43 protein-coding genes and 1 other RNA gene (1 of these 44 cut by a window edge) are annotated in these 57,671 nt (G+C 33.3%); 24 read left to right on the top strand and 20 right to left on the bottom strand.

Annotation, left to right across the window (positions count from 1 at the left end; genetic code table 11):
• From rpoB to AC2TDS_RS08030, 9 genes are all read left to right on the top strand, one after another.
• On the top strand, positions 1–3,702 hold the 3' portion of the coding sequence (rpoB, locus tag AC2TDS_RS08070) for a DNA-directed RNA polymerase subunit beta (protein ID WP_484738588.1). 108 nt of this gene lie to the left of the window's left edge; 3,702 of the gene's 3,810 nt are visible here — the last part of the coding sequence; its start codon lies beyond the left edge, outside the window; the stop codon is at positions 3,700–3,702.
• A 102-nt stretch (positions 3,703–3,804) separates the two neighbouring features.
• Positions 3,805–8,079: a DNA-directed RNA polymerase subunit beta' gene (gene rpoC / locus AC2TDS_RS08065; RefSeq protein ID WP_484738587.1), complete on the top strand. Its 4,275-nt coding sequence runs from the start codon at positions 3,805–3,807 to the stop codon at positions 8,077–8,079.
• 67 nt (positions 8,080–8,146) lie between these two features.
• Positions 8,147–8,458, top strand: a complete 312-nt coding sequence (locus AC2TDS_RS08060) for a DUF3467 domain-containing protein (protein ID WP_484738586.1) — start codon at positions 8,147–8,149, stop codon at positions 8,456–8,458.
• 629 nt (positions 8,459–9,087) lie between these two features.
• Entirely contained in the window at positions 9,088–9,648 is a 561-nt protein-coding gene (locus tag AC2TDS_RS08055) for an RNA polymerase sigma-70 factor (protein ID WP_484738585.1), read from the top strand.
• Positions 9,649–9,726: 78 nt separating this feature from the next.
• Complete coding sequence (locus AC2TDS_RS08050; RefSeq protein WP_484738584.1) at positions 9,727–10,695, top strand: FecR family protein; 969 nt, start codon at positions 9,727–9,729, stop codon at positions 10,693–10,695.
• Between the two features lie 95 nt (positions 10,696–10,790).
• Positions 10,791–14,168 carry a TonB-dependent receptor gene (locus AC2TDS_RS08045; protein ID WP_484738583.1) on the top strand — a complete coding sequence of 1,126 codons (3,378 nt, stop codon included), beginning with the start codon at positions 10,791–10,793 and terminating at the stop codon, positions 14,166–14,168.
• Positions 14,169–14,181: 13 nt separating this feature from the next.
• Positions 14,182–15,570, top strand: a complete 1,389-nt coding sequence (locus AC2TDS_RS08040) for a RagB/SusD family nutrient uptake outer membrane protein (protein WP_484738582.1) — start codon at positions 14,182–14,184, stop codon at positions 15,568–15,570.
• Between the two features lie 98 nt (positions 15,571–15,668).
• Complete coding sequence (locus tag AC2TDS_RS08035; RefSeq protein ID WP_484738581.1) at positions 15,669–16,769, top strand: hypothetical protein; 1,101 nt, start codon at positions 15,669–15,671, stop codon at positions 16,767–16,769.
• Positions 16,770–16,906: 137 nt separating this feature from the next.
• The gene (locus AC2TDS_RS08030) at positions 16,907–18,796 is read left to right on the top strand and encodes a S8 family serine peptidase (RefSeq protein ID WP_484738580.1); all 1,890 of its coding nucleotides are present in this window, start codon (positions 16,907–16,909) and stop codon (positions 18,794–18,796) included.
• Between the two features lie 79 nt (positions 18,797–18,875).
• On the opposite strand, the gene AC2TDS_RS08025 is transcribed toward AC2TDS_RS08030, so the two are convergent.
• The 10 genes from AC2TDS_RS08025 to AC2TDS_RS07980 all read right to left on the bottom strand — a co-directional run bounded on the left by AC2TDS_RS08025 (position 18,876) and on the right by AC2TDS_RS07980 (position 29,810).
• Positions 18,876–19,583 (bottom strand): DUF4369 domain-containing protein, encoded by a 708-nt coding sequence (locus AC2TDS_RS08025; protein ID WP_484738579.1) that lies wholly within the window; start codon positions 19,581–19,583, stop codon positions 18,876–18,878.
• Positions 19,584–19,661: 78 nt separating this feature from the next.
• Entirely contained in the window at positions 19,662–20,969 is a 1,308-nt protein-coding gene (locus tag AC2TDS_RS08020; RefSeq protein ID WP_484738578.1) for a DUF819 family protein, read from the bottom strand.
• Positions 20,970–21,007: 38 nt separating this feature from the next.
• Positions 21,008–21,691: a DUF2490 domain-containing protein gene (locus AC2TDS_RS08015; RefSeq protein ID WP_484738577.1), complete on the bottom strand. Its 684-nt coding sequence runs from the start codon at positions 21,689–21,691 to the stop codon at positions 21,008–21,010.
• Positions 21,692–21,768: 77 nt separating this feature from the next.
• Positions 21,769–23,679 carry an alpha/beta hydrolase family protein gene (locus tag AC2TDS_RS08010; protein WP_484738576.1) on the bottom strand — a complete coding sequence of 637 codons (1,911 nt, stop codon included), beginning with the start codon at positions 23,677–23,679 and terminating at the stop codon, positions 21,769–21,771.
• A 12-nt stretch (positions 23,680–23,691) separates the two neighbouring features.
• Positions 23,692–26,886 carry a WD40/YVTN/BNR-like repeat-containing protein gene (locus tag AC2TDS_RS08005; protein WP_484738575.1) on the bottom strand — a complete coding sequence of 1,065 codons (3,195 nt, stop codon included), beginning with the start codon at positions 26,884–26,886 and terminating at the stop codon, positions 23,692–23,694.
• Positions 26,887–27,192: 306 nt separating this feature from the next.
• A complete protein-coding gene (locus tag AC2TDS_RS08000) occupies positions 27,193–27,357 on the bottom strand; it encodes a type II toxin-antitoxin system antitoxin (RefSeq protein ID WP_484738574.1) in 165 nt (54 codons plus the stop codon).
• Between the two features lie 2 nt (positions 27,358–27,359).
• Complete coding sequence (locus AC2TDS_RS07995) at positions 27,360–28,280, bottom strand: alpha/beta hydrolase family protein (RefSeq protein WP_484738573.1); 921 nt, start codon at positions 28,278–28,280, stop codon at positions 27,360–27,362.
• A gap of 5 nt (positions 28,281–28,285) precedes the next feature.
• Entirely contained in the window at positions 28,286–28,777 is a 492-nt protein-coding gene (locus AC2TDS_RS07990; RefSeq protein WP_484738572.1) for a hypothetical protein, read from the bottom strand.
• A gap of 1 nt (position 28,778) precedes the next feature.
• Positions 28,779–28,937, bottom strand: coding sequence for a DUF4177 domain-containing protein (locus AC2TDS_RS07985; protein ID WP_484738571.1), 159 nt, complete (start codon positions 28,935–28,937; stop codon positions 28,779–28,781).
• A 12-nt stretch (positions 28,938–28,949) separates the two neighbouring features.
• Complete coding sequence (locus AC2TDS_RS07980) at positions 28,950–29,810, bottom strand: SPFH domain-containing protein (RefSeq protein WP_484738570.1); 861 nt, start codon at positions 29,808–29,810, stop codon at positions 28,950–28,952.
• Positions 29,811–29,926: 116 nt separating this feature from the next.
• Between AC2TDS_RS07980 and AC2TDS_RS07975 the strand changes: the two genes are divergently transcribed.
• The 3 genes from AC2TDS_RS07975 (at position 29,927) to AC2TDS_RS07965 (ending at position 31,953) form a co-directional block, all read left to right on the top strand.
• Positions 29,927–30,709 (top strand): S1/P1 nuclease, encoded by a 783-nt coding sequence (locus tag AC2TDS_RS07975; RefSeq protein WP_484738569.1) that lies wholly within the window; start codon positions 29,927–29,929, stop codon positions 30,707–30,709.
• Positions 30,710–30,845: 136 nt separating this feature from the next.
• Entirely contained in the window at positions 30,846–31,334 is a 489-nt protein-coding gene (locus tag AC2TDS_RS07970; protein WP_484738568.1) for a TlpA disulfide reductase family protein, read from the top strand.
• 7 nt (positions 31,335–31,341) lie between these two features.
• Entirely contained in the window at positions 31,342–31,953 is a 612-nt protein-coding gene (locus AC2TDS_RS07965) for a thioredoxin family protein (protein ID WP_484738567.1), read from the top strand.
• 168 nt (positions 31,954–32,121) lie between these two features.
• On the opposite strand, the gene AC2TDS_RS07960 is transcribed toward AC2TDS_RS07965, so the two are convergent.
• From AC2TDS_RS07960 to tsaD, 5 genes are all read right to left on the bottom strand, one after another.
• Positions 32,122–32,724, bottom strand: a complete 603-nt coding sequence (locus AC2TDS_RS07960) for an aspartyl/asparaginyl beta-hydroxylase domain-containing protein (protein WP_484738566.1) — start codon at positions 32,722–32,724, stop codon at positions 32,122–32,124.
• A gap of 118 nt (positions 32,725–32,842) precedes the next feature.
• Positions 32,843–33,601, bottom strand: a complete 759-nt coding sequence (locus tag AC2TDS_RS07955; RefSeq protein WP_484738565.1) for a hypothetical protein — start codon at positions 33,599–33,601, stop codon at positions 32,843–32,845.
• Between the two features lie 70 nt (positions 33,602–33,671).
• Positions 33,672–34,235, bottom strand: a complete 564-nt coding sequence (locus AC2TDS_RS07950; RefSeq protein ID WP_484738564.1) for a Crp/Fnr family transcriptional regulator — start codon at positions 34,233–34,235, stop codon at positions 33,672–33,674.
• Between the two features lie 2 nt (positions 34,236–34,237).
• Positions 34,238–36,088 carry an LTA synthase family protein gene (locus AC2TDS_RS07945; RefSeq protein ID WP_484738563.1) on the bottom strand — a complete coding sequence of 617 codons (1,851 nt, stop codon included), beginning with the start codon at positions 36,086–36,088 and terminating at the stop codon, positions 34,238–34,240.
• A 4-nt stretch (positions 36,089–36,092) separates the two neighbouring features.
• Complete coding sequence (gene tsaD / locus AC2TDS_RS07940; RefSeq protein WP_484738562.1) at positions 36,093–37,121, bottom strand: tRNA (adenosine(37)-N6)-threonylcarbamoyltransferase complex transferase subunit TsaD; 1,029 nt, start codon at positions 37,119–37,121, stop codon at positions 36,093–36,095.
• 148 nt (positions 37,122–37,269) lie between these two features.
• Between tsaD and AC2TDS_RS07935 the strand changes: the two genes are divergently transcribed.
• The 5 genes from AC2TDS_RS07935 (at position 37,270) to AC2TDS_RS07915 (ending at position 46,618) form a co-directional block, all read left to right on the top strand.
• Positions 37,270–41,697 carry a translocation/assembly module TamB domain-containing protein gene (locus tag AC2TDS_RS07935; protein ID WP_484738561.1) on the top strand — a complete coding sequence of 1,476 codons (4,428 nt, stop codon included), beginning with the start codon at positions 37,270–37,272 and terminating at the stop codon, positions 41,695–41,697.
• Positions 41,698–41,708: 11 nt separating this feature from the next.
• Positions 41,709–42,632 (top strand): polyprenyl-phosphate transporter, encoded by a 924-nt coding sequence (locus AC2TDS_RS07930; protein WP_484738560.1) that lies wholly within the window; start codon positions 41,709–41,711, stop codon positions 42,630–42,632.
• Between the two features lie 34 nt (positions 42,633–42,666).
• Positions 42,667–43,674, top strand: coding sequence for a DUF368 domain-containing protein (locus AC2TDS_RS07925; RefSeq protein ID WP_484738559.1), 1,008 nt, complete (start codon positions 42,667–42,669; stop codon positions 43,672–43,674).
• A complete protein-coding gene (locus AC2TDS_RS07920; RefSeq protein WP_484738558.1) occupies positions 43,655–44,422 on the top strand; it encodes a shikimate dehydrogenase family protein in 768 nt (255 codons plus the stop codon). Before AC2TDS_RS07925 ends, AC2TDS_RS07920 begins: the two co-directional genes overlap by 20 nt.
• Positions 44,423–44,503: 81 nt before the next feature.
• The gene (locus AC2TDS_RS07915; RefSeq protein ID WP_484738557.1) at positions 44,504–46,618 is read left to right on the top strand and encodes a DUF349 domain-containing protein; all 2,115 of its coding nucleotides are present in this window, start codon (positions 44,504–44,506) and stop codon (positions 46,616–46,618) included.
• 67 nt (positions 46,619–46,685) lie between these two features.
• On the opposite strand, the gene AC2TDS_RS07910 is transcribed toward AC2TDS_RS07915, so the two are convergent.
• The 3 genes from AC2TDS_RS07910 to AC2TDS_RS07900 form a co-directional block, all read right to left on the bottom strand.
• Positions 46,686–47,201, bottom strand: a complete 516-nt coding sequence (locus AC2TDS_RS07910) for a DUF4136 domain-containing protein (RefSeq protein WP_484738556.1) — start codon at positions 47,199–47,201, stop codon at positions 46,686–46,688.
• Positions 47,202–47,715: 514 nt separating this feature from the next.
• Positions 47,716–49,203 (bottom strand): S8 family peptidase, encoded by a 1,488-nt coding sequence (locus AC2TDS_RS07905; protein ID WP_484738555.1) that lies wholly within the window; start codon positions 49,201–49,203, stop codon positions 47,716–47,718.
• Positions 49,204–49,390: 187 nt separating this feature from the next.
• Complete coding sequence (locus AC2TDS_RS07900; RefSeq protein WP_484738554.1) at positions 49,391–50,380, bottom strand: M28 family peptidase; 990 nt, start codon at positions 50,378–50,380, stop codon at positions 49,391–49,393.
• A 70-nt stretch (positions 50,381–50,450) separates the two neighbouring features.
• Here AC2TDS_RS07900 and kdsA point away from each other — a divergent pair, with 70 nt between their 5' ends.
• The 3 genes from kdsA to AC2TDS_RS07885 are packed head-to-tail and all read left to right on the top strand — an operon-like array spanning position 50,451 to position 53,268.
• Entirely contained in the window at positions 50,451–51,275 is an 825-nt protein-coding gene (gene kdsA, locus AC2TDS_RS07895; protein ID WP_484738553.1) for a 3-deoxy-8-phosphooctulonate synthase, read from the top strand.
• Between the two features lie 41 nt (positions 51,276–51,316).
• Entirely contained in the window at positions 51,317–52,267 is a 951-nt protein-coding gene (locus tag AC2TDS_RS07890; RefSeq protein WP_484738552.1) for a transglutaminase domain-containing protein, read from the top strand.
• Between the two features lie 29 nt (positions 52,268–52,296).
• Positions 52,297–53,268, top strand: coding sequence for a transglutaminase domain-containing protein (locus tag AC2TDS_RS07885; RefSeq protein ID WP_484738551.1), 972 nt, complete (start codon positions 52,297–52,299; stop codon positions 53,266–53,268).
• A 223-nt stretch (positions 53,269–53,491) separates the two neighbouring features.
• Here the strand turns inward: AC2TDS_RS07885 and AC2TDS_RS07880 are convergent, their stop codons facing one another.
• Positions 53,492–53,707 carry a DUF3820 family protein gene (locus AC2TDS_RS07880; protein ID WP_484738550.1) on the bottom strand — a complete coding sequence of 72 codons (216 nt, stop codon included), beginning with the start codon at positions 53,705–53,707 and terminating at the stop codon, positions 53,492–53,494.
• A gap of 33 nt (positions 53,708–53,740) precedes the next feature.
• Complete coding sequence (locus AC2TDS_RS07875) at positions 53,741–54,946, bottom strand: NAD(P)-dependent oxidoreductase (protein WP_484738549.1); 1,206 nt, start codon at positions 54,944–54,946, stop codon at positions 53,741–53,743.
• Positions 54,947–55,200: 254 nt separating this feature from the next.
• Between AC2TDS_RS07875 and ssrA the strand changes: the two genes are divergently transcribed.
• The 4 genes from ssrA (at position 55,201) to AC2TDS_RS07855 (ending at position 57,609) form a co-directional block, all read left to right on the top strand.
• Positions 55,201–55,597, top strand: a transfer-messenger RNA (tmRNA) gene (gene ssrA, locus AC2TDS_RS07870).
• A 471-nt stretch (positions 55,598–56,068) separates the two neighbouring features.
• Complete coding sequence (locus AC2TDS_RS07865) at positions 56,069–56,710, top strand: response regulator transcription factor (protein WP_484738548.1); 642 nt, start codon at positions 56,069–56,071, stop codon at positions 56,708–56,710.
• A 64-nt stretch (positions 56,711–56,774) separates the two neighbouring features.
• Positions 56,775–56,942: a hypothetical protein gene (locus AC2TDS_RS07860; RefSeq protein WP_484738547.1), complete on the top strand. Its 168-nt coding sequence runs from the start codon at positions 56,775–56,777 to the stop codon at positions 56,940–56,942.
• Positions 56,908–57,609 carry a hypothetical protein gene (locus AC2TDS_RS07855; protein ID WP_484738546.1) on the top strand — a complete coding sequence of 234 codons (702 nt, stop codon included), beginning with the start codon at positions 56,908–56,910 and terminating at the stop codon, positions 57,607–57,609. The genes AC2TDS_RS07860 and AC2TDS_RS07855 overlap by 35 nt, the downstream gene beginning before the upstream one ends.
• Positions 57,610–57,671: the final 62 nt, after the last annotated feature.

Below are 57,671 nucleotides of genomic sequence, written 5' to 3'. Positions count from 1 at the left end.
CAACTGCAAACTAAAGCAGAAGAGCGAGGCAATGAGGGTTTATACAAAACTTTCATGGACAACTTTCCGATTACTGATACCCGTAATCAATTTGTATTAGAATTTTTAGACTATTTTGTTGACCCGCCAAGGTATAGCATTCAAGAATGTATTGAGCGAGGATTAACACATAGTGTACCTTTAAAAGCACGTTTAAAGTTATATTGTACCGATCCTGAACATGAAGATTTTGAAACAATTGTTCAAGATGTTTATTTAGGTACTATACCTTATATGACTAATTCTGGAACATTTATAATTAATGGAGCAGAACGTGTAGTGGTATCACAGTTACACCGTTCACCAGGTGTATTCTTTGGGCAATCTTTCCACGCTAACGGAACAAAATTATATTCTGCTAGGGTAATTCCATTTAAAGGATCTTGGATTGAATTTGCAACAGATATCAATCAGGTAATGTATGCCTATATTGATAGAAAGAAAAAATTACCAGTAACAACGTTATTCAGAGCCATAGGTTTTGAAAGAGATAAAGATATTTTAGAAATTTTTGATTTAGCGGAAGAAATTAAAGTTTCTAAGGCAGGATTAAAAAAAGTGTTAGGGAGAAAATTAGCAGCAAGAGTATTAAAAACCTGGCATGAAGATTTTGTAGATGAAGATACAGGGGAAGTAGTATCCATTGAACGTAACGAAATTGTTTTCGATCGTGATACAATTTTAGAAAAGGAACATATTGATGAAATAATTGAAGCAGGTGCTAAGACTGTCTTATTACATAAGGAAGATAATCAGCAAGCCGATTATGCCATTATTCATAATACATTACAAAAAGATCCTACAAACTCAGAAAAAGAGGCTGTAGAACATATCTATAGACAATTACGTAATGCTGAACCGCCAGATGAGGAAACAGCAAGAGGAATAATTGAAAAATTATTCTTCTCAGAACAGCGTTATAGTTTAGGAGAGGTTGGTCGTTTTAGAATGAATACTAAGCTTGGTTTAGATGAAGATTTAGATCAGAAAGTATTGACTAAAAATGATATCATTACAATCATTAAGTATTTAATTGAGTTAATAAACTCAAAAGCTGAAGTAGATGATATTGATCACTTATCAAATCGTCGTGTAAGAACGGTAGGAGAACAATTAGCTGGTCAGTTTGGCGTAGGGTTGGCTCGTATGGCACGTACGATTCGTGAACGTATGAATGTTCGTGATAATGAAGTGTTTACTCCAATTGATTTAATTAATGCGAAAACATTGTCGTCTGTAATTAACTCTTTCTTTGGAACAAACCAGTTGTCTCAGTTTATGGATCAAACCAACCCATTAGCTGAAATTACCCACAAACGTCGTTTATCGGCTCTTGGACCTGGTGGTTTATCAAGAGAAAGAGCAGGGTTTGAGGTTCGTGATGTTCATTATACGCATTATGGCCGTTTATGTCCGATTGAAACACCAGAAGGACCAAACATTGGATTAATTTCTTCGTTGGCAGTATTTGCTAAGGTGAATAACCTAGGATTTATTGAGACACCTTATAAGAAAGTTGATAAAGGAGTGGTTGCGCAAGAAGAGCCTATCTATTTGAGTGCTGAAGAGGAAGAAGGGATGAAAATTGCACAATCTAACCTTCCTGTATCTGAAAATGGAACCATTCAACCTGAAAGAGTTATTGCTCGTGAAGAGGGTGATTTCCCATTGGAAAGCCCTGATGCGATTAACTACATGGACGTTGCGCCGAATCAGATTGCGTCAATTTCTGCATCGTTAATTCCATTCTTAGAGCATGATGATGCCAACCGTGCGTTGATGGGGTCTAACATGATGCGTCAAGCGGTACCATTATTGCGTCCTGAATCTCCAATTGTGGGTACAGGTTTAGAACGTAGAGTTGCTAAAGATTCTCGTATCTTAATCAATGCAGAAGGAGCAGGAGTTATTGAGTATGTAGATGCAAACAAAATAACAATAAAGTACGACAGAACAGAAGAGGAAAGAATGGTAAGTTTTGATTCTGATGAGAAGTCATATGATCTAATTAAATTTAGAAAAACGAATCAAGGAACCAATATTAACTTAAAACCAATTGTTAAAGTTGGAGATAGAGTTGAAGAAGGACAGGTGCTGTGTGAAGGATATGCAACTCAAAAAGGTGAGTTAGCACTTGGTAGGAATATGAAAGTGGCCTTCATGCCTTGGAAAGGGTATAACTTTGAGGATGCAATTGTGATTTCTGAAAAGGTTGTTCGTGAAGATATCTTTACGTCTATTCATATTGATGAATATTCTTTGGATGTTCGTGATACCAAATTAGGTGCTGAAGAATTAACCAATGATATTCCTAATGTTTCAGAAGAAGCAACGAAAGACTTAGATGAAAACGGAATGATTCGTATTGGAGCAGAAGTTAATCCAGGTGATATTTTAATAGGTAAAATTACACCAAAAGGAGAATCTGATCCAACACCAGAAGAAAAATTATTACGAGCGATATTTGGTGATAAAGCAGGAGATGTAAAAGATGCATCACTAAAAGCTTCACCATCACTAAGAGGAGTTGTAATTAATAAGAAGTTATTTAAGCGTGCCGTTAAAGACAAAAACAAACGAGCTCGTGATAAAGAAGCGATCGCAGGTTTAGAGGCTGCGTATGTATCGAAGTTCGAAATTTTGAAAGACACATTAGTTGAAAAATTATTCAACTTAATTACAGGAAAAACTTCGCAAGGAGTTTATAATGATTTGGGTGAAGAGGTCTTGCCAAAAGGTAAGAAGTTCACACAAAAAATGTTAAATTCTGTGGAAGATTTTGTTCATTTAAATGGAACTTGGACTACTGATAAAGAATTGAATAGAATGGTTGTGGAATTAGTTCACAATTATAAAATTAAGGTAAATGATTTACAGGGAGTTTTACGTCGTGAGAAGTTTACTATTTCTGTAGGAGATGAGTTACCAGCTGGAATTTTAAAACTAGCGAAGATTTACGTAGCTAAGAAACGTAAATTAAAGGTAGGAGATAAGATGGCAGGACGTCACGGAAATAAAGGTATTGTTGCTCGTATTGTACGTCAAGAAGATATGCCATTCCTAGAAGATGGAACACCTGTTGATATTGTTTTAAATCCATTAGGGGTACCATCTCGTATGAATATTGGTCAGATTTATGAAACTGTTCTTGGATGGGCAGGGCAGAAATTAAGTCAAAAATATGCAACACCAATTTTTGATGGTGCATCATTAGACGAAATAAATAAACTCACTGACGAAGCTGGAATTCCAAGATTTGGGCATACGTATTTATATGACGGTGGAACAGGTAAACGTTTTGATCAACCAGCAACGGTAGGAGTAATTTATATGATTAAACTAGGTCATATGATTGAAGATAAGATGCATGCGCGTTCTATCGGACCATACTCATTAATTACACAGCAACCATTAGGAGGTAAAGCTCAATTTGGAGGTCAGCGTTTCGGAGAAATGGAGGTATGGGCACTTGAAGCTTATGGAGCATCAAGTATCTTACGTGAAATCTTAACGGTGAAGTCTGATGACGTATTAGGTAGAGCTAAAACTTACGAAAGTATCGTTAAAGGTGACGCAATGCCTGAACCAGGATTACCAGAATCATTTAACGTATTAATGCATGAACTTAAAGGTTTAGGATTAGACGTTAAGTTAGAAGAATAATCACAGTGAAATGTCTCGGAGTTAGTCTAACTCTGAGGCAAATCATTTTTTCAATATTAGTCTTAATTTAAAGACACTTATTTTTAATTCGAATCCATTATTATGGCAAGAAAAAACGAAAAATACACTGTTAAAAAGTTTAACAAAATTTCAATTGGTTTAGCATCACCAGAGTCTATTTTAGAAGCTTCTAGAGGTGAGGTGTTAAAACCAGAAACAATTAACTACCGAACGCATAAGCCTGAAAGAGATGGTTTATTTTGTGAACGTATCTTTGGTCCTGTAAAAGATTATGAATGTGCGTGTGGTAAATATAAAAGAATACGATACAAAGGTATCGTTTGTGACCGTTGTGGTGTTGAAGTAACCGAGAAGAAGGTTCGTAGAGACAGAGTTGGTCATATTAATTTAGTGGTACCAGTAGCTCATATTTGGTATTTTAGATCATTACCTAACAAGATGGGATACCTTTTAGGTCTGCCATCTAAAAAGTTAGATATGATTATCTACTATGAACGTTATGTAGTTATTCAACCGGGTATTGCTAAAAACCCTGAAGGAGAGCCATTGAAAAAGATGGACTTCTTAACAGAAGAAGAATATTTAGATATTGTAGATGAACTTCCGCAAGATAACATGTATCTTGAAGATTCTGACCCTAACAAATTTATTGCAAAGATGGGAGCAGAGTGTTTAATCGATTTATTAGAAAGAATCGATCTTGATGAGTTGTCATACGAGTTACGTCATAAAGCAAATACTGAAACTTCTAAGCAACGTAAAAACGAAGCATTAAAGCGTTTAAATGTTGTTGAAGCATTTAGAGATTCTCAAAAAAACAGAGAGAATAAACCAGAATGGATGATTATGAAGGCGGTGCCTGTTATACCACCAGAATTACGTCCATTAGTACCATTGGATGGTGGTCGTTTTGCTACTTCTGATTTAAATGATTTATACCGTCGTGTAATTATCCGTAATAATCGTTTAAAACGATTAATGGAGATCAAAGCACCAGAGGTAATTTTACGTAATGAAAAACGTATGTTACAAGAATCAGTAGATTCATTATTTGATAATACACGTAAAGCTTCAGCTGTAAAAACGGAATCTAACAGACCGTTAAAATCATTATCTGATAGTTTAAAAGGTAAACAAGGACGTTTCCGTCAGAACTTATTAGGAAAACGTGTTGATTATTCTGCACGTTCGGTAATTGTTGTTGGTCCGGAATTAAAATTATTTGAATGTGGATTGCCAAAAGACATGGCAGCTGAACTTTACAAGCCTTTCGTAATACGTAAGTTAATAGAAAGAGGTATTGTAAAGACGGTAAAATCTGCAAAGAAAATTATAGACAGAAAAGAGCCTGTTGTTTGGGATATTTTAGAAAATGTAATTAAAGGGCACCCAGTTTTATTAAACCGTGCTCCAACATTACACCGTTTAGGTATTCAAGCATTTCAACCTAAGTTAATCGAAGGTAAAGCTATTCGTTTACACCCATTGGTGTGTACGGCATTCAACGCCGATTTCGATGGGGATCAGATGGCAGTTCACCTACCTTTAGGACCAGAGGCTATTTTAGAAGCTCAATTGTTAATGTTAGCTTCTCATAATATTTTAAACCCTGCAAATGGGGCTCCAATTACGGTACCATCTCAGGATATGGTTCTTGGTCTTTATTATATGACTAAAGAACGTAAATCTACTCCTGAAGTACCAATTACAGGAGAAGGTTTAACATTCTATTCTCCAGAGGAAGTAACTATAGCTTATAACGAAGAGCGTGTTGACTTAAATGCTGGAATTAAGGTTAGAACAAAAGACTTAAATGAAAATGGTGAAATAATTACCAAAATTATTGAAACAACTGTTGGTAGAGTATTATTCAACGAAGTAGTACCAGAACAAGCAGGATTCATTAATGAGGTATTAACTAAAAAATCGTTAAGAGGAATTATTGGTGGAATATTAAAAGTAACTGATATTCCATCAGTAGGGAAATTCTTGGATTCGATTAAAGACATGGGATATAAATTCGCTTTCCAAGGTGGATTATCATTCTCATTAGGGGATATTATTATTCCACAAGAAAAGTATAAAATGATTGCAGAAGCGAATAAAGAAGTGGATGGAATCATCATGAACTATAACATGGGAATGCTGACCCAAAAGGAACGTTATAATCAGGTTATTGATATTTGGGGTAGAACGAATAATGAGTTAACTGAATTATCGATGAAGCGTTTACGTGAAGATCAGCAAGGATTTAACTCTGTATTTATGATGTTAGATTCTGGAGCTCGTGGATCTAAGGAGCAGATTCGTCAGTTAACAGGAATGCGTGGTCTGATGGCAAAACCTAAAAAATCGACAGCTGGTGGTGGAGAGATTATTGAAAATCCAATTCTTTCAAACTTTAAGGAAGGATTATCAATTTTAGAATACTTTATCTCTACTCACGGTGCTCGTAAGGGTCTTGCAGATACGGCATTGAAAACTGCAGATGCGGGGTATTTAACACGTCGTTTGGTAGATGTTTCTCAAGATGTTATTGTAAATGAAGATAACTGTGGTACTTTAAGAGGGTTAGAGGTAACACCTCTGAAGAAAAATGACGAAATTGTTGAGTCAATTAGTGATAGAATCTCTGGACGTACTGCTTTATATGATGTATATAAGCCAAGAACAGATGAAATTATAGTTGCTGCTGGTGACCTCATTACACCTAAATTAGCCGATGTCATAGAAGAATCGGGTATTGATAGAGTAGAGGTTCGTTCAGCGTTAACTTGTGAATCTAAAAGAGGAATTTGTGCCAAATGTTATGGGCAGAGTTTATCTAGTGGTAAAAAAGTTCAAATTGGAGAAGCTGTTGGAGTAATTGCAGCACAGTCAATTGGAGAACCAGGAACACAGTTAACGCTGCGTACTTTCCACGTTGGAGGGGTAGCAGGAAATATTTCTGAAGACAATAAACTGGTAGCTAAGTTTGATGGTAATGTATCTATTGATGATTTACGTACTGTAAAAGGTAAAGATGCCACAGGAGAAGAAATAGAGATCGTAATTTCTCGTACTGCTGAAATCAAAATTACCAACAAGAAAACAGGAATCACATTAAGTACTAACAATATTCCTTACGGATCTACTATCTTCAATAAAGATCGTAAAAGCATCAAGAAAGGAGATGAAATCTGTCAATGGGATCCATTTAACGGGGTGATTGTTTCTGAATTTGGAGGAAAAGTTAAGTTTGACAATTTAGATCAAGGAATTAACTATTCTGTAGAGATTGATGAGCAAACTGGTAAGCAAGAAAAGGTAATTACTGATTCAAAGAATAAGAAAATTATTGCTTCTTTAATTATTGAAGATGCTGATGGCAACGCTTTACGTTCTTATAGTTTACCTGTAGGAGCGCACTTAATAGTTGATGACGGCGAAAAAGTGGAAGCAGGTAAAACATTAGTTAAGATTCCACGTAAGTCTGGTAAAGCAGGGGATATTACAGGAGGTTTACCACGGGTAACAGAATTGTTTGAAGCTCGTAACCCATCTAACCCAGCTGTAGTTGCTGAAATCGACGGGGTAGTATCGTTCGGTAAAATAAAGAGAGGTAATCGTGAAATAATCATTGAGTCTAAAACTGGTGATATTAGAAAGTACTTAATTAAGTTATCAAATCAGATTTTAGTTCAAGAGAATGATTTTATAAAAGCAGGAATGCCATTATCTGATGGGGCAACAACGCCATCTGATATCTTAAATATTAAAGGGCCTTCGGCGGTACAAGAATACCTAGTGAATGAAATACAAGAAGTATATCGTTTACAAGGGGTGAAAATTAATGATAAGCATTTTGAAGTTGTAGTACGTCAAATGATGCGTAAGGTTAGGATTATTGATTCTGGAGATACGTTATTCCTAGAAAATCAATTAATCCATAAGAATGATTTCATTGAGCAAAATGACGCTATCTACGGAATGAAGATTGTTGAGGATGCAGGTGATTCTGATAACTTGAAACCAGGTCAAATGATTTCGGCACGTCAATTAAGAGATGAAAACTCTATTTTACGTAGAACAGATAAGAACTTGGTGATAGGACGCGATGCACAACCAGCAACAGCTGAACAAGTATTACAAGGTATCACAAGAGCATCGTTACAAACGAAATCGTTTATTTCGGCTGCATCTTTCCAGGAAACTACTAAAGTATTAAATGAAGCTGCTGTTAACGGTAAGATCGATACGTTAGAAGGATTAAAAGAAAATGTAATTGTAGGTAAAAGAATACCTGCGGGTACAGGAATGAGAAGCTACGACAGACAAATTGTAGGGCCTAAAGATGAAATAGAAAATAGTTTATAATAACTAGTATGCAATAACTTAAAGACCTCTAATTTTAGAGGTCTTTCTTTTTAAATTTAGTATAATTATGGAAGAAAATAAAAAAGACCCACAACTAAATATTGAATTGGACCAGGAAATAGCTGAAGGAACCTATAGTAATTTAGCAATAATTAACCATTCAGTATCTGAGTTTATTGTTGATTTTATTAATATTATGCCTGGAGTTCCAAAGGCAAAGGTGAAATCAAGAATAATTTTAACGCCACAACATGCTAAAAGACTGGCAAAAGCATTGAATGATAATATTCGTAAGTTTGAAAAAGCGAATGGAGAGATCAAAGATTATGAACAGCCTCCAATTCCTATGAATTTTGGTGGAACCACTGGAGAAGCATAAAAAAGATCGTTAAACTGGTGTTTTTTTAAGTTTTCATACAACTCATCTTTTCGATGATAATTAAGATGCCATAGTATACCGATTCTAATTTGAAATCACTGTTTAATTTGGTTAGTTATAATTAATTTAAAGGAAAAAATAGTACATTACTTGTTACCAAAGGCTTGAAAATTTGGTTAAACGATTTTTAATAAAAATGAAAAAAAGAAGCGTGTTTATCATAAACACGCTTCTTTTTTTATAAAATAATTTAATCGTATAATACCATTTCTGATGTTAATTCACCGAGCATAGTTGGTTACAGTGCATACGGATATACAGATAAAATATAAGTATGAGTGTAAGGAAATGATGGAGTAATCTTAATTAAGAAGTGATGTTAATGTTGCTCCATAGTTAACTTGTAGTCAGTGTTTTATGTTTACTTCACCTAGAGTGTGCCATTCCATATTTATGGTCATATTTGATATCGCATTCATGAAAAATCTGTGTGTTAAATTATTGTGTAAGACAAACAAAAAGGTAATTAAGTTATGTTTACTCGAATAAAAATCATATCATTACAGAATAAACATAACTTTAACTTGGATTTAATTAGTTAAATTCGGGTCTAATATAAGCTTTTTAATATGGGGGATATTTTGCTTATAGAAAGGTTGAACAATAATGATACAACAGTTTGTAAAATCGTATTCAACCTCTATTATCCAAGACTTTTATTTTTCGCTAAGAGTTATATAAAGCATCATGAAGATGCTGAAGAAATAGTACAAGATGTTTTTGTGAAACTTTTTTCTAAAACAGAAAGCGTAAAAGTAAAAAAAAGCCTTAACAACCTTTTGTTCACAATGACAAGGAATGCTTGCCTAGACTTCTTAAGGAGGAAAAAGCATACCTTATATATCAATGATAATACTTTACAGAGAGAATACTTAGTCAATTACATAGCAATAGGAGATGACGTAAGTATGAAACTTATTGAAGTAGAATTGGAAGAACAAATAAGCAGTGCCATTGCTTTACTTCCAGAAAAATGCAGAAATGTTTTTATTAAAAGTAGAATTGATGGTTTTAAAAACAAAGAAATATCTAATAAATTAAATATCTCTGAGAAAACAGTAGAAAACCATATTACACGTGCATTAAAGCATATGAAAGAGATGTTAAAGGATTATTTAACCATCTTTTAAAAAAAAACAAAAACAGTTTAGGGGGTAAGCTTATTTTTTTCGTCATTACTATAGTGTGTAATAATAGTATACGTGATAATGTTTAAAAAAGATATTATAAAATATTTAGAAAATAAGTGTTCTGAAGAAGAGAAGAGAGAATTACTTCATTGGATTTCTAAAAGAACAGCTAATCAGCAAAAATACAATAAAGTAAAAGCTGAATTTGTGGCGTCAGGCCTTAAAAATATTGATACAGCCAAAGGTGATAAAGCGTATGCTAGTATTTTTAATAAAAGTAAAAATTTTAATTACAACCTAGTTGTAGGGAGTGCTCTAGTTTTACTGCTATCAATAGGGGTATTGTTTCAATACCAAACATCAAGTTTTCAAAATGATAAAAGAACCATATCCGGAGAAAATATTACAGATGTTTCTACGAACCGCGGAGACCAATTTACTGTTTTACTTCCTGATGGAACTACTGTTGTTTTGAACTCCGACAGCAAAATTATTTATCCAAAAAAGTTTTCAGATTCTATTAGAGAGGTGATTCTTGAAGGAGAGGCTTATTTTGATGTGAAGCATAACCCACAGAAGCCCTTTATAGTTAAAACAAGTGATTTAGACATTAAAGTACTAGGTACCACTTTTAATATTAAATCATATTCAGAAGATAAAACAATACAAACAACCTTGGTTTCAGGAAAGGTTGAAGTATTTAAAAAAGAAAGCACCTCTAAATTGGTCTTAAAGCCCTCTCAAAGAGTGGTGTATAATAAAGAAAAAAGTAAGATTACCTTGGATAAGGTTAGAGCAAAAGATATTATATCTTGGAAATCCGGTAGATTAGTTTTTGTTGAAACTCCTTTTTTAGAAGTTTTAACTGATTTGGAAAGGAAGTATAATGTGTCTTTTGAAGTGAAATCTAAAAAAGTACTGGAATATAAGTACTCGGGTAGTTTTAATGATCTGGAAATAGAGGATATTCTAGAAATATTAAAAATTTCTTCTCCAATCTATTTTGAAAAAAACACGAATAACAAAATTAAAATTTATATGAAATAATAAGAAGGAATAAAAAGTAAGAGAGTGCTGCAACACTCTCTTACAAAAGATAATCTTAATCAATTCAGTTTAAATAATTAAAATCATGTAAAATTATGAAAAAAAACAATTCAATGTTTTTTTTAATGGGAAATTCATTATTTAGAATAATGAAAATTTATACGCTTTTGCTTAGTATAACACTTATGAAGGTTATGGCTTTCGAAGGGTATTCTCAAAAGTTGAGTCTAGACTTAAAAAACACAGAACTCAAAAAAGTACTATATACAATAGAAAAAAAATCAAACTATAAATTTTTCTATAATTCTCATTTAGTAAACCCTAATGAAAAAAGAGATATAAATGTAAAGAATGTAGAGGTTGAGGTAATTCTGGATAAACTATTTGATGGAGCAACAATTGACTACAAAATATTAAATAATCAAATAGTTTTATATTCTAAAACTAGAGAACGAAGAAAATTCATAGATTCCGTTTTAACAAAAGGAAGAGATTCTATACTTACCAAAAGTATTCTAAATAATAATGGTCCTAGCCAAATTGAAATAGATGATTTATTTGAGCAGAAAACTACAGTTACAGGAAATGTAAAGGATGCCGATGGATTATCAGTTTTCGGAGCCACTGTTATTATTAAAGGAACTGTTTTTGGTACAGAAACGGACTTTGATGGGAATTATGAAATCTCGGTAGAAAAAGGGAGTACTTTAATATATTCATTTACGGGCTACCTAGACAAAGAAGTGGTTTTTAACGACCAAAAAGTAATAGATGTTGTTTTACAAGAAGATTCTAACGTACTAGAAGAAGTTATTGTTACAGGATATGCAAAGCAACGAAAAGAAAGGGTAACAGGTTCAGTAGCAACTGTAAAGATAGAAAACTTAATTAATAGCCCGAGAGTAACCATTCAGGAAGGAATTCAAGGGAATGTTACAGGAGTACATGTTGTGTCAAGTTCTGGTCAACCAGGTAGTGTGCCAAATGTACGTATCCGAGGAATTGGCTCTTTTGGCTCTTCCGGACCTTTATATGTAATTGATGGATTACAAACGAAGAGCTCTGCTGTTATGACAACTCTAAATTCTAATGACATTCAAAATGTAACAATACTTAAAGATGCAGCGGCTACATCTATCTACGGTACAAGTGGAGCAAACGGTGTAATTGTTATTACAACAAAGTCAGGAAAAAAAGGAAAAACTAGAATCAATGTAAGTACCCAAACAGGTTTTTCAAGCGCTACTATTGCAGAAAATTTTAAATCTTTGAATACTGTAGAGTTACAAGAGTTGTTAATAGAAGGAGTGAAAAATGGCAATTTTGCCTCAACAGATGAGGAGGCTTTAAAGTATTTAACAGACAGAGGCTTTAATCCAGATGTAAATACCGATTGGATGGATCTTTTAACTCGTAATGCCACGTATGAGCAACACAATATATCTGTTAGTGGAGGAGGAGAAAATACTAGTTATTATTTGTCAGGAGGTTTTTATAAGCAAGAAGGGGTTATTTTAAACTCCAACTTAGAAAGATTTAATTTTCTATTGAAAGGATCACATGATATAAGCGATAAAGCAAACGTTTCATCATCGATTAGTTTCAGTAAAAATACTTCAAATGTGAGACCTGATGGTGGTGGATTCGCTAATCCAGTCAGGTCAATTTACAGGCTTCGACCTGATATATCTCCTTATAATGATGATGGAAGTTATAATTTAGATTTTAATGCAACGCACAATCCACTTGCGCAAGCAGAGAATGAAATACGAAGATACATAAGAAACAGGATTGCAGCTGTGCTCGATTTCTCTTATAAATTAAACGATAGGTTTACATATGAAGGAAAGGTAACTGCAGGCTTTCACTTTACTGATAATTTCGAAAGACTACCGAGTGAATTTGGTGATGGAAGACGCGTTAACGGAAGAGGGGCTCAAGCAGGAACTTATTATACGGGTTTGTTGATAAGAAATTTAATCCGATATGATCACAGTTTAGGAGAAAAACATAATCTATCGTATTTCGTTGGTCATGAAATTCAAAAAAATACGGGTAAATCTTATCTTTTAAGAGTAGAAAATATTCCTGATAGATTTGAAGATTTATCAGCGGCGACTCTTCCAACTCGGGCTGAAGAGAGCAGGCAAATTAATGGTAAAAATTCAATATTTGTTAATGGAGAATATTCATATGATAATAAATATCGTATCAGTGGCTCATTCAGACGTGATGGATCAAGTGTATTCGGGAAAAAAAACAGGTTTGGTTATTTTTGGTCTGTTGGTTTAGCTTGGACTATTTCTAGAGAGTCATTTATGAACTCATTAGATTTTATTTCTGACATGAAATTAAGAGCTAGCTACGGAAAATTAGGAAATGATGGTATTGGAACGAATAGATTTATTTCTCGCCTTTCTTCTAGCGGAGGTTATAATACTCAAGTTGCTTCAGGTTTAATTTTAGGTAATCCAAACATTAAATGGGAAGATAGTTTTCCATTGGATATTGGTGTTGATTTTTCGTTGTTTAATAATAGAGTTTCTGGTGCATTTGATTGGTATAGAAGAGTAGGTGAAGATTTGCTAATGTCAGCACCTATTTCTGGAATTAATGGTACGTATACCCTGATAAGTAACGTTGCAAGTACCGAGAATAAGGGGGTTGAAATCACTCTAAATACAGAGAATATTGTATCAAGTTCCGATGGTTTTTCTTGGGAAACAAACTTAAATTTCACTAGAAACAGCAATAAGGTTACGAAGTTAATTAACGATAACGCACCGCAAGAAAGAAGCACTAGTATTAGAAAAGTTGGTGAGGACTTTTATACATTTTACTTACCAATGTACGCAGGAGTTGATCCTTTAAATGGTGATGCACTTTGGTATACTGATGATACAAAAAGCCAGGTAACAAATAATCATGGAGAGGCTAAACAAGTAATAATAGGTAAAGCTTCACCAGATTTTTATGCAGGCTTAAGAAACACCTTCTCCTATAAAAATATATCCTTAAACTTCCAATTATATACCTCTTGGGGCGGGAAAATTTATGATACTTGGGCAAGGTATACAAACTCTGATGGTTCAAGATCTTTATCATCAACTGGAAATATTAATAGAGGAACGTATGAAAGACGATGGCAGAACCCTGGAGACATAACTGATGTACCAAGGTTTGTATATGGAAACACTCAGTCAGGAGCCGCGTCTATGGCTTCATCAAGGTTTATATATGATGGAAGTTATATTAGATTAAGAGAAGCTGAGCTAGCTTATAACTTTGATAGTGATTTAAAAACGAGTTTAGGTATTAATTCGTTAAGAGTTTTCTTAAAGGGAAATAATCTTTGGACTTATGTTAAGGATAAACGATTAGAAAGAGATCCAGAGGCAGGAATTAGTGGTCGTTTGGATCAAGAGATACCTATCGGTAAAACTGTGTTTTTAGGAGTAAATGTTTCATTTTAATTAGGAAGAAATCATGAAAAAAATAATATCAATATTCATAATTATTATTACTTTTTCGGCTTGTAATGAATTAGATCATAGGTTATCTACGTCAATTGATGCTGAAGAAGCAATAACAGATATAACTTCATTGGAGTCATCTGTACTGGGAGGTTATAACTCTTTTCAAAGCGCAAGTCTTTATAATAGAGATTTGCTGGTAATTCCTGATTTAATATCAGAAAATTCTTTTATTGATGCTTTTGATAATACAGGAAGGTTTTTAGACTTTGACAATTTTAATATAGTTAATACCGACGAAAATGTTTCGAATATTTGGTTATCTCTCGGTAGGATAATATCTCAAACATCATATACTATTAGAAAGGCAAGAGAACTGTCTGTGAAATCAACAGAAGTAGATGAAAAGAATCATTTAGTTGGAGAAGCTCATGCTTTAAGAGCATTGGCCTATTATATAATGCAGCAATATTTTTGTCAACCTTATAACTATACTTCAGATGCCTCACATTTAGGAGCTCCATTGCCTGATTTTGATCTTTTAGGGGGAGTTGATATTGTGTTTCCAGCAAGAAGTACCACGAAGCAAGTGTATGATCAAATTATCTTAGATTTAAATCAGGCCGCTAGCCTAATGTCTGATTTTACAAATTCAAATGTTTATCGATTAGGTGAAAGTGGAGTGAATGCACTATTAGCAAGAGTGTATTTGTCTACTGAGAACTGGGATAAAGCTGATGAGTTTTCTAGTAATGTAATTAATGATGGTGGCTATAGCTTAGCTTCAAATAGTAATTATGTCGATTCTTGGTCAAGTAATTTTACTACTGAATCAATCTTTTCAATTTATAATGATAATATTGATGACAGTGCTACAAATAGTATTTTTCATTTATGCTTAGAGTATTTCGACCTTTTTGCTACACCCGATTTTGTCAATACGTTTTCAAATACAGATGTTAGAGGCGGTTTGTATCCTTTACATACTGTTTTAAACGTTAATGTTATTCGAAAGTATCCTTCTAGATACAGTAATATCCCAGTTATACGTTTGTCAGAAATGTTCTTGATTAAAGCTGAAGCGAATGCCAATATGGTAGGAAGGGAAATTGATGCTCAAAATGCTTTATTTACGGTTATGCAAAGAGCTGATCAAACTGCCACGATGCCAACTGAAACAGGAGAAGCTCTTAAAGAACTAGTTTTACTAGAGAGAAGAAAGGAACTTGCATTTGAAGGGTTTAGATTATTTGATTTAACAAGACAGAAAAAGTCTTTTATCAAATATAGGCAAGATGCTTCGTCTATCAATATTACTGCGCCGAGTGATAAAACAATAATGCCTATACCTGTAAACGAGGTAAATGCAAATCCTAATATGGAACAAAATCCAGGGTATTAATAGTTGAACTTCTATGATGAATGAAGGTTAGGGATGATGAGGAATAATGGTTTCGTCATGAGAAGTTTCTGTAATTTTTAAAACATAAAATTAAACACATGAAAATTAAGAATTTATATATATACGTATTAGTGTTAGTTGGAATGATAGCATGTGATACTGAGAATGATGTGATACTTCCTTCTGCTTTTCATTATATTACTTTTGAAAAATCGGAAATACGAGTTAAGGAAGGAGATAGCACTACAGTAGTTGTCAAATTTCTTAGATCTGCTGAGGTATCTAATTCAGAACTAACTTTTGATTATACAATATCTTTTCCTGAAGGAAAAACTGGAGCACAGGAAAATATTGATTATACCTTAGCAAATGGTTCAGGAAGCATTGTACTTCCTGCAGGAGAAAATGAAGTAGCGGTAGAGTTATTAAGCATAAACGATAACACCAATTCAGTAGGAGATAGGTATATTCAGTTCGATTTAGCACCTTCGGGAGATATAATTCTAGGGAGCCCTAGTGATGCAGATGCAAAAAGTGTAACGGTTATTATTGGTGAAGATGATTTAGCAACAATTGCCTATACAAGTTTTGAAGAAGTACCTGCTTTTGTAGGAGATATTTATTACTATAAATCAGGTAATCAGGTTTTAAACAATACTCAAGTTAACAATCCAAGCTCAACAGACCCTTATGTTGATTTTACTGCTACAGGTAATGAATTAGGTTTTGATTCTTCTTTTTTATCCAATGATGTTGGAGATTCTGGAGTCGAGCGTATAGGAGTATTCAAAAATGAAAATTTAGAAACAGCACCAGATGACTTTGAAGCTAGATTTATCAAAGGCAAACAGGGGTTTATTTCATCAGATTTAGATGGAACTCTAGAAATAGTTTTTGATAGGATTGATAATCTTAGTTCGTCTATGACAGGAGTTGTAATAGAAGCTAATATTTATTTTGGAAATTCATCATATGAAGAGAATGATGGGATCGAAATTTTTTATAAAACAGAAGAGGGGTTAGGAGCCCCTATCATTTCATATGTATTTAATGCCGTAGAAAAAAGCAGTTGGATAAATGCATCTGCTACAATTCCGACGGAAAAGTTAAAACCAGGAAACATTGTGGTAAGAATGAAAAATGGAAGTAATTCGGAAATGATATTTTTAGATTATATAGCAATAAAAGGAATTCCTTAGAGAGGTTTGTCTTTCATATAACAAAAATTTAGGCTGTTGTATAGGTGGTGTAAGTACCCATTATGTATTGAAATCCTTATTCTTATTTAACCTGAATTAATTACCCGTCTTTCAACAGTCTTTTAAAACTTTTAATTATGTTACATAATAAATGCTTAAGTCTTACCTTATTAGCTATTATTTTTTTTGGGAATTATGCGTACACTCAAACACTAAAGGATAGAGAATATATAAAAAAGAAGTCTAATCTGAAGAAATTAAAAGAATTAGAACATAGTTTTACTGTTAACTACGCTGATTTGTTAAAAAGAGCTAAAACGTTAAATATTCCAATTAAGCTTTATTCAAAAGGAGTAATAAGTGGAAGTCTTGATGAAATTCGAGATGGAGTACCTTATTATGATTCTGAAACTAATGAAAAGGCAGCGATGTCAAGCAAGGTGCATAATCTTTGGGAGGGAGGTAACTTAGGGCTCAGCTTAACTGGTAAAGATGTCATTATTGGTCATTGGGAAACTTCTGGGATACCACTAGAAAGTCATGTAGAATTTGACGGAAGAGTGATAGCCAAAGATGCAATTGGTTTTTCTAGTCATGCTACTCATACTGCTGGTACTATGATAGCCAAAGGTGTTGTAAATGAAGCGAGAGGAATGGCTTCAGAGGCAATCATACATGCTAGAAACGCTAGTAATGATGAAGCTGAAATGGCTGCATTTGCCGCCGATGGAGGAATTGTTTCCAATCATTCTTATGGTCAAACAGCTTCAAATAGCACGAATATTAAGTATTATGGATATTATAGTAATAGTGCAAGGGAATGGGATCAAATAGCGTATAATGCACCGTACTATTTAATTTGTAGATCGGTTGGTAATAATAGAAATAGTGGGTACAATGCAGGAGATAATGGTTATGATATTTTATTAAAAAAGGCTACAGCTAAAAATGTATTAGTTATTGGAGCCGTAAAAGATGTTGATAATTATATCGGTCCTCAGTCTGTGCAACAAACACCTTTTAGTAGTTACGGTCCTACCGATGATTTTCGTATTAAACCAGATTTAATGGCTAATGGTTATAAGGTTTATTCTGCTGATTATACAGGGAACAATGATTATAACGATAAAAGCGGGACTTCTATGGCTACTCCTGTGGTTACAGGTACGGTAGCATTATTGCAAGAACATTATCATAAGTTGAATTCAAAGTATATGAAATCGGCAACAGTAAAGGCGTTGTTAATTAACAGTGCAGATGAGATCGGCGACCACGCGGGACCTGATTTCGCAAATGGATGGGGACTGTTAAACGCTGAGAAAGCTGCAATACAAATTGATAGCAATTCGTCCACCTCACTTTTACTTGAAGAAGACTTAGAAAATGAGGCGAGTTTTGCCAAAACAATTGAAGTAGATGGCAATGCTCCTCTGTTCGTTACAATAGCCTGGACAGATGTTGCTGGAACTCCTATACCATTTGATATATTGGTTGAAGATCAGTTGGATAGAATGCTTGTTAACGATTTAGATATTAGAATTACAGGTAATGGAAATACCTATATGCCTTGGACATTTACGAATACAACAAGTTTTACAAATCCTGCAGAAAGAGGAGACAATGCTAGAGATAATGTTGAGAAAATAGAAGTACTCGATATTGAAGCTGGAACATATACGATAACCGTAACTCATAAAGGAGATTTAGCAGAGGAAGAACAAGCTTTTTCTCTGGTGATAGATGGGATTAAAGAAGGTACTTTACATACAAAAGAATATGCTATGGAAGAAAGTCTTAATGTGTATCCAAATCCGAGTGAGGGAATTGTCTATGTTAAAAGCTTGAATGATCATAATTTATTTACTAAAGTTCAAGTTTTCGATTTAAAAGGAAGTCTAATACAGAGTTATGATGAGAAGGAATTTAGAAATAGTAATTATGCTATTAAAATAACAAGTAAAGGAATGTATTTTGTCAAAGTAACCACTTTAAAAGGGAGTTTTGTAAGAAAAATTTTAATATTTTAATTTTACTTGGATTTTTTGCGAAAGGATACATACAAGTAAAACAAAAAGGTCTATAGTTTTATAGACCTTTTTCATTGAATTAATTTTTATTTTCTTTTGATTTTATATCGGTTACAAACGTATTCAATCGTTTGCCGTAATCTGAGTTTTTAACTCGATCAGATAAACTATTATTAATAGTATCAAGTAATTTTATGTTAGCGTCAAATAGCTGTGTTAAGGCGATATAAGGAGCTGCTTCACTATCGGAATTTCCGATGGCAAAGTTAGTAGCAAATAAAAATCTACGGCGAACCATTTTGTTATAATCAGCTTCTAGCTGCTTAATCAATTTCTCGTCATTCGCTTGTCTAGCTTCTACATCCTTTTTTATAAAATCTAAACGCTGATTGGTAAACCTTTTATCAACGTCGTTAAATTTATTAAGTACTTCTTGGTTTTTTGAACCTTTAATCTCAGGATTAAAACCAAATTCTTCTACTTTATCATTAATGGTGATTTCTCCTTTTTCTCCAAAAAACAACAAACGCTTATCGTTTGTATTTCCGTTAAAAGTTAAGTAATACATAACAGGAGACTCGACATTGTCTGTTAAAATAAATGTATCATCACCTAGTAATGCAATAGAATCAACTGTTATCAAAGCGGTATCTTTCATCTTTTGAAGGTATAAAGTCCCTTTTTTAAGTCCTTTAATTTGACCTTTAACAATCATGTTTCCTTCTTTTTTAGAAGAACAAGCTACGATTAGTGAAGCTATAATAAATGTATATACTGCTTTTTTCATGGGGCTGTTTAATAATTATGCTTTATTATAAAAGCTGTGAATTAATTAATATAAGGACTGCAAATATGCATATTTCTTCTAAATTGTCGCTGATAATTCCATTAAAATTGTACAAATTATGGCTCCGATGGTTCCAATAGCATATCCAAAAACAGCTAAGAGAACTCCAACGGTTGCTAACGAAGGGTGAAATGCAGAAGCAACAATAGGAGCCGAAGCGGCACCACCTACGTTGGCTTGACTTCCAACAGCCAAAAAGAAATACGGTGCTTTTATAAATTTAGCAACTACTATTAATAGACCAGCGTGAATCGACATCCAAACTACTCCGATAGCAATCAGTCCTAAATTGTCAAAGATTAGCATTAAATCCATTTTCATACCAATTGAGGCAACAAGAATATAAATAAATATACTTCCTAATTTACTCGCACCAGCACCTTCATAGTTTTTGGCTTTTGTAAACGATAATACAATGGCGATAATAGTAGAGATACTGATCAACCAAAAGAAATTAGAACCTAAAAAAGATAAAATATTCCTCCAAGTTTGTGATTCAATACTCGATGTTAAAGAAGAAAAAAGACTACTGAGATATGTTGAAATAAAATGGCCGAAACCAACAGTTCCGAAAGCAATGGCTAACATAATCATAAAATCACTCAATGTAGGAGTTCTTTTTACTCGCTGTGCAAAAGTTGATACTTTTTCTTTTAAATCTTCAATAGCACTAGTATCTGCCCCAAGCCATTTATTGATACGGTCTTTTTTCCCAATACCTATTAATAAAATAGCCATCCATATATTGGCAACTACGATATCAACAAAAACCATTCCTCCATATTTGGCAGGATTATATTTATAAATTTCTAGCATAGCAGTTTGGTTGGCGCCACCACCAATCCAACTTCCAGCTAAGGTTGACAACCCTCTCCAAACAGCATCAAAATCTGAACCACCAACCGTTTCAGGTGAAAAAATAGATATTAACAAAATGGCGATTGGCCCTCCTATTATAATTCCAACGGTTCCTGTAAAGAACATAATTAATGCTTTAGAGCCTAAATTAAAAATTGCTTTTAGGTCAATGCTTAAGGTCATTAAAACTAGTGCGGCGGGTAATAGAAATCTACTTGCTACGTAGTAAACCTGAGACTTGTTTTTGATAACTTCTCCAGTTGCATCAATGGTTTCCCATTCAGGGGAGATGATTCCTAAGGTTGTGAAAATGGCAGGTACAAAATACGCCATGAACAAACCTGGAACAATTTTATAAAACTTGTGCCAAAATCCTGATTTTTGTGATTCTGTATAGAATACAAATCCTAAAGAGATCATTAAAATCCCAAAAACGATAGCATCGTTTGTAAAAAGAGGTGCTTTCATAAATGATTGTTAGTTTTGGCTAAGGTATATAAAAAAACTTATTTCTTTTTTTGATGGTTCGTGGTAATAACGATTCCTAGTTGTAATCTATCGAAGTTAGAATCATTAAGCATGATATTCATATAACCCGCTTTTAGTTTTATCATATTAGATAATTTGTAGGTAAATCCACCACCCAACCAATTTTGAGCATATGCTTCTCCTTGAAAGTTGATAAACAGTTCGTCAAACAAGTAGACAGACCATTCATTACTAAGTGGATAACTAAGCCCTAATTGATAGCGAATCCAATGTTGGGTATCATGTTCAAAAAACCGATGTTCTAACCTAAATCTATGGTCTAACTTTAATTTTGAAAGTGTATGCTTTATGTTAAAATCTTCATACAATCTATGTTCATTGCTCGTTCCTCCATCGAGGTTATAGGTTGCATCAGTATTTAAATAAGCATACCCAGCCGTTACACTCAGGTTTTTATTGATCTGGTAATTGGCGCCGAAACGTAATAGTAATTGTTGTAAATCACGAGTCGTTTCAAACATTCTAAAATGCGCTAATGATTTTATTTTCCACGTATCAGAAAGTTGATGGCTCCCTCCGTACATGTACCAAGCTCCCAGTTTGTCTTCACCATTTTGCTGTGCGGCAACATTTAGACTAAAAAAGATAACTAGAATTACTAAAGTTTTTTTAATAAATTTTAAATATGTCAAGATCTTCATGGTAATTATTTTGAAGCAAAAATAAAAATCCCTTGAAAAAAAACAAGGGATTTTATACCATTGATGGTTTTTTAAGTTTAGTTCTCTTCGATATTTTCGTTTTTCAAGTACTTATCAAGAAATGAAACGATTTTACTATTGGCTTCAATCTGATTTTCTTTTTTGACAAATCCATGACCTTCATCATCAAATAAAACATATTCTACTGGGACTCCATTTTTTTTGACACCAGCAACTATCTCATCAGATTCTACCTGCAAAACTCTTGGGTCTTTTGCTCCTTGCAACACCATTAAAGGCTTTGTAACCTTATCAGTATGAAACAACGGAGAAATCCTTTTCAAACGAATAGAGTCTGCCGAATTGGGGTCACCTAATTCTTTATATAGAGCTTCTCTATAAGATTCCCACCAAGAAGGGATGCTTTTTAAAGTTCTTATCCAGTTGGTAACGCCATAAATATTAACACCAACGGCAAATTCCTCAGGGGTGTAGGTCAATGCAGCCATGGTCATATAACCACCATAAGAACCTCCAATAATTCCAATTTTGCTACCATCAATTTCTGGTTGTTTGGCCAGCCAGTTTTTACCTTCTACACAATCTTGTAAATCTTTCTCACCGTGGTTTTTGTTATCCATAGCATAGAATGTTTTTCCGTAACCACTACTACCTCTATTGTTTACAGCGAGTACGGCATACCCTTGATTCACAAAAAATTGAATTCTTGAACTAAAGTTTTGACGCGATTGCCCGCCAGGACCACCGTGAACCCAAACTAAGGCTGGAACCTTATTGTCTTTCGTGGCTTGGTGCGGTAAATAGTAGATTGCAGGAATGGTAACTCCATCAAAAGAGGGATAACGAATTACTTTTGCATTTACTAAATGATCTGGGTTGATATCTTTGTTTAGAACATCTGTTAGTCGTTTTTGTTTTTTAGTTTGTAAATCATAGACATACAAATTTGAAGGCGTGTTTGATCCACCCGCATATAATCGCATCATTGTTTCGTCTCTAGAAAAACCAACACTAGTAATACTTTTACCATCTAGGTTTGGTAATTCTATATTTTTACCGGTGGCAACGTCTAATATTTCTATTACATTTTTAGCATCTTCATTTACATACGTAATTCTATATTTTCCACTGTTTGTAAAATAACTTCCAGTAATATCCCAGTTTTTTTGTAATACTTTTTCGGTTTTTTGAGAGGCGATGTTATACTTCATTAAAGTAGAAAATTCTCCTGAGGCATCCGTTGTGTAATAAAAATCTTCATCATTTGTAGAGAAATCTGCAGCAGAATTACCACTTAATACCGTATTAATTTTCGTTATTTTATTGGTGGTTCTGTTGAATAAGAATAAATCTCTGTCATTGGTGTTTACAGTTTTACTTAGGGCCAATATGTTTTTATTGTTTGAGATTGCGGCTACATTGTATCCTTCTTTGTTTTCATAAATCATTTTAGGAGTAAGAGTACTTAAGTCCATTTCATAAACATCCATAAAACTCTTATCTCTTTTGTTAGAAGCAAAGAAAAAACTTTTCTCATCTTTTGCCCAACCATAAAATGAAGCTCTGGCACCTTTCTCAGGGGTTAATTCTTTTGTGCTTCCATCTAAATTACGCATATAAATATGAAAGATTTCATCACCATTATTATCCATTCTAAACAGCATTCTGTTGTCTTTTGGAAAATATGAAATGGCAAAAACAGAAGCGCTATCCGATGCTGTAACTGGAGCAACAGTTCCATCGGAAGTAGCAATTGTATACATATTAAAAATCCCAGATCGGTTACTTGTTACTAATAGTTTCGATTTGTCTGGAGAAAAACTTCCGCCAAAAACACTCTCGTTATCCATCATTTGTTTGATAGAGTATTGCTTTAGTGTTTTAGCAATATTTTCAGCGTCTTTTTTGTCTGTTTTACAAGCAAAAATGGAGATCGCTATTGCCAGAATTAATGTTGTTTTTTTCATAAAAGAGTTATTTTAGTTTATAGTAAATGTAGAAATTTTTTTAAAAGGTGATATTTTTATCTGTTCTACAGTAGTCTTATATTCTTTCCAGTCTTTATGAAAGAAAGTGTTTGTTTTTTGTAAAGCATCTTCTAAGGAGTTTTTAAACTGTAGAATTAGTTGTTTTTCAGTATCCGTTTGCGATCCGAACCTACTTTTAACATACCAACTAGCAGTTCGTAAACGTTGCATTACGGTAATTTCAGGGTTACGTGTAATTCCTTGACGGGTATCCTTTTTTCCTAAATAGGTAGTTATTAGGGTGTCTATTTTTTTGTCGATTTCAGATGAAAGTTTTAATTGTTCTTTGTACTTTTTTTTGTCTTCTTTAGAAAGCTGTGTTTTAAATTTGGCAACAATATTTTTACTTTCTACTAACTGCTTTACAACATCTGCCATTGTTTTTTGGTACCCTTCTAATTCTTTACTAACCTTGTGTTTTTGTGTAATAGCAGTACTAGATAGTTGCAATCGAGGATCAAACATAACCTTTATGTTTTGTTCGGAAGTTTGATCTCCAAATGTCATTTTTAAACGGTAAGTTCCTGGTTGAACCCGAACACCAGAAGGCTCTGATTTTAGAGTTCTAATTTTTCTCGATGGGTAAGGGGCTCCTTTTTCGTCTAAGTACCAAGTAATCTTATGAATACCATTTTCTTTTGGACTTTTTCTTTTTAATGTTCGTATTAGTTGGTTCCCCTTAAAGATTTCTAGTTTTATAGAGTCGTATTTAATGACCGTGTTTTTGTCTTCCGAGTTTTTGGTGTTTTCTTTCGTGTCTTGTGTATTGTTTTGTTGAGGTTTATTGAGGTAATAAGACAGAATAGCTCCTTTTCCACGGTTTTTACCGTTAAACAAAGCGTCACCGCCAAAACGACTTCCTGAAGGCTGTTGATATACTGCTTGATAAGCTGTTGGAGGTTTAAATACCACTAAATGATCTTTTAAGATTTCTGTGTTTGTAGCGATTTCTCGAAGAGGTCGGATATCATCTAAAACCCACGCGGCTCTACCGAAAGTACCAATAACCAAATCATGTTCCCTCGGATGAATGATTAAATCTTTTACAGGAACCGTTGGAAATCCATGGATCCATTTTGTCCATTTTTCTCCTGCATTTATTGAAACATACAAACCGTCATCTGTTCCTAAAAATAGCAGATTTGGGTTTATGGGATCTTCAATTATACATAGGGTATAACTCTTTACGTCTTCTTGGTCAACTATTCGTTCCCAAGATTCTCCATAGTTTTTCGTACGATATGCATACGGTGTATAATTAAATCTACGGTAGTCATTTGCCACTAGTAGCGCCTCTCCCTTATTCTTATTAGAAGCTTTTATTTGCGTAATCCAACTATTTGCAGGTAGGTCTTTGATGTTTTTTGACACATTTACCCAGTTATCACCTCCATCTTTAGTCAATTGAACTTGACCATCATCAGTGGCAACCCATAACATATTTTTTTCAAGTGGTGAGGGTTCAATAACCAAAATGGTACAATGGTTTTCTGCTCCTGTTGCATCTATTGTTAAACCGCCACTTTCAGATTGCTTTAACTTGCTTTTGTCGTTGGTGGTTAAGTCAGGGGATATGATTTTCCAAGTAAGTCCTTTATCGATTGATTGATGAACAAACTGACTTCCAAAATAGAGGGTAGCATTGTCAAATGGATCGATATTAATGGCTGCGTTCCAGTTGAATCGAAGTTTAGTATTAGGGTCTGGATGTGTAGGCCTTACCGTATAGTTATTTCCAGTTAAATAATCGTATCTCGACACATAACCTTGCTGACTCATGGTCCATCCATAACGGGCATTATCTCGATCAGGGATTACATCAAAACCATCGCCAAAGCTTATTTCTTGCCAATAGGAATTACGAATTCCTTGTGCTTTCCATACGTAAGCCGGCCCTCTCCAAGAGCCATTGTCTTGCATTCCGCCATAAACATTGTAAGGGAATTCGTTATCTACATTTATATGATAAAATTGAGCCACTGGAAGATTTCCTATAAAACGCCAAGATTTACCCCTGTCATGAGAAATATTCAAACCACCATCATTACCATCAATCATAAAAGACCCATCTTTAGGATGAATCCACCAAGCGTGATGATCTGGATGTACACCATTTGAAACGCCATAAGCGGGCATTAGTTGAGAAAAACTTTTTCCTCCATCTTCAGAAACATTTATATAGGTAAAAACAGTATATAATCTATTTTCATTTTGTGGGTCTACGTAGATCTCTGAATAATAAAAAGGACGATTCCCTATGCCTTTTTTATCATTTATTTTTTTCCATTTAAAACCACCATCTTCACTTTTATAAAGCGCATTTTTTTTTGCTTCAACTAGCGCATACACAATAGTTGGATTGGAACGGGAGATGGCAATACCAATTCTTCCTAGTTCACCTTTAGGAAACCCTTCTTTATCCGTTATTTTTTTCCAATTTTCACCACCGTCATGTGTAATGTAAAGTCCGCTGCCGGTACCTCCTGATTTAAAGAACCAAGGGTCGCGTTTGTGTTCCCACATGGCGACCATCAATTTGTTTGGATTTGAAGGGTCCATTACTAAATCTGCCGCACCTGTTTTTATATTGTTAAATAAGAGTTGTTTCCAGGTCTTACCCCCATCAACAGTTTTATATACTCCTCGTTCTTTATGTGTTCCCCAAGGCGATCCTATCGCTGCAACATACACAATATCAGGGTTGGTAGGATCAACAATAATTCGATGGATATGGCGTGTTTTTTCTAGCCCCATCGATTTCCAAGTTTTACCTGCGTCTAATGACTTGAAAATTCCGTATCCTCCATTTAAACTATTTCTAGGGTTACCTTCACCTGTGCCTACCCAAATCACACTAGGGTTTGATTGTTGTATTGTTAACGCTCCAATGGAAGCAGTAATTTCTTTTTCAAAAATAGGGCTCCATTTGATACCTCCAGAGGTAGATTTCCATACACCACCAGAGGCTGTGCCAACATACATGATGTCAGTGTTTTTGTGCACTACATCAATCGCAGTAACGCGACCACTCATTCCTCCGGGTCCTATGTTTCTTGGAGTCATGTTCTTGACAAGATCCATAGAAAATTCTTGAGCGTAAATTAATGTGCTTAATAATAGTAGCGTAGCTGAGAATATTTTATTCATTAAAGGAGTTTAATAGGTTAATTGAAAAGTAAAAGTATCAATTAAAATTCTTAAAAAAATGTTAAGAAATAGAGGTAAAAGTGTTTTTACCGCAGATTATTGATTGGAAATCAAAATATAGGAGTCTTGTTATGTATTCAAATAAATTGTTTGATCAGGAATACACATTATTTGGAAATGGGGATCAATCAAATAGAATAGCTTTTCTATTATTCGTATTCTAGCTAAGCCCAACACAGGTTACACCATAAACGAAACGACATGAAGAGTAAATCAATATTAAAAATAATAATATGATTATAAATGCTATTCTTCTCTCTTTTTAGGTTCTCTTTTGGCTTCCTTGAGTGTTTGCATGAGCATCCATTCAATTTGTCCGTTTGTCGAACGAAATTCGTCTGCCGCCCATTTTTCAATTGCTTTGAGCATGTCTTCATTTATGCGTAATGCAAAAGCTTTCTTTTTAGCCATGATTATTGTTTACTAAATATAGCGATACTACTTATTAATTGTTTTGATATAGAAAAGTTTGAAGAATAATACGAGGACATATTATCTTCATCTTTTTCTATATGTTTCAAAACATGATTCATGTTGTTTATTAGTACAAGTTTTGAATTTGAACAGGCCGCATGTAAAGCCTTGGCATCTTCTAATTTTACTTGTATATCTTTCGTTCCACTAATAATGAGTATTGGAATTGATAATTTTTGTATCTCTTCCAATGGGGTGTATTTCATCCAAGAAACTAAAAAACGCAGATTTTGCTTGGCAAAAACACTCATTAGCATTGGGTTTACTTCTTTAATGGCTCCTGTTTCTTTTAGCTCATTGATATGTTTTTCAGCAATAGGAGCTAAAAAAGGAGCATTCTTTTTTATTTGAGAAATTAATGTTTTATCGATAGAAGAAGAGGGGCCTTCTATAGAAATATATTTATCAATATTTTTAGAAGCGAGCATTCCGGTCAGGGCCCCTTGACTATGACCAACTAGAATGATTTTCGGAAAATCATAATTGTTTTTGAAATAGTCAACTACTTTATGTACATCTTGTACTAGGTCATCAAATTGAATGTTTTTTAAAAGGCTGATATTTTTTGCATTAGCTGTTCTTTTATCATAACTAAAAAAAGCAATATCATGCATATTGATTTCCTCCCTGAACTGTTGTATATAATTTGATTTTATAATATTTCCTTGATAGCCATTTCTATCGATGTTTCCCGATCCATGAACCCAAATAATTAAAGGCGTATCTTTTGTCGTATAGCTTAAAGTACCGGGAAGCTTTATAGAATCATTGACAATACTAATTTCTTCTGATGTAACTTGAGCAAAAGAGAATATACTGGTTGTTAAGTAGAGTACTACGTATAAAATAAGTCGAATCATACTGGCTATATTTTGTGTTTGTAAGTATTTAAAACTGACTTAATCTCATTTTCTTTTTGTGTTCCTATGAGTATCTTTTTTCCATTTTTAAGCTCTAGCTGGATACCGATATTCCCTTTAACGTTAATAGCCGTTCCTCTTGCTTTATTCCATAAACGACCTCCTTTTAAGCCCCAGCCACCGTATTCTGTTATAGCATCGTATTTTCTTACGTAAGCTACCTTTAATTCCTTCCAGTTTATCTTTTTCAAGTGCAAATGGAAAGGGAAAAATTGATAATGAATACCGGTTTCATCAATACGTGTTTTTAATTTGAAGAAGCCTATAAATCCCGTAGCAAACAATATCGTGACCAAGACTAATATAAGGTCTTGTAAGTTCATTTCTTTATGAATGTATGCGTTGACTACAACTACCATAGAAATGGTGCTACTTATGGTAAGTAGCACGAGAAGCCATGTTTGCGTAAATCGTTGTTCTTCTTTAAAAACTTTCATATTAACGATTTTTGTCTCTTTCTAATATAATTCTCACAGAATTTTCGGCAATGTGTTTAAAAACCCATCCTTCTCTTGCATATTGGTTTAAGGTGTCTTCTAATTTTTGATTATTCCCAGAAAACCCCATCTTCCAATTAATTACTTTGTATTCTTTCATTTATGTTGTTTTTTAATGGTTTAAAGTACCTGTGTTCAAAACGGGTGAAGCCTCTTTATCGCCACATAAAATAACCATTAGGTTACTTACCATGGCAGCTTTTCGTTCTTCATCTAGTTCAATAATATTCTTTTTACTGAGTTCTTCTAAAGCCATTTCAACCATACTCACCGCCCCCTCAACAATTTTGTGTCGCGCCGCAACAATTGCTGTTGCTTGCTGACGTTTAAGCATTGCACTTGCAATTTCTTGAGCGTAGGCTAAGTACCCAATTCTAGCTTCTAAAACTTCAATACCTGCTATAGATAGTCGTTCGTCTATCTCTTTTTCTAAGGCATCACTAACTTCATTAACGCTAGACCTGAGTGTAATTTCTTCTTCATGACCTTCATCAGCGAAATTATCGTACGGGTACATACTCGCTAATTTTCTAACAGCAGCATCTGTTTGTACTCGAACAAAATTCTCATAATTATCAACATCAAAAGCAGCTTTATAGGTTTCTGTAACTCGCCAAACTAAAATTGTGCTGATCATAATAGGGTTTCCAAGTTTGTCATTTACTTTTAAACGTTCACTATCAAAATTACTAGCTCGCAAAGAAATTGTTTTTTTCTTGTACAAAGGATTCGCCCAGTACAACCCATTTTGCTTTATCGTTCCTACGTATTTTCCGAAGAGCAAAATAACTTTAGATGAGTTGGGGTTTACAAGAATAAAACCAAACATTAGGATAAAACTGGTTAGTGTAGCTAATAAATACACTGGAGATTCGTTTTTAATAGCCATAACAATTCCACCAATGAATAGAATTAGTACAACAAAAAATAATAAATATCCATTTGCGGGTTTAATGATTTTTTCGGCTTTCATATTTTGTTTTGTTTTAATTTGATATCATTTTGATATCGTAAAGATATGAAATAAATTTTAACAAAAGCAAATCGTTTTGTATACTATTTTTTAAATTAGCGGAAAAACAATTTATAATGACGTTACGTTTTAGGATATTAATATTTGCTTTTTTAATGTCTCTTGCAGGATTCTCCAATGATGATGTATGGGGGCCAACTGGGCACAGAGCTACTGGTGAAATTGCGGAGAAACATCTAACTAATAAAGCAAAGAGAAAAATAGACAAGCTACTTCAAGGAGAAAGTTTGGCATTTGTTTCTACTTATGCAGATGAGATAAAGTCTGATAGTAAGTATCGTGAGTTTTACCCTTGGCATTATGTAAATATGCCCATAGATGGGAAATATGAAACGTCACAAAAAAATTCAAAAGGAGATTTAGTTACTGGGGTAAATTATTGCGTCAAAGTATTAAAGGATAAAAATAGTCTTTTGGAAGATAAACGTTTTTATTTGAAGATGTTAGTGCATTTAATCGGTGATTTGCACCAACCTATGCATATTGGAAAGAAGAAAGATAAAGGAGGTAATACCATTCAGGTACAATGGCACGGAAGAGGTTCTAATTTACATAGGGTTTGGGATGAAGATTTAATAAATAAATGGGATATGAGTTATGTTGAGTTGGCTGATAATGCTAAAAATTTATCTAATGAGCAAATTAAGCGTATTCAAAAAGGCAGTGTAATTGATTGGCTGCACGATACGCATTCATTGACAAAGAAAGTATATGCTTCGGCAAAGGAAGGAGAGAATTTACGTTACAGATACTCTTATGTTTATTTTCCTATTGTTAGAGAGCAGTTACAAAAGGGAGGTTTACGACTGGCAAAATTAATAAATGATATTTTTTGCTAATAGGGTCCGTTTTGTTTTAATGAATGTATTAAAAATGGCATCTTTTTTGTATGCTTTTTTCGACATTGATTAAAGGTGGAATAAAATTATAAATACAGAATTATAAATAGAGATGTTAAGATTTAATTTTTTATTGTTGCTGATTATACTTTGTTTTTCGTGTAAGAAAAACGAAAAAGAGAATAGTCAAAATCATGAGGAACAAATTCATGTTTCAACAGTGAATTATGAACAGTTGAAACCATTATTACATAAAAAGGACGCTAAAACTTATGTCATAAATTTTTGGGCAACTTGGTGTGTTCCTTGTGTAAAAGAACTGCCCGCATTTGAAAAGTTATACAGTGAATATAAAGACGAAAATGTAGAGGTGATCTTGGTGAGTTTAGATTTTCCTAGGCAGTTAGAAAGTAGTCTTATCCCTTTTATTAGAAAACATAAATTACAGTCTGAAATTATTCTATTTGACGATACCAATGAGCAATTTTGGATTAAAGATATTTCGGAAAAATGGACAGGTTCTATTCCTGCAACGTTGATTTATAATGCTAAAAGCAGAAAGTTTTATGAACAATCGTTCCATTATAAAGACTTACAAAATGAATTACAAACCTTTTTAAACTAATACAATTATGAAAATTTTAAAAACTTTTTTAATAGTGATTGCTGCCGCTGTTGTTTCAGCTTTTACAATGACCGAACCTACAGGATATGAAGTAGGTGATGTTGCTGTTGATTTTAAATTGAAAAACATTGATAACACTATCGTTTCTTTGTCTGATTTTGAAGATGCGAAAGGTTTTATTGTAGTTTTTACTTGCAATATGTGTCCGTATTCAGTGGCAAATGAAGATCGAATTATTGCACTCGATAAAAAATATAAAGAAAAAGGATATCCAGTGATAGCAATAAACCCAAATGATCCAGAGGTCTCGACAGGTGATAATTTTGAAGCGATGAAAATAAGAGCCAAAGAAAAAGGCTTTACTTTTCCGTACTTATTTGATGAAGAACAGAAAGTGTATCCAGTATACGGAGCAACTAAAACACCTCATGTATATGTTTTGAATAAAAACAAAGGGAAATTGATCGTTGAATATATTGGAGCTATTGATGACAGTTCTCGTAATGAGAACAATGTAAAGGAACGTTTTGTTGAAGATGCCGTAAATGCTTTATTAAAGGGAGAAAAACCTAAAAAAACATATACACGAGCAATAGGGTGTTCAATTAAAGTTAAATAGAACAGATAAAATAGTACAGTTAAATAATGGTTTAAACTATGTGTCTACCAGTACTTAGTTGGGTCCCATCATACTTATGCTTAAGTGATAAGGTATTGAAGAGATTGTTTATGCTATTAATGGAAGTCTAATTAGCACCGTATGTCAGAATATAAAGAGTAAAAACCCTTATATAGGTTTGCTTTGTTCTATAGCGTTCCTTATCCAATCATTAGGAATTACATCAATTGTTAGATTAACACGTTCGGTTTGACCATTATTAATTATTTTATGTGGATCATTAAGTTTTAAATACCAACACTCTCCCGGTTGCATAGGTACGGGTGCGTTGTTTAAAAAGAATGTAACATCGCTATTATCAATAATAGGTATGGTTAATCGTATCATAGATTTATGAACCTCAAGAGCAAGGGTGGGGTCAGTGTGTTCTTTTACAGTTGCTCCTGGTGCCAAACGAAGTATTCTTACGAGATTAACGGTAGTATGTTCTTTAAAGAAATTCATTATGCTATTCAAATAAGGAGAGTCTTTTAGTTTTTGGGTGTCTAACCAATCTGTCCACGACCCGTCAGCATAGTCGTCGGCAGGAGGAGGGAAAGGGATACTGTTATCTACCATATGAGCAGGTGCCCTCAAGGGAATGGCGTCATAGTATTCATAGGTTGTTAAGTGTTTGTTTTTTAAAATTTCGAATTCCTTGATCATTTTAGTAGTATCAAAACGAAAAGGGAGTAAAACTCGATCGATATGACTTTTCTGTATGCTTTCCATGGTTTTGCTGAAATTTATTCGATTAGTTTTAAATGGTTAGTCGTTCGCTAATTTAATTAAAAAAATAAAATTGCTTTGAAATAGAGTCAGTATCATACATTTTAGATAGACGGAAATGTTATATAAGTTTGTACAATATAGGCTGTGCACCTACATTATTGGCGTAAAAATTATCTAAAACGTATCGTTTAAAAGATTTTTTTAAAAGTAGATCCGGTATGATATCCCATAGACTATTCCATCTACAGTGGTTAATAATAGTGTATTTGGATTCGCTTGTGGGGGCTAATAAGGTTGAGTTGTTTAATTGTGTTTCTTTTTCAAACCAACCTGCAGTATATTCCCATACAAGTAGGTTTTGAAGCGTGCTTTTTCCGTAGAAATAATTGAATAAAAACACACCTTGTTTCTCATGATTAACAGACGCGATTCTTCTTGCGTTTTTGGCTGATATGATATGCGTAAATGAAGCCGTATCCTCTATTTTTTTGATAAGATTAATAAAAATAGTGTTTGTTTGTAGTTGATTTAATGATTCAAGACTATCAACCTCAATTAATATAGCGAAATCAAACTTAGCTATATGTGTTTTTGAACTGTTTTCGCGGATATATTGACCTCTTCCTGGGGGTATAATGGTTGCTTTAAACGTTGAACAGTCGATAATTCCTTTTGCTTGTGTGAGTTTTATTGTTTGTTGTTTACAAAAGGTTATAAGCGCTTTTTTACGAGAAGATGTACGGATAAAAAAAGGAATATTAGTTTTATCTACTTCTGCAGCAATATGGATATAATAGGTATTGGATGCTGCTACCTGAGTAACTTTAGGGTAGTTTAAATGACTATTTACAATGTGCAGTATTTCTGAATTGTTCATGATAAAAAAATTAGATGAAACAAATTTCTGTATTAAGAGTCATTAATTTTTTTACAAATGTTAAAAAGTATTATTTTGCTCTAATTCGACTCAAAGAAACTTGCGCAATGCCTAAATAATTTGATAAATTTCCAAGACTAATTCGTTGCAACAATTGCGGGAATTTTTTCGTGAAATTTTCATATCTGTTCTTTGCATCTTCCTCTAACATTTCACTAATTCTTTCCATCATGTTTAAATTAGCCATTGTGGCAAATTTTCTGTAAAAAGTTTCTATGTCATGATGTTTTGCACAAAGTTTTTCAAAGTCACTTATTTTGACCCGAATTAACGAGGTGTTTTCAATAGCTACTAATTTATATTTTGAAGATTTTTGAGGGATATAGCTTTCAAAGTTGGTAAACAATATGTTTTCAGGAAAGAAACGCATGATAAACTCTTTATCATCTGATGTAAAACACATTTTAACCAAACCTTCGTTTATAAAGTAGAAGTATTTCCCATAATTATTTGCTTTTAGGATAACTTCCCCCTTGATGAATTTTTTTGTTTCGAAAGCACAATCTTTTAAAGCCAGAACAGAAGGCTCACCTAACGAAATGAATTGTTGGCAGAAATTGATAATGGCATCCATTTTTATCGGCTTAAAAAATCTTGATAAGCCTCTTGAGAAACAGCTTTCCCTAAAGAATCTAATCTTTTATAATTGCCCATTTGTAGTACGGGTTTATTGCTTACATTATCATAAATAAAACTCCCGTTTTTACTTAATGTGCCAAAACCATTGTTAAAAATATAATGGGTATATTGATTAGTAGAATTGTTGAAAAGGTGTTTACCAAATGTAAATTTCTCTGAATTTCCTTTTAACAAATGAGTTAAAGTATATGGAAAATCTACTTGTGAAGTGAAATTGTCAACTATAGTACCCGGGTTGCTAATAGCGCCTCCTAACCAGATCATTGGAATCTGAAATTTTTTCGGAGAATTAAAATAACCTTTGTGTTTTGGTAATGGATGTCCGTGATCAGACATTATAACGATTAGGGTGTTGTTCCACCAAGATTGTTTCTTTGCCTCTGCTATAAATTCCCCTATTGCTTTGTCGGTATACGCCTGCGAACTATTATAAAGGTCATCTTCAGATTTTTTTCCAAACTTATATGGTCCTGGAAATTCGTAAGGTTCGTGACTGGTAAGAGTTAGTGCAATTTTAAAAAAGGGTTTTTTAAGCATTGGTTTTGATAGATCTTGCATAAAGCGGTTTAAAAAGATATGATCATAGACTCCCCATTTTGAATTCCACTTGTCTTCCTCAAAAACACTTCCGTCCAGTATAAAATCAATCTCACCATTTCGTAAATAGGTATTCATATTGCCAAAACTAATGTCACCTCCGTAATAAAATGAGGTATGGTAGCCCATGTTTTTCATCTCTTTTGTAAGCATAGGTAATGACCTTGTTTTATTAGGCGATTTAATAATACTTCGGGTTGGTTGTGGGTAATACCCGCTCAAAATGGCGGCTAATGCTTTATCCGTTCTGTCTCCATTACCATAAAAATTAGTAAATAAAACACCTTCGGAAGCTAATCTATTTAGGTTTTCTGTGACGTCAGGTAGCCCTCCTAAAACACCAACAGACTTGGCAGACAGGCTTTCCCAGATAATTAAAATTACATTAGGTTTCGATGTGTTTAGAATTGAGTCACGTCCAGTTAGTAAGGGTGTTTTTCTTTTGGAAATAATCTTTTTTGCAACATTGGTGTTGAAATGTTGGTAAGGGTTTGAATCTTCTGCTTTTGACGCTAAGGAGTTACCGAAATTCCACATAAAATTTACAGCAGCATGGTTTGCAAACATTTGGTTCGAAAAATATGCATTGCTTTGGTTAATAGGAATCCCTTGGGTACCACCTCGTATAGGAAGGATGAGTGCTCCAAAAAAAAGGAAGAAAATAGGCGCTTCTACTAAGCTACCTTTGTCTAAGTTTTTAAATGATTTGTCTATTCTTTTAGAAAATAAGTATAGTGTTGCGCTAGAAAGAACAATCCAAATAATGATACCAAAGATTAATACCTCTTGAGGTACTGAAGCAAGCATTATTTTTGGAGTGTCGATATAATTGAGTAATGACGAGTCAATCCGAATACCCCATGATTTATACAAAACTACATCAATTAACATCAATAAATTGATGATTAAGAGAATGGAAAAAGTGTAACTCTTTAAAGAAAAGCGTATTATTTTTTTGGGAATCCAGATTGAAAGTAAAATAAGTAGAAAAGGGAAAAGAGACAAGTAACCAGTCATGGAAGTGTCTAATTTTATCCCATAAAAGAAGGTTTTTACAATGGTTGAAAAATCAAGAATGGATGTTTTTTTATAATAAAACCCTAAGAAAACAACTCTAGTAAAGCCAAAATATACTAGCCATAGTATAAAGTAATGTAATCCAAGTAAAATTCTGTTTTTGATTGAGTTCATATATTTATTCTGTCACTTTAAGTCTTGCCTTTGCCGTTACAGAAATATCAGAATAGTTCTTGTTTAGGTATTGTAAATACCCTGTAATAGCTATCATAGCTGCATTGTCGGTTGTGTATTCAAATTTAGGAATATATGTTGTCCATCCCCAATGTTTTTCAGCTAGCTGCAATCTTTTTCTAATTTCGGAATTTGCAGAAACACCTCCAGCGATAGCAATATGTTTAATGTTGGTGTGTTTCACGGTGTTTTTAAGTTTATCCATTAAAATTTCAACGATAGTGTGCTGAATAGAGGCGCAGATATCGTGCAAATTTTCCTCGATGAAGTTAGGGTTTTCTTTTACATTTCTTTGAATAAAGTACAATATACCTGTTTTTAAACCACTAAAACTAAAATCTAGATCGCCAACTTTTGGTTTACTGAATGTATAAGCTTTAGGGTTTCCAAGTTGTGCGTATTTATCTATTAGTGGTCCTCCAGGATATGGTAACCCCAATATTTTTGCAGACTTGTCAAAAGCCTCTCCAACAGCATCATCAATAGTTTCTCCCAAAACCTCCATGTCAAAATGATTTGAAATTTTAACAATTTGTGTGTGTCCACCGCTAATGGTTAAACAAATGAAAGGGAATGGAGGAGCTTCACTATCCTTTTCTTTTATGAAGTGAGCTAAAATATGTGCTTGCATGTGATTGATACCAAGTAAAGGTACGCCTAACCCTAGGGATAATGACTTAGCAAAAGAAGTACCTACAAGCAATGAACCCATTAGCCCAGGGCCTCTAGTGAAGGCAATTGCATGTAAATCCTTTTTAGTAATTCCTGCTTGCGCTATAGCTTGTTGAACCACAGGAACAATGTTTTGTTGATGTGCTCTAGAGGCTAGTTCTGGAACTACCCCGCCATATTTTGCATGTACATCTTGATTCGCAACAATATTACTTAACACTTTACCATTACAAATAACCGCTGCACTTGTGTCATCACAAGAACTCTCAATGCCTAATATATATATGTTTTTCGTGCTCAAATTAAAAGGAGTTATACTGCAAAAATATTGATAATACGTTAGAAATTCGTTAAAATCAAATTTTCTTTATCATAAGGCAAGATTTTTGAAGTTAGCTAGTTACTTTTGTTATATAAAACTTCAGATTATAAAAAGGACCAAAAAAATAGTGTTTAAAATAATAAAGTACATCGTGCTTTTATTGTTATTGCTGGTGCTTTTACTGTCTTTGCCTCCTGTACAGAGTAAAATAGCTCGTCATGCTACAACCTATATAAATGATAGCTTTGGAACTGATATAGTAGTAAAAAAAATAGATTTATCCTGGTTGGGAAGTGTACAGTTGAAAGGAATTGAAATAAGAGACCATCATAAAGACACGTTAATCTTTGTAAAGAATTTAAAAACCTCATTGCGTAACGCAAAAAAAGTTATCAATAATAGAGTTGATCTCGGAGAGGCCTCGCTTCATGGGATTCATTTTTATATGAAAACCTATAAAGGAGAGAAATTTGATAACCTTGCTGTTTTTATAGATAGTTTTGATCGCAAAAAACCTAAAGATAGTTTATCAACTCCTTTTAAGTTGAAAAGTGAAAATATACGTTTGCGAGATTTGACCTTTAAGTTGTTTGATGAGAATAAGCGAGTTCCATTGGAATTTTCAGCACAGAAAGGTGGGGCTAATTTGAAGAATTTCTCAATTATAGGACCCGATGTTTCTGCAGATATTGAAAAGATGTATTTTATTGAAAATAACGGAGTCAATGTAACCAACTTATCAACGGGTTTTACGTATACAAAAACTCGTATGTTGTTTAAGAAGTTCGTTTTACAAACAAATCATAAATCAGAGATACAAGCAGATCTAAAGCTAACATATAATAGGAAAGACTTGATCGATTTTAACGATAAAGTACAAATAAAGGCGGCATTTAAAAAAAGTGCGATTTCGCTTAAAGATTTGAATAAATTGTATCGTGAGTTGAGAGGAAATGATATGCTCTATTTTACAGGTCTTGCCGACGGTGTATTAAATAACTTTAGCATAACTAACTTAAAGATGCATTCTAAAAAAGGAATGAAAATTATCGGTGATTTAGGTTTTGTAAATGCTTTAAAAACCAGAAGAGGTTTTGTTTTTGATGCCGACATAGAAAACGTTACGTCAAACTACGATCAATTAAAGAGTGTATTGCCTAATTTATTGGGTAAAACCTTACCTACTGAATTTAAAAGACTCGGTCTTTTTGCTATGTCTGGCTTTATAAAGATTACTCCTGATCAGATGGAAGCGGCTCTTATAGTAAATTCAGAGATAGGTACAACTATATCTGATTTACAGTTAACTAATATAGAGAATATAGATAATGCTGCTTATGTAGGTGAAGTAGAATTTAAAGATTTTGATATTGGTGTTTTTGCCAATGATCCACTACTGGGTAAGGTGTCATTAAAAGCAGATGTTAATGGAAGGGGATTTAATGTTGAGAATGTAAACACAATACTAATAGGAAAGGTAAGTAGCCTTGAGTTTAATAAGTATCAGTACAAAGATTTAATTGTAAACGGTCAATTTCAAAACAAGAAGTTTGATGGGTTTTTAAGTGCTGAAGACGAGAATTTTAAGTTAAAGTTTCAGGGATTGGCAGACTTTTCATCGGTTGTTCATAAGTTTGATTTTGAGGTTGATATAGATCAATTAAACCTAAAAGAGACCAACTTGTTTACAAGAGATAGTATTGCTCAATTAGAAGGGAAAATGGTGATGAATATCTCAGGAAATACACTAGATAATATCATTGGTAAAGCAGTATTTAAAAACGTGATCTATACCAATCAAAAGCAGGCCTATTCGTTTAAAAACTTTAATGTAAACTCAACCGTAAAAGATAGTATAAAAACCATTGAAGTAAATTCTGCTGATATCGTAAAAGGACAATTAAAAGGAAAGTTTTTATTTAATGAGCTTATTCCCGTAACACAAAATGCACTGGGAAGTGTATATACAAACTATCAACCTTTTGAGGTAACTCCAAGTCAGTTTTTAGATTTTGACTTCACAATTTATAATCAAATTATAGATGTCTTTCTCCCTAAAATAACCATAGGTAAAAATACGCGTCTGAAAGGGAGAATTAATTCTGATAAAAACTTACTAAAACTTACATTTTCGTCTCCGGAAATAAATGCTTATGAAAATTTAATGGAGGATGTTTTGTTGAGGTTAGATAATAAAAACCCACTTTATAATACACATTTAACAGCCGGGAAGATAGATTCAAAGTATTATGATATCGAAAAATTGAATTTACTGAATAGAACGGAAAATGACACGTTGTTTTTTAAATCGATATTTAAAGGAGGGAAAAAAAATGAAGGGAATTTCAACTTAGATTTTTATTACACTATCAACGAAGACCAGAAAGGGGTTGTTGGAATTCAAAAATCGACATTAAATTACAATGGGTTTGATTGGATGGTAAACCCTGAAAACAACAAAGAAAATAAAGTGACATTTAACCTAGGTGAGAAAGATTATTTTATCAGTCCATTTATGTTAAAATCTGGTGAGCAAGAAATAAAATTAAGAGGTGAGGTTAAAGGGGCAAATTATAAGGATTTACAGGCCGATTTTGATCAAGTAACTTTAGAAAGTTTTTTACCTTCGATAGATAGTTTAAAGTTAAATGGAAAGATTAATGGGGCTATTGAGTTTAAAGAGGAAGGTGGCAAATTAGCCCCGAAAGCAAATGTTTTAATAAAATCTTTTAAAATTAACGACTTTGATCAGGGAGATTTAACCTTAGATATTACAGGTAGAAATTCCTATGAAAAGTACTTAGTAAATATGCAATTGTTAAATGAGAAAGCAAAAAGCATATCTGCTCAGGGAGAATTGGACTTTAGTTTAGAACGACCATCAATAGATGTAACTATATCATTAAAAGAATATCAAATAGCGGCATTTAGTCCTTTGGGAGAAGAAGTGTTGTCAAAATTAAGAGGTAGTGTGTCTGGGGATTTTACCGCTAAGGGTTTTTTGAGGAATCCTGATTTTGATGGGGTTTTAGCATTTAAAGATGCGGGGTTAACTTTTCCGTATTTAAATGTTGATTTTGATTTAAAAGGGAATACAAATATCGAGCTAACCGGACAGCAATTTATCTTAGACAGGGTAACACTAGAGGATACGAAATACAAAACAAAAGCGGAACTGTCTGGGTATATTGCACACGAGAATTTTGAACTATGGTTTATGGATTTAGATATTAATACGGATAGGATGCTGGTGTTAGATACGCAAGAAGATGAAGACATACAATACTACGGAACTGGTTTTTTAAAAGGTACAGCAGAAATTACGGGAGCAACTAGTAATTTAGATATTATAGTAGAAGGAAGCACACAATCTGGAACCAAATTTGTAATTCCTTTAAGTGATGTTAAAATGATAGATAATTATAAGTTGATTCACTTTGAAAAAAGAACCACCGAAAAAGATGAAAAAGAAAAGATTATCAAAGATATAAAAGGATTAGATTTGAAAATGCAACTTGACGTTACAAAAGATGCTGTAGCACAAGTAGTCATCGATAAAGTTTCTGGAAGTGAGTTGAGAGGAAGTGGTCAAGGGAATTTAACGATAGATATCAATACGCGAGGAAAGTTCAATATGTATGGAGATTTTAAAGTTGATAATGGACTGTATAATTTTAAATATGCAGGTATTAGTAAGCCTTTTGTAGTACAAAGAGGAGGAACGATTTCATGGAGTGGAAGCCCTTATGATGCGGAGTTAGATCTTACAGCAGTATATAGAACAAAAGCAAACCCAGCTCAAGTTTTAGATAATATTAATTCTAGTCGTAAAATACCCATAGATTTATACACTAAAATCACTGGAGGGTTGTTTAGTTCGAAACAAGAGTTTGATATTAAAATACCAAACGCAAACTCAACGGTAAGTTCGGAGTTAGAGTTTATCTTAAACGAAAATGATTTGAATACAAAGATGCAGCATTTTTCGTTTTTGTTGGCTTTTGGAACTTTTTATAATGAGGAAGCTATTGGTGCCAGTGCAACATCCGGTTTGACCGGAACGGCCTCAGAAATAGCATCGAGTATCTTGTCGAGTATGTTAAATAGTGAAGGTAATAAATTTCAAGTAGGGGTAGGTTATACTCAGGGAGATAAGAATGATATAGAAAATTTGAATATTGATGATCAGGTAGATGTGTCGGTTAGTACACAGTTAAGTGATCGAGTGCTTGTCAATGGAAAGGTAGGGGTTCCTTTAGGAACCAATACGCAAACTAGTGTTGTAGGAGAAGTAAAAGTTGAGGTGTTATTAAATGAAGAAGGAAACTTTAGAGGAACTGTTTTTAATAGACAAAATGATGTGCAATACTCTATTGATGATGAGGGATATACGCAAGGAGTTGGGTTGTCATATCAAGTAAATTTTAATAATCTATCTGATCTTGGAGGTAAACTAGGTTTGAAGAAGAAGAAAACAGTAATAAAAAAAGATACCCTAGCTAAAGAAAAGAAAAATATAATATATTTTAAATCACCTAAAAAGAAAGAAAAATAACTTGTGTATAAATGATTAGAACAGTAAAAGATTATGTAATCATAGGATTAAAAGGAATGGCAATGGGAGCAGCAGATATTGTCCCAGGTGTTTCAGGAGGAACAATAGCGTTTATTTCTGGGATTTATGAAGAGTTACTTACGTCAATAAGTAATGTGAATTTATCCTTGTTTCAAACGTTAAAAAAAGAAGGAATCAAACAAGCATGGAGCCAATTGAATGGGAATTTTCTAGCGTCTCTTTTACTAGGTATTGCTATCAGTGTGGTGTCTTTAGCCAAGGTGATTTCTTGGTTGCTTGAAAATCATGAGATATTGCTTTGGTCTTTCTTTTTTGGGCTTGTTTTGGCGAGTATAATTTATATAGCAAAACAAGTAACTAGTTGGAATGCGTTATCACTACTTCTGTTGGTTGTAGGTGCTGGTTTAGCGTATTATATAACAACATTAACCCCTTTGATATCGGAAGAATCATCGCTGGCTTTTTTGTTTTTTGCCGGTGCCTTGGCAATTTGCGCCATGATTTTACCTGGGGTTTCTGGAGCATTTATTTTGGTTTTATTAGGAGCGTATAAGCCTATTTTAGCAGCGGTTAATGATAGGGACTTAACAACAGTCGCAACCGTTGCGGCAGGAGCAGTTGTTGGCCTATTATCTTTTTCGAGAATATTAAAGTGGTTATTCGCAAATTATAAAAATTATACATTAGTGACTTTAACGGGGTTTATCTTAGGGTCATTAAATAAAATTTGGCCTTGGAAAAAGGTGTTGACCTACAGAACCAACTCACATGGTGAACAAGTGCCTTTTAATGAGTTGTCGATATCTCCTTTGTCTTTTGAAGGTGATTCACAATTGTTATACGCAATTGTATTAGGTGCTTTTGGATTTGGTTTAATTTTATTGCTTGAAAAAATAGCTGTTAAAAGGCAGTAGAAAATATGTAACTTCGTGACGGTAATAAAACTGCATGTATAAAGAACGGACATTCATACAAAAAGTCAATTTGTTTTTAAAAGGATTGGCCATGGGAGGAGCAAATAAAGTACCCGGAGTTTCTGGGGGGATGATTGCTTTTATTATGGGATTCTATGAAGAACTTATTTATACTTTTCAGCGAGTAAACGGAAAGGCTTTTAAACTATTATTTAATGGTCGTTTTAGGAGTTTTGGGCTCTACACAAATTTACAGTTTTTGGTACTTGTTATGGCCGGGAGCATGTTTAGTTATTTTAGTATTTCCTTACTCCTTGATTTCTTTTTAAAGAATTACGAGTTATATGTTTGGGCTTGGTTTTTTGGAATGATAGTAGGGTCTATTTATTATATATCAAAAGATTTTGGAGACTGGAAACTGAAGAATATTATAGCTTTATTAATAGGAGTATCCATAGGATTAGCCATAAGTTTTATGATACCAGCAAAAGAAAATGATAACCTTTGGTTTGTGTTTTTGTGTGGTATCATTGGTGTTTCAGGAATGACCTTGCCAGGGCTTTCAGGCTCTTTTATCTTAATTTTATTAGGTAATTATGTGTTGCTATTGGTTGATAGTGTTAATGTTTTAGCCAATGTTATCACGAGTTTAATTTCTGGAAATTTTGAAGTGTTAAAAGACCCGGTTAAGGTGAAATACCTTAAAATTATTGGTGTTTTTACTGCGGGTTCAGCATTTGGGTTAGTTTCTATATCACATTTGTTGGCCTATGTTTTAAAAAGGTGGCATCAAATTGTTACGGCGATTTTAATCGGTTTTATTACAGGGTCATTGGGTATTGTATGGCCATGGAAAAAAACGATATACAAAACAGAAGGAATAACGTTTTTAGTAGATAAAAAAGGGAATAAAATTATAGAAAATTACCAGCGCTACATTCCAGATATTCAGAGTGAGGAAACATGGGTGTCAATTGGTTTTATCGTGTTTGGTATAGCCCTGATTTTAATGATTGATTTTTATGAAAGAAGAAAAAAATAAGAACTTATTTGCTTTAATTGGAAAAAATATTTCATATTCATTTTCAAGGGGGTACTTTACAGAGAAGTTTTCAAAATTAAAATTAACGGATCATCAATATATTAATTTTGACGTACAAAGTATTCGTGAGCTTCCAGAGAAGTTAGAGGAGTGTAAGAGTCAGTTAAAAGGAATGAATGTTACTATTCCATACAAACAAGAAATTGTTGTTTTTTTAGACGAGATAGATGAAGAGGCAAAAAGTATAGGGGCTGTAAATACTATAAAAATAACAAAAAACGGGAAGCTGAAGGGATATAATACAGATGCGTACGGATTTAAAGAATCATTAAAGCCTCTGTTGAAAAAACATCATAAAAAAGCATTGATATTAGGTACAGGAGGAGCTTCAAAAGCAGTGGCTTACGTTTTCGATAAGCTAAAAATTGAATATATATTTGTATCGAGAAGTCAAAGTAAAGAAGAAGGTTTTATAGGGTATAATGATATTAATAAAGAAGTAATGACCTCATGTTTATTAATAGTTAACTGTACGCCATTAGGTACACATCCTCATGTGAACAACTGCCCGAATATTCCTTATGAATTCATTACAGAGAAACATTTATTATATGATTTAATTTATAATCCATCAGAAACAATGTTTTTAAAAAATGGAAAAAAAAGAGGGGCAACAATTAAAAATGGAATGGAAATGTTAGAACAACAAGCAGAAAAGTCTTGGGAAATATGGAATAATTTAATGTAATCATCATTGAAATAAAGTGTGCATTATTATAAGAATGCTTATCTTTAACACTTAATTAAAAGGAACTTAAACATTGTAGATATGTTAGAAAACAACGAAGAACAGATGGAACAATCAGTAAATGAAGCTGAAAGAGTGATGAATGATGATGAAAAGGTAGTGCGTGAAGATGGACAGTTAGAGAAAGAAACTGAGCAAATAGTGAATGAAACTGAAGTTATGGAGGATAATACCGAAAAAGAAGTAAAAGAAGAAGGTGGAACGGAGACTGCAGTAAATGAGACAGAGGAAGTAGTGAATGAAGCTGAGGTAGTAGAGAATACGACTGAGAAAGAAGCAATAAATAAAGGTGATGAGGCTGGTGATGCAGTAGAAGAAAACGAAAAGACTGAACATAAGACTGAAGCGGTTTCGAATGATGCTGAAAAGGCAGTAAATGAAGTGGAGAATGAAGTAGCTGAAGAAGCTGAAAAGGCAGATGAAAAGCATCAAATTCCGATGCTTGATTACGCTGTAATGGAGTTGGATAAATTGGTTGAAGAATTATCAAAACTGTTAAAATCATATCCAATTCAGCAGTTAAAAAATAATATTGAAGCGATCAAATCTTCTTTCAATTCTAAGTTTGGGAAGCTGTTAGCGGAGAAAAAAGAAGCGTTTTTGGCAGAAGGAGGAAATTCAATAGATTTCCAGTTTTCTAGTCCAGTAAAAACAGAGTATAACAAATTACTTGGGGAGTATAAAACAAAACGTGATTCATATTATTCTCAATTAGAAAGACAACTTAAAGAAAATCTTGAGAAAAGAAATGCGCTGATAGAAGAATTGAAATCATTAATTGAACATGGAGATGTAAGAAATATGTACAATGATTTTCAAGAAATTCAAAAGAAATGGAGAGCGGTAGGGCCAGTGCCAAAAACGAAGTATAATGATACCTGGAGAACCTATCACCATCATGTTGAAAGATTTTATGATTTATTGCATTTAAATAAAGATTTTAGAGAACTTGATTTTAAACATAATCTAGAGGAAAAATTAAAGTTAGTCGCCAGAGCAGAGGCATTAAATGAAAAAGGGGATGTAAATGAAGCATTTAAAGAATTGCAAGATTTACATCGTTTGTGGAAAGAAGAAATTGGACCTATTGGTAAGGAGTATAGAGAAGATATATGGGGTAGGTTTAGTCAGGCTACGAAGAAAATTCATGATAAACGTCATCAGTATTTCAAACAATTGAAATCAAAGTATCAAGAAATGATTGATGCAAAGTTGTTGGTTATAGCAGAAATTGATACGTATGATACGTCTAATAATAAGACACATAATGATTGGCAAAAAAGTATTGTAGATATTGAGGAGTTGAGACAAAAATACTTTGCAGTAGGTAAATTACCTTATAGTAAAAGTGAGGCTGTTTGGCAGCAATTTAAGGCAGCTACCAAAAAGTTTAACGCGGCAAAAAATATTTTTTACAAAGAAGAAAAAAGTTCTCAAAGTGAAAATTTAAAGAAAAAAATGGAGTTGGTGGAGTTGGCGGAAAGTTTAAAAGAGAGTGAGGATTGGGAGGTTACCACAAATACTATGAAACGTATTCAATCTGATTGGAAAAAAATCGGGCATGTACCACGAAAATATTCAGATGAAATTTGGAAGCGTTTTAAGGGAGCATGTAATTACTACTTTGACAGACTTCATGATAGAAAGAATGAAGTAAATAAAGAGCAACTGGCTGTTGTAGATGGTAAAAAAGAGATTGTAGAAGAAATAAAATCTAAAGAAAATCTAACTCTTGATCAAGTACAGGAATACATTTTAAAATGGAAGGAGCTAGGAACTTTGCCTAGAAATGCACGTTATCTAAACGAAAAGTTTAATAAAGCTATTGATGCTCATTTGAATAATATGGATATGAGTAAGGCGGATATTGAAATGTTGAAGTTTAAAAATGTGATAGACGGTTATTTGGGGCAAGAGGATTATAGAAAACTAGATAGCGAACAGTTGTTTATAAGAAGAAAAATAGATGAAAATGTTCGTGAAATGCAGCAATTAGAGAATAACCTTAGTTTTATTTCTAATGCTACCGAAGATAACCCGTTTGTGCAGAGTGTGCGAAAAGGTATTCAGGAATTCAAGGAACAATTAGATATTTGGCAATTAAAATTAGATTATTTAAAAAAACTCAATTATTAAAAGAGTGTAAAGAATAATAAAGAAGCGGTACTATGTAAATAGCACCGCTTTTTATTTGTAGAAGGTTTTATTTTTTAGGAGGGTATTTGCTTAGTAATTTGTCGATTATTTTTGTGAAATAGGCTTTCTTTTCAATTGGAGAAAGGTTTTCGTTTATTTCACTACTGACTTCTCCGTGCCATATTAATTCGTCGTTTTTTGCATCAACGAAATCTATAGTTAATATTTGATTGATTTTTTGACTGCCAATAGGGACGTTACCCGAAATTCCAAAACCAATATTCCTGCCACCACCGATACCAACACCTATGGTATTTCTATTAGCATGTTTTCTTTTCTGTGAAAAGAAATTAATGTATATGTCGGGTGTTTCCGATAGGTGCAATTGTTTGGAACTTAATTTTTTGTTGATTTCTCTTGAAATCCTTTTTATATCCAATGCATTCAAATCTTTCCCCGCATCTTCAAAGAAATTGAACGTTTTGTATGTTGGGAAATTGATATTGTTATCGTAATCGTATATTACGTTACTTGAAGAACAACCGATTAGGACTGCTAGCCAAAGGTATCTTAAGTTATTCATAATGTTTTTTAACGCTAAAATAATAAAAATGAATCTTCTGTCATTTGTGATTTGAAATTATACGATTTACAACTAAATATTTCGCATATCTATTATTTCTTTTGTAGCTATTTTTGCGTTATAAAACTTAACCATAGCTTGGCTATGCTAAAGTTTTATGCCTTAAACTAACTTAAAATAATTCAATACCTATATACGAAATATTTATCTGTAAATCGTATTACTCTTTCGCTTCGCTCATTAAAAGGTTTCGAACAATGCTGTTTTTTAGGGTAATACCAGTTATTGTTTGAATTTACTGTAAACGAAAATGGTATAACATGCCTATTCATTGATCTATAGACGAAGTATAGGTTTGCTAGTAATTAGATACTTGTGTCGTTACTTAAGAATAGGTATAATCATAGGAGATGTGTCATGGCTGTACTAGAAAAAGTTAAATATAGTTGTAAGCCTACTATAAAGATAAAAGCCTCGAATTATCGAGGCTTTTAAGTAAAGTTTGTTAGTTTGATTATTGGACGGCTTCTAAGGCGTTAATATTTCCATATCCAAATTCAGAATGTTTATTAGGATAAAAATCAGCCGATTCTTTCATTTTTTGCAGTACTTGCGATCTTGACCAACCCGGGTTTTTTGCCCAAACCAAGGCGGCAATACCAGCAGTTGTAGCTGTTGCGACAGATGACCCTCCAACGTAGCTCTCTTTACTATTATAGTAACTTAGGGTAGGTATTTTGTTGTCAGTTCCATTTGTTCTTTGCATTTGTACGGTAAAATCGATAGCAGACCCTGTGTGGCATACATCGCAATTGTCATACTGACCTTCTTTGACTCCGGTAACAGCAACAGTTTCACTCATGCTTGCTGGGAAAATAACCCCGTACCAAGTGGTGAATGATGTAGAAGTTCCTCCTGCTGCGATGATCATTTTACCTCTATTATAAGCGTATTTTATAGCGTCTTCTACTTTGCCAATGCCAAAAGGAGAGCCTATAGACATTGAAATTACTTTAACATCACTTCTGTTTCCTAAAGCAGTTAAGGCTTCTGAAACACCTCTTTTTTCATGATAGTCATCAATGATTACATTTTCTACAGCTCTGTAGGTTACCAAGTTTGCATTGTAGGCAACACCAACAGGGAGGTTATTGTCGTTTCTTGGTGCGGTAGCGACTGAAGCCATACTAGTTCCATGTCCACACTTATCATTAACCCCATCGTAATTATTAGACCAATACCACCAAGAATCTACAAAGGTTCCATATTTCTGAACTGTTCTACCTGACGAATAACCGTCATTAAAGTATTGATTCATCCATTTTTGCTCAGGTGATAATCCAGTGTCAATTACAGCAACAGTTACCCCCGCACCCGTACTGTAGTCCCATGCTTGTGGGATGTTGTGTAGATCAAATGCCCAAGGAACTCTTGCGCCTGGAGTTATTGTTCGGTAATCGTTCCCGTTGAGTGTAGACTGGCTGTAGCCACAACCAGAAGAAGAGGAAGAACGTTGTTGATTTTGCTCATCTGACGTAAAAAAACTGTATCCGCCTGGTTCGATGTACCTGACTTTAGAGTCATTTAATAAAGCGATTACTGTCTCTTTATTTTTAACTGTAACATCGACGATGTTTATGTTTTCATCGGCATATATTTCAATTTTGGATTTACCAGATGTGTTTTCTAAGCTTCCAACCAATGCTAAAATTTCGTCTTTAATATTTTTAGAGTTTGCGTTTCTTTCAAAGTTGGCTTTAGACGTACCATAACCAATGGTTAGAATGTGTTCACCGTGTTCTAGAGCGCTCCATATAGTATGGGCATCCTGTTCAAACCATTTAAATTCGCCGCTGCTTTCAAGTGATTCTTTTATAATTGCGTTAATTTCAGATTTAGATAATAATTCTTGCTGTTCTTGATTTGTCATTTCCAATGACTCATTTTTAGAACAAGAAAATATGGTTAGGATTATTCCTAGGTATAAGATCCGTTTTTTCATTATATGTAAGATTTTTTATTAAATTTTAGCGAATATATTAAAAAATACATACAATCAGCATCTTTTCAATAAAAACAAATCAACTATGGTTATTTTTTAATAAAAAAAGAGATGTTTTTTTATTAAAAAAGCAAGGAAGTGATCCTTGCTTTGCGAATAAATAACGGAGGCTTTACGTTTTTTGTTGTTAATCGTTAATGAGTACCCTTGTTGGGGTATCCATGCCATTAATAATACTTTCAATTCCTGTGGCTACGGCCTTGATTGTTTCTGTTAAAACTTCGATATCTAAAGTTTCTGCCTCATCTGATACTTTATGGTAATCAGGGTCAATATCTATAGGGGTAGTAGAGAAAGTGTGCGAGGGTACTCCTAAGCGTGCTAGGGAGGCGTTATCAGATCTGAAGAATAAGTTGTATTTAATATAGGGGTCAGGAAATAATTGGTATCCCGTACCTTTTAAATTTTTTTGAATAATTTTTCCGAAATCTGAACGATGAAAACCAGTTAGCCATGCTGTTTTTGGACCTGTATTTGGTTCTTTGCCAATTAATTCCAAATTTACTCCGGCGATGAATTTACTAGCGTTAATTCCTTTTCCAAAATAAGTAGAACCAATCAAACCCATTTCTTCAGCGGTAAAACAAATAAATATAATACTACGTTTGTTTGTTCTTTTTTTGGCGAAATATTCAGCTAAAGCTAAAACACCAACAACGCCAGAGGCATCGTCATTTGCTCCATTAAAAATACGATCTCCTGTTCCATTTTTCTTTATTCCAAGATGGTCGTGATGAGCTGAGATAATTACAAATTCATCTTTTTTGGTGGTGCCTTCCAGTACACCGATAATATTACTCATTTCAATTCCTTGATGAACAAAATTTTGACGGTAACTAGGGAGTTTGTTGTACGTTTTTAGGCCAATCTTTTTGTATTCATTTTCTATATACTTCGTGGTTTTTTCCATTCCTAAGGTACCAGGTTTTCTTCCCTCCATCTCATCAGAAGCAAGTGTGTACAAATGTGTTTTGATGGTTTGCTGCTCTATTTGAATCGAAGATTTTTTTGAAACTTCTCTGGAAATGACTGACCTATTTATTTCGGTATTTTTCGTTGATTTGCATGAAAGGAATGCAAGCGGAAATAGAAGAAGAATTATTGTTTTTATGTTCATATTAATTTGATTTTAAAGTCTAAATATAGCTAATTTAATTTCTTACTTTTGTGCGAAACAATTATGCAGTATGAATTTATCAGAAATTCCCAATATAAAACACGCAAACTCGAATAATTTTTTTCTTTTAGCAGGACCTTGTGCCATAGAAGGTGAAGAAATGGCTTTGAGAATTGCTGAAAAAGTTATCGCGATAACAGATAAGTTGCAAATCCCTTATATTTTTAAAGGAAGCTTTAAAAAAGCGAATAGAAGTAGGGTTGATAGTTTTACAGGAATCGGTGATGAAAAAGCATTAAAGATATTACGTAAAGTTTCTGAAACATTTAATGTACCCACTGTAACAGATATTCATGAGGTTTCAGATGCAGCGAAAGCAGCCGAATATGTTGATGTGTTGCAGATACCTGCTTTTTTAGTGCGTCAAACTGATCTATTGGTTGCAGCAGCGAAAACTAATAAAGTTGTGAACTTGAAAAAAGGACAATTTATGAGTCCTGAAGCCATGCAGCATGCGGTTAAAAAAATTCATGATTCAGGAAACAAGAAAGCTTGGATTACAGATAGAGGAACCATGTTTGGTTATCAAGATATGGTGGTAGATTTCAGAGGTATTCCAACGATGCGTGAATATGCGCCTACTATCCTAGATGTTACGCATTCATTGCAACAACCAAATCAATCAAGTGGTGTAACAGGAGGAAGACCAGAAATGATTGAAACCATCGCTCGTGCAGGGGTGGTAAATAGCGTTGATGGCTTATTTATTGAAACTCATTTTGATCCGGCAAATGCAAAAAGTGATGGAGCAAATATGTTAGATTTAGGGCATTTAGAAAAACTATTAACCAATTTAGTGGCTATTAGAAAAACAATTGTAAATTTAAAGGCATAGTTTTTGATTTGTTCAGAAAGTTGAAACTCCTTAATAGAACAATGAAGCGACTTTTGTATGTAATAATATTGCTGTCTTTTAATGTTGGTGCTCAGAGCTTTGAAGGTGTTAAGGATAGAGTTAGTGAGTATGGGGTAGAGTTTACTGCAGAGGGCTTAGCGAAGAAAATAGTAAATGACTTTGCTTCACAAAAGAATCGAGCACATGCTGCCTTTTATTGGGTTTCCAGTAATATTAAGTACAATTTATCAGGTGCTAGTAGTTCCCGTAAAAAAGTTATTGGTTTTCGTTATAGAAATGAAGCTGAGAAACAAGAAAAGCTACAAGCTATAAAAGATAGTATTGTTCATAGAACATTAAAAATAAAAAAGGCTGTTTGTGAGGGTTATGCGCAAACATTGGCAAAAGTATATACTAATCTAGGGCTTAAAAACCATGTTGTAAAGGGATATGTTAGAAATTCAATACATGACATAGGAAAAAAAGTTGAAACGCCTAATCATGTTTGGAACGTTGTAAAAGTTGATGGAGAATGGTTAATTGTCGATGCTACTTGGGCAGCAGGATCAGTTATTAATGGTAGATGGCAGCAAAACTATGATGAGTATTATTTTAATATTCCTAAAAAACATTATTTGAAAACCCATTTTCCAGAAGAACAAAAATGGTTATTTAGACAACAATATTCAAAAAATACATTTTATAATCAGCCTATATTTACACCTGAGTTTTTAAAAAGTAACTTAGAATTATTAGGGCCGATTCATGGGGCGATTAAAACTCAGAAAGGAAAATCGCTCACTTTAAAAATTAAGAATTTAACATCGTTTCACAATGTATTATGTGGTTTAAATGGGTATCGATTTGCAAAAAAACCAAGTGTAGTATATAAAAATAATATAGGGTATATAAAAATAACACCATCAAAGAACTGTAGTAAATTATTTTTAGTAGTAGACGGTGAAATATGTATTGAGTTTCAATTAATTTAATTTTAATATATAAAATGAGAATTTTTATTATGAAAAAAATTATAATTGGTTTTCTGTTAGTTTCGACTTCTCTGTTTTCTCAAAAAGATATAGATTTCACTTCGTTAGGTAAAGTTGATAAAATAATTCGGTCATACGGTCAAGTTACATCTGTTAAAAATCTAGCAAAAAGAATAGATTATGATTTTAACACTGAATTAGAAAAGGCTAGAGCTATATTTACATGGATAGCGCTTAATGTAATCTATGAAGACTCTGGTGTACTTTCTGCCCCTGAACTGCTTACTTTTACAGATGAGCAAAGTTTTAAGGGGTTGATAGCTTATAGAAATAGGCAGATTATTGAAAAGGCCTTTTATAAGAAAAAAGCTGTATGCATGGGGTACTCCCTATTGTTTAAGGAGTTGTGTGATACTGTAGGCATAGAAAATGAACTAATATACGGTTATACTAAAACATCAGTTGGGAGTATTGGAATTGTGCCTAGAAATAAAAATCACTTATGGAATACCGTTTTTATTAATGGTGAATGGCTGTTAATAGATGTCACTTATGGTGCAGGATACAGTTATATGGGAGTATGGCAGCACGAGCTTAATACAGGGTATTTCGATGCTAAAAAACAAGTATTGAGAAGAACCCACTTTCCTTCTGAGGTGTTTTGGCAAAAGTTTTTACATCAAAAACCTTTAAAAGAGTTTTGTTATGAGCCTTTTTATCAGGATTACTTATTATGGTCCAAAATAGAAATAATAAGTCCTAGAATTGGCGAAATAAGACCAGGTAAAGATGAGAAAAAAATATACCTAGAGCTAAAGGGGGTTGCAGAAGCATCATCTATACATTATGCCTATTCTAATGAAGAATTTTATAGAAAACCCAAGGTTTTAAGAAGTAAAAATGGTTGTAAGGTGTATTTCAATAAACCCGAGACCAGTACAGCTTTAAATCTTTATATAAATGAACAACTACTAGTTCAGTATAAAGTACTGATTGACTAATACGATTGCTCTGTAATACCTTAATTAGAGTGTAACTAAAGTGTCATAAACAGTACGAGAAGATATGATACTGGTAGTAACTAGTTGCTTTCAGAGAATACAAATCCTTTGTAAATATAGAAATTTATTGTTTTTTTGAAGGATTACTATCTGATTACTAGGTGGTCGATGATGTCAAAAAAAGTTTAATGAAGTTTATAGATGAAAAGAAAAATTAGAGATTTTAGTCTCTAATTTTTCTTAATATATTTTCAAGTCCATTTAACTGTAGTTCATACACCATTGCCATCATTTTGCCCAATTTTCCCGTGGGAAATCCTTTGTTTTTATACCAAACCATATAGTACTCAGGAATATCTACTAAGTAAGTTCCTTTGTATTTCCCGAAAGGCATTTTCATATTGGCTGTATCAATTAGAAATTGTTTATCTGGCAGCATAGAAGTATTAGAATGTATAGAGAGTTTTAGGAATTATTCCTTTCCATCAACATAGTCTTGTAAATAACTATAACGATCAGTTAATTTACCATCATTGGTCATTTTTGCACGAGACAAAATTCCGTCTTTATCATTGTTATAAAAAGCTGGGATTACGTGTTGTAAAAACATTTCACCAAACCCGTCACTGGCGTCTTTAGGAAGTTCACATGGTAAATTATCAACGGCCATTACGGCGATAGCATTAGGATCTTTGAAATCAATTTCGGTTTCCGTTTCTGCATGATAACCATAAATAGGATCTGCAATTGTTGAAGGTCGGATGGTACTAGCTATAGGTCCGTTGATGTCACAAGAAATATCAGCTACGTATTTTATAGCAAATTCTTCTTTTTTTGCATCTTCACGCGTGAATAAATAAGGCGCTCCATCACCATAAAAGTGACCAGCAATAAAAAAGTCAGTTTCTTGTGCGTAGGGCATAAAGTTACTTTCATAGTCAGAAGGGTCTTGATAAAACTCAAATTTGTCACCTACTTTACCGTCTTTACGTTTGCTGTACTCCATAACATCAACCATGCAATAAACGGGTTCTGTAAATTTAGAAGTTAAATAAAGTGCATCACTTATTTCTTTTGTTTTTAAGTGATCCAATATTTCTTTGGCTCCTTTGGCAACTTTACCAGTTCCAGAAAGTAAAATTTTAATGGGCGGAATTTGTATTTTATCCAATTTTCTTTTTACAGCATTTAAATCAGGTAAGCTTTCTACTTTTGGTAAGCTAAACAACCCTTCTTTAAGTCCGAGAGCTCTAATACCGTTGTATGCCCCTACTAAACCGGCATAGCGTCCAAAGCCAATTAAACGAGCACCATTTTCTTTAATGATTGTTTCATGATCAAACATTTCAATATTTTTCTCTAATAACCCTTTTAAAATCTCCCTATTATAAGGTTGTTTTTTTATGGTATGAGAAAAGAAAAAATATTTTTTATTCGGAATAAGATATTCAACAGGAACTTCTTTAACCCCAAGTAAAACATCACAGTCATCTAAGCTATCAGTTACTTTAAAACCTGCCTTTTCGTATTCTTCATCGCTGAAAATTCTAACATCAGAACTTTCTACTGCTATTTCTACCTGCGGATATTGCTTTCGAAATTCTTGTAATTTTTGCGGGGAAAAAACAACTCTTCTGTCTGGTGGGTTTTTGCGCTCTTTTATAATTCCGAATTTCATTTATGGTTTTTTGTATTAAAATTAAACAATTTACTGATAAATGTTGTAGTTTACTACAATCTCTGCGAAAATACTTTTTTTTAAATGATTTTACAAGTAGTATTTTTTTATATTTGCACCCACTTATTTGGCATGACAGGTTAAACTTAAATGTTGATCGTTTTTGCCTTATAAAAACAAAGAATTTAGTATCGAATTCCTGTTCAGGAATTGGTATATTTTTTGATAGGGATAAGGTATTCTTTGACATAATTGGGGACGACTGGTTTTGACAGCAAGGTCAGTGAAAATGTAAGCATACCGAGGAGTGAGATGACAACTCGTTAAACTTATTTCATTTTTTTAAACGGCGAAAATAATTACGCTTTAGCTGCTTAGTCCGAATTATAGTAAGACGATAAGCCAAGTCCCGCAAGGCGGGAATGCTAAATGTCCACGAAAAGCCTTGGTTTACGGCGTTTCATTTATGGGCATCGTAAAAGTAAACATAGAGAGCTTGGTACTTCGATGAGCTTTCGAAATTTAAGAAGATAAGCTAAAAGTGGGTAGTTCTTAATCAGCTTTTGGTCGAAAATTAACTAAGAACTAAGTATGTAGAAAGCCTTTGAACTGCTTGTTTGGACCCGAGTTCGATTCTCGGCGTCTCCACAATATAAAGCCACAATTATTTGTAAGTCAAATTTTTGTGGTTTTTTTGTTTGTTTTTCACACAACATTTTGTACACTATTAATTGGATAAAGTTTTTTCAAACTTTTGCAATCCTATTATTGTTTTAAATTTTAATTTAGATATTCATTGATTAAGATATAAAAAAGTCATAACTTTGTAAAACTTAAGAGACGTCTTAAGTTCTTTTTCATAGCAATTTTCCCACTCAATTTATTGAGTGGGTTTTTTTTGATCTTTATTTAAGAAAAAACGCTATACTGTTAAAATTATGCAATAATGTGTCTTTTTTAACATAGAATATTGATAAAAATAAACTTAACTGAGTATTTCGATATTATGTAGGGAATAAATCATAAAATTTTAACATTTTGAGGTGTATTTATAGGGATACGTCCACAAAATTATTCATTGGGTGTTCCTATATTCGCAAAAGTTTATTTAATTCCCTAATAATGAAAGAAGAAGATATAAGTATACATGTAGTAGACGACCTTGAAATCAAATTTTCAGGGCATGAAAGCCTTTTTAAAGGGCATGAGCGTTTAAAATTAATAAATTATTCCTCTAATGGAATGGATGCTATTAAGTATGAAGAAAAAAAACAATCAGATATTTTGGTTTTAGATTTATGTATGCCTGTATTGAATGGTATGGATGTTTTGAAATATTTCGAAAAACACCAAATTAATACAAAGAGTATTGTTTTTTCTTCTTTTGTAACATCTGATATTTTAGATGATGCTTTAAAATATGGAGCAAGAGGATATGTAATGAAAAGTGATCATACAGATTGTCTAATAGAGGCTATTTATAGTGTTTACAGCGGTATGGATTATATATCTGATCATACTTATGAGATCGTAAGGAAAAGCGATAGGTTTTATAAGCCAAGCAGGTGGTTTCGAAGTACTCAAAAGATACTTTCTAAACAGGAAATGGAGGCACTGGATTTTATGATTCAAGAAACCTCATTAGATGAGATCACAGATAAGATGTCTATATCTAAAAGTACTTACTGGAGTTTATTGGCAAGGGTAAGAAAAAAATTTAATGTAGAAAACAACATACAACTCGTAAAAAAGATATTTAGATAATTTAAAAAGTACATTTACAGAAGCTTTATTACCTTTATAAGTTTAATCAAAAAATCTTATAAAGATGAGAAAATTACTATTATTAGTATTCGTTTTAAGTTTAGCTTTTATTTCATGTACAGACAATACAGAAGAGCATGAAAAATTATACGAAAGTCAGGCAATCGACAAAAGTGATGCTGAAAACCCCAATAACGATGGAGGAGCGGAACACGAAAACGGCGAGGATTAAAAAGAATATTGTATATTTTATTATTGTAGTTATAGCTACACTATTTTACTCTTTTGAGTTTATTCCTAATTTTAGCGATGAATATTACTCAGCGGAAAGTAATTTTAATGCTTTAAAAAAAGAAAATACTGCTGCCTTAAAAAAGATCAAGGATCAAGTAAAGGGTTCAGTTGTTTATCAGGAATATATCTATATAAATAAAAGAAAAAATCAAGCTTTTCAAAGATTGAAAGATGTAAAAAAAGAAGAAAGTTTTTTAGGCTTTAAGTCATTCCAACTTTTCATGGGGGAGTTTGGACCATGGCTGTCATTGCTTATCTATGCATCATTTATGCTTTTTCGATCATTTCATTTTGAGAGAAAAAATGTAGGAATGAAGGTGTTGCATGGGTTAATGATTTTCACTTCGCTTTTTTACCTGGGGTGGGTTTTCCAAAAGTATCAAGATTATAGCAAAGCAGTATATTATTTAATGGCTGCATTCTCAGCGATAATTGTGATTTTATCGGTATATCTAATTACAAAATATCAAGAACACAACTTTATAAAACTAAGGAGGTATTTGCACGGCATGTCTAAAATAGCACTGTTGAACTCAAAACCTGAGAAAAGAGCAGAGATATTAAAGACAATAAAAAAAATAAATAGAGGACAACCCATAGAATAGAATACAAAAGTATGTGTTAATTTGTATTCTTACATAATGCTTGTTAACTTTTTACACACTTC

Source organism: Tenacibaculum profundicola, from assembly GCF_057220795.1.
Note: the sequence above shows the minus strand (reverse complement) of the source record. Positions and strands in the feature narration are given on the sequence as shown.

Coding starts and splice junctions, on each gene's coding strand:
- AC2TDS_RS07855 (WP_484738546.1), top strand. CDS start 56,908: ATGGAGGAGCGGAACACGAAAACGGCGAGGATTAAAAAGAATATTGTA.
- AC2TDS_RS07860 (WP_484738547.1), top strand. CDS start 56,775: ATGAGAAAATTACTATTATTAGTATTCGTTTTAAGTTTAGCTTTTATT.
- AC2TDS_RS08030 (WP_484738580.1), top strand. CDS start 16,907: ATGTTACATAATAAATGCTTAAGTCTTACCTTATTAGCTATTATTTTT.
- AC2TDS_RS08015 (WP_484738577.1), bottom strand. CDS start 21,691: ATGAAGATCTTGACATATTTAAAATTTATTAAAAAAACTTTAGTAATT.
- AC2TDS_RS07885 (WP_484738551.1), top strand. CDS start 52,297: ATGAAAAAAATTATAATTGGTTTTCTGTTAGTTTCGACTTCTCTGTTT.
- AC2TDS_RS07890 (WP_484738552.1), top strand. CDS start 51,317: ATGAAGCGACTTTTGTATGTAATAATATTGCTGTCTTTTAATGTTGGT.
- AC2TDS_RS08035 (WP_484738581.1), top strand. CDS start 15,669: ATGAAAATTAAGAATTTATATATATACGTATTAGTGTTAGTTGGAATG.
- rpoC (WP_484738587.1), top strand. CDS start 3,805: ATGGCAAGAAAAAACGAAAAATACACTGTTAAAAAGTTTAACAAAATT.
- AC2TDS_RS07905 (WP_484738555.1), bottom strand. CDS start 49,203: ATGAAAAAACGGATCTTATACCTAGGAATAATCCTAACCATATTTTCT.
- AC2TDS_RS07910 (WP_484738556.1), bottom strand. CDS start 47,201: ATGAATAACTTAAGATACCTTTGGCTAGCAGTCCTAATCGGTTGTTCT.
- AC2TDS_RS07900 (WP_484738554.1), bottom strand. CDS start 50,380: ATGAACATAAAAACAATAATTCTTCTTCTATTTCCGCTTGCATTCCTT.
- AC2TDS_RS08005 (WP_484738575.1), bottom strand. CDS start 26,886: ATGAATAAAATATTCTCAGCTACGCTACTATTATTAAGCACATTAATT.
- AC2TDS_RS08040 (WP_484738582.1), top strand. CDS start 14,182: ATGAAAAAAATAATATCAATATTCATAATTATTATTACTTTTTCGGCT.
- AC2TDS_RS08060 (WP_484738586.1), top strand. CDS start 8,147: ATGGAAGAAAATAAAAAAGACCCACAACTAAATATTGAATTGGACCAG.
- AC2TDS_RS08010 (WP_484738576.1), bottom strand. CDS start 23,679: ATGAAAAAAACAACATTAATTCTGGCAATAGCGATCTCCATTTTTGCT.
- AC2TDS_RS07975 (WP_484738569.1), top strand. CDS start 29,927: ATGACGTTACGTTTTAGGATATTAATATTTGCTTTTTTAATGTCTCTT.
- AC2TDS_RS08025 (WP_484738579.1), bottom strand. CDS start 19,583: ATGAAAAAAGCAGTATATACATTTATTATAGCTTCACTAATCGTAGCT.
- AC2TDS_RS07995 (WP_484738573.1), bottom strand. CDS start 28,280: ATGATTCGACTTATTTTATACGTAGTACTCTACTTAACAACCAGTATA.
- AC2TDS_RS08000 (WP_484738574.1), bottom strand. CDS start 27,357: ATGGCTAAAAAGAAAGCTTTTGCATTACGCATAAATGAAGACATGCTC.
- AC2TDS_RS07930 (WP_484738560.1), top strand. CDS start 41,709: ATGATTAGAACAGTAAAAGATTATGTAATCATAGGATTAAAAGGAATG.
- AC2TDS_RS07985 (WP_484738571.1), bottom strand. CDS start 28,937: ATGAAAGAATACAAAGTAATTAATTGGAAGATGGGGTTTTCTGGGAAT.
- kdsA (WP_484738553.1), top strand. CDS start 50,451: ATGAATTTATCAGAAATTCCCAATATAAAACACGCAAACTCGAATAAT.
- AC2TDS_RS07965 (WP_484738567.1), top strand. CDS start 31,342: ATGAAAATTTTAAAAACTTTTTTAATAGTGATTGCTGCCGCTGTTGTT.
- AC2TDS_RS07950 (WP_484738564.1), bottom strand. CDS start 34,235: ATGGATGCCATTATCAATTTCTGCCAACAATTCATTTCGTTAGGTGAG.
- AC2TDS_RS07880 (WP_484738550.1), bottom strand. CDS start 53,707: ATGCTGCCAGATAAACAATTTCTAATTGATACAGCCAATATGAAAATG.
- AC2TDS_RS08055 (WP_484738585.1), top strand. CDS start 9,088: ATGGGGGATATTTTGCTTATAGAAAGGTTGAACAATAATGATACAACA.
- AC2TDS_RS07945 (WP_484738563.1), bottom strand. CDS start 36,088: ATGAACTCAATCAAAAACAGAATTTTACTTGGATTACATTACTTTATA.
- AC2TDS_RS07990 (WP_484738572.1), bottom strand. CDS start 28,777: ATGAAAGTTTTTAAAGAAGAACAACGATTTACGCAAACATGGCTTCTC.
- AC2TDS_RS07915 (WP_484738557.1), top strand. CDS start 44,504: ATGTTAGAAAACAACGAAGAACAGATGGAACAATCAGTAAATGAAGCT.
- AC2TDS_RS07960 (WP_484738566.1), bottom strand. CDS start 32,724: ATGGAAAGCATACAGAAAAGTCATATCGATCGAGTTTTACTCCCTTTT.
- AC2TDS_RS07920 (WP_484738558.1), top strand. CDS start 43,655: ATGAAAGAAGAAAAAAATAAGAACTTATTTGCTTTAATTGGAAAAAAT.
- AC2TDS_RS07980 (WP_484738570.1), bottom strand. CDS start 29,810: ATGAAAGCCGAAAAAATCATTAAACCCGCAAATGGATATTTATTATTT.
- AC2TDS_RS07925 (WP_484738559.1), top strand. CDS start 42,667: ATGTATAAAGAACGGACATTCATACAAAAAGTCAATTTGTTTTTAAAA.
- AC2TDS_RS08045 (WP_484738583.1), top strand. CDS start 10,791: ATGAAAAAAAACAATTCAATGTTTTTTTTAATGGGAAATTCATTATTT.
- AC2TDS_RS07865 (WP_484738548.1), top strand. CDS start 56,069: ATGAAAGAAGAAGATATAAGTATACATGTAGTAGACGACCTTGAAATC.
- AC2TDS_RS07955 (WP_484738565.1), bottom strand. CDS start 33,601: ATGAACAATTCAGAAATACTGCACATTGTAAATAGTCATTTAAACTAC.
- AC2TDS_RS07875 (WP_484738549.1), bottom strand. CDS start 54,946: ATGAAATTCGGAATTATAAAAGAGCGCAAAAACCCACCAGACAGAAGA.
- AC2TDS_RS08050 (WP_484738584.1), top strand. CDS start 9,727: ATGTTTAAAAAAGATATTATAAAATATTTAGAAAATAAGTGTTCTGAA.
- AC2TDS_RS08020 (WP_484738578.1), bottom strand. CDS start 20,969: ATGAAAGCACCTCTTTTTACAAACGATGCTATCGTTTTTGGGATTTTA.